The sequence below is a fragment of the Pseudomonadales bacterium genome, assembly GCA_024234215.1.
In the GTDB taxonomy this organism is placed as follows: Bacteria; Pseudomonadota; Gammaproteobacteria; order Pseudomonadales; family UBA5862; genus JACKOQ01.
Map to the genome: position 1 here is coordinate 57,142 of JACKOQ010000005.1, position 57,671 is coordinate 114,812.

Genomic DNA, 57,671 nt, shown 5'->3' on the forward strand with positions numbered 1-57,671 from the left:
TCGGCAGACGGCTCAGGTCACTCAGCGTGAGACTCTGGTTGCGGATGCTGTCGGCCAGCGCTGCCGATTCGATGCGCTCGGCATGCCAGGGAGAGTGGCGCAGCGCCGTCGACAGCAACTGCGTCAACTTGCGCAGCTGCAGAGCTTCGAGCTGATTGCGGTCGAGCCACTGACTCTGTTCCAGTTCATGCAGGTAGCTGAAGGTGGTGCGTCCCAGCAGCCGCTCCTGCAGCGGATATATAATGTAACGCGACAGTGCGGGAATCATTCGGCCGCTCTATCCGGCGTCAGTGCCTGAAGTGTCACGTGCTGGGCAATCCTGTCTGACAACATCGAAGGGTGGCAGGGGCAGGGCAGATCCATGCCGGAATTCGTTGATTATAGTCATTGCATCGAGGAGTCGACATGGCGGGAGCGGAAAAGAGCGGACTCCTCGGTCGGGTGAGTTTCAGTGGCCAGAGCAATGCCGAAGCGGATGCACCCCCACTCTGGCCGGCGTGGCAGCGGCTGAGTGATGCGGGAGTCTGGCTGCATTGGCATCTGCCACTGCTGAAGCATCAGGACGATGCCGGCACACTGCTGCTCGGCAGCGCGCAGTTCGGCAGCCGCCTCGATGGCGAGGCCCTTGCGCAGTGGTGGCAGAGTTACCAGCAACAGGGTGATGCGGCGCTGGCGCAGCTCGAAGGCCATTTTCTGGCCATCATTCTCGATCGTCGCCGGCAGTGCGTTACGTTGGCCGTCGATCGATTTTCCACGATTCCGCTCTACTACGCCGCCGCGGGCGATGGCGTCGCACTGGCCAGTCAGTTGCCGCTGCTGCGTCATGCGATGGCGCACCGGCCGGCATTGTCGATGCAGGGCATCTACCACTACCTCTACTTCCACATGGTGCCTGCGCCGCTGAGTGTGTGGGAAGGGGTGCACAAGATTCCGGCCGGCCATCTGCTCAAGATCAGCCAGGGCCGGGCCGAACTGGTGCGCTATTGGCAACCGGTCTTTCTGCCAGCGGCGAGCGGTGCAACGCAGTTGCGCACTCAATCGGCAGCTGCGGCACTGCTGGTGGAGCGGCTGACCACGGCGGTCGAGCGGGCTGGTGCCCAGAGTTCGGCCGCCTTTTTGAGTGGCGGACTCGACAGCTCGACCGTGACCGGACTGCTGAGCCGACAGCGTGAGGGTGATGTCGATGCCTACACGGTCGGCTTCGACGCGGCCGGTTATGACGAGATGCCCTATGCCCGCATCGCCGCCCGCCATTTTGGCGTTCGCCACCATGAGCTCTACCTGCAACCGGATGATGTGGTCGAGATCGTGCCGAAGATCGCCGGCGCCTACGATGAGCCTTTCGGCAACTCCTCTGCAGTGCCGACCTACTTCTGCGCCGCGGCTGCGGCCGCGGCAGGGCACGACACGCTGCTGGCTGGTGATGGCGGCGACGAGCTTTTTGCCGGCAATGCCCGTTATGCCAAGCAGAAGCTGTTCGAACACTACCTTGCGCTGCCGGCCTGGTTGCGCGCTGGCATCGAGCAGGGCGTCGAGCGCCTGCCGGCACTCGGACAGGTGCCGCTGATTCAGAAGGGCTACCGCTACATCGAGCAGGCGCGGGTGCCGCTGCCCGACCGGCTGGAGAGCTACAACTTCTTTGCCACCCACGAACCGGCACAGATTCTCCATGCCGATCTGCTGGCGGCCATCGAGCTCGATCAGCCGCTGAAGCTGCTGCGCGATACCTATCAGGCCGTCACTGCCGACCATGCGTTGCAGCGCATGCTCTGGCTCGACTGGAAGCAGACGCTGGCCGACAACGACCTGCGCAAGGTGAGCGTGATGACGCAGAGTGCCGGCATCCAGGTGCGCTATCCGATGCTTGATGACGCCCTGATCGACCTGGCGCTGCAACTGCCGCCCGACTGGCTGCTGCCGGGACAGAAACTGCGCCACTTCTACAAACAGGCCTTCAGCGACTTTCTGCCACAGCAGATTCTCACCAAGCCCAAGCATGGCTTTGGCCTGCCGTTTGGTGTCTGGATGCGCGATGCGCCGCGACTGCGCGAACTGGCCTACGACGCACTGGCCAGCCTGAAGAAGCGTACTGTGCTGCGGTCCGACTACCTTGACCAAGTGGTGCAGCTGCACCAGCATGACCATGCCGCCTACTATGGTGAGTCGATCTGGATCTACATGATGCTCGAACTCTGGCTGCAGGCTTGGCATGACTGAAGCGACGCGAAGGCTGACCGGTCTGCTGTTGGCACTGCTCTGCGTGCTGCCGCTTCAGGCAGCCCCGCCCGACACCATCGCGCGCATCAAACCGGCGATTCTCGGCCTCGGCACCCATCAGCCGATGGGCAAGCCGCCGTCGCGGCTGCTCGGCACCGCCTTTGTCGTCGCCGATGGCCGCCATGCCATCACCAATGCCCATTCGCTTCCGGAGGCGTTGCAGAGCGATGGCGTGGAGAAGCTGGTCATCTTCATCGGCACCGCCCCGCAGTTGAAGCTGCGCGAAGTGCGCGTGATCGAGGTCGACAGTGACCATGATCTGGCGCTGCTGGGTTTTGACGGCGAGCCGTTGCCGGCCTTGCGCATCGGCGATTCGCAGCAGGTGCGTGAAGGGGAGAGCTACCTCTTCACCGGCTATCCGATCGGTGCCGTCCTTGGACTCTATCCAGTCACCCACCACGCCATGGTGGCCAGCATCACCCCGGTCGCCGTGCCGCAGATCTCGGCCACCCGCATCAGCAGCCGCATGGTGCGGGAGCTACGTGATCCCTATGTGGTCTTTCAACTGGATGCCACCGCCTACCCCGGCAACAGCGGCAGCCCGCTCTATGATCCGGAGAGTGGCGCGGTGGTCGGTGTGATCAACAAGGTGTTCGTACAGCAGAGCAAGGAGGCGGCCATCGAGCACCCCAGCGGCATCACCTATGCGATTCCGGGCCAGCACATCCGCGAGTTGTTGCGGCGCAACGGACTGCTTTAGGGTCGGTTTTCAGCAGCTCTGGCGCCGTGCCGTTGCGTGCGTTTCGGTCGGCCGAAGAGGCAGGCATCAGCCGATGCGGCCTTCATGACTGCTCTGTTGCAGGCGTGTCTGGCGCCCCGGACAGGATTCGAACCTGTGACCTGCCCCTTAGGAGGGGGCCGCGCTATCCTCTGTGCCACCGGGGCGGGCCGCCATTGTAGCGATCCAGCCGCCGCTTGTAGAGCAGCCCGTTGGTTCAGCGGCTACTGCATCATTTCGGCGTGGATGTCATCGGGGTCCAGCAGCCTGATCGGCACCGGCCTGACCCGCCAGATCTCCTGGCAGTACTGCCGGATGGTGCGATCCGACGAGAACATGCCGGAGTGGGCGGTGTTGAAAATCGACATTCGTGTCCACTGCTCCGGATGGTCGAGATAGACCCGGTTCACCTGATCCTGGCACTCCATGTAGGCGCCGAAATCGGCCAGCAGGAAGTAGGGGTCATGGTGCAGCAGCGAATCGAGCAGCGGTCGGAACAGCTCGCTGTCTCCGCGGGAGAAGTAGCCACTGCGCAGCAGGGAGATCACCTCCTGCAACTCGTCATTGCCATGGAGCCAGTCGAGTGGCCGGTAGCCGCTGGCGCGCAGTCGCTCGATCTGCTCGGCGGTGTGACCAAACAGAAAGAAGTTCTCCTCGCCCACCTGCTCACGAATCTCGACATTGGCGCCATCCAGCGTGCCGATGGTGAGTGCGCCATTCATCATGAACTTCATGTTGCCGGTGCCGGACGCCTCCTTGCCAGCCGTCGAGATCTGCTCGGAGAGGTCGGCCGCCGGGTAGAGGCGCTCGCCATTGCTGACATGAAAGTTGGGCAGAAAGAACACCTGCATCCGCTCCCGCGTGTCGGGGTCGTTGTTGACCACGGCGGCGACGTTGTTGATCAGTTTGATCATCAGCTTGGCCATGTGGTAGCCCGGTGCCGCCTTGCCGCCGAAGATATAGGTGCGCGGAAAGAATTCGCTGTTGGGGCTGTTCTTGAGCCGCAGATAGTGGGCAATGATCTGCAGGGCGTTGAGATGTTGGCGCTTGTATTCGTGAATGCGCTTGACCTGTACATCGAAGATCGATTCTGGATTGATCACGGTGTCGAAGCGCTTCTTGATGAAGCGGGTCAGGTTCTCCTTGTTGTGCTGTTTGATGCTGCGCCAGCGCTGGCGAAAGGCGGCGTCATCGGCCAGTGGCGCCAGCTGTCTGAGTCGATCGAGATCGGTGCTCCAACCGGGATCCAGCGCGTCGCTGATCAGTCGACAGAGCAGCGGATTGCTCAGAAACAGCCAGCGTCTCGGGGTGATGCCATTGGTCTTGTTGGAGATCTTCTCGGGCCAGAGTTCGTGGAAATCTCTCAGTACATCCTTTTTCAGCAGTTCGGTGTGCAGTGCCGCCACGCCGTTGATGGCATGGCTGCCGATGGCCGCAAGATGGGCCATGCGCACATAGCGCTCGCCCTGCTCATTGATGATCGACAGCCGGGCCAGCCGTTCGACATCGCCCAGATAGCGCAGGCGGACGCTCTCCAGAAATTGGTCGTTGATCGTGTAGATGAGCTCGAGATGGCGCGGCAGGATGCGCTGGAACAGGGCAAGCGGCCACTGCTCCAGCGCTTCGGGCAACAGCGTGTGGTTGGTGTAGGCGAAGCTCTGCCGGGTGATGGACCAGGCCTGCTCCCAAGTGCAGCGGTGGTCATCCAGCAGCAACCGCATCAGTTCGCAGACCGCCAGTGCCGGATGGGTGTCGTTCAGTTGTACGGCGAATTTTTCGTGGAACTGCTCCAGCGCAATCTTCTGCTGGCGCAGGATGCGCAGCATGTCCTGCAGTGAGGCGGAGACCAGAAAGAACTGCTGCTGAAGCCGCAGCGCCTTGCCCTGAATCGCTTCGTCGTTGGGGTAGAGGATCTTGCTCAGGTTCTCCGAGCGGATCTTCTCATCCACCGCGCCGTAGTAGTCGCCGCGGTTGAACACGGCGAAATCGAACGATTCCGGCGCTTCGGCCCGCCACAGCCGCAAGGTGTTGGCGGTGTTGTTGCGGTAACCCAGCACTGGTGTGTCATAGGGCACGGCCTTGACGACCCAACTGGGGAACCAGCGCATCCGCTGGCGGTTCTGCTCATCCTGATAGGCTTCGCTGTGGCCGCCGAACTTCACCTCCACCGCCCACTCGGGGCGAGGAATCTCCCAGGGGTTGCCGAAGCGCAACCATTTGTCGGTCTTCTCGACCTGCCAGCCATCGACGATCTCCTGATCGAAGATGCCGAATTCATAGCGGATGCCGTAGCCGAGGCTCGGAATCTCCAGCGTGGCCAGCGAGTCGAGAAAGCAGGCCGCCAGCCGTCCCAGACCGCCGTTGCCGAGTCCGGGCTCCTCTTCCTGGCGCAACAGTTCGCGAAAATCGAGCCCCATTTCCTCGATGGCCTCCTGCGCCTGCGCATGGATGCCGAGGTTGAGCAGGTTGTTGCCGAGTTGAGTGCCCATCAGAAATTCGGCCGAGAGATAGGCCACTGTCCTGGCACCCTGCTCGGTGTAGGCCGTGGCTGTGCTGATCCAGCGGTGCAGCAGCCGGTCGCGCACGGCATAGGCCAGCGCCAGGTAGTAGTCGTTCATCGTTGCCAGCGCGGGGAATTTGCCCTGACTGAAGAAAAGGTGATCAAAGAAAGCGCGCTCGAGCGCCTCTTTGTCGAGTCCGGTGCGTTCATCCAGTGTCGAGGAGAGCAGTTCAGTTTCGTTGATGGCGTCCATAACACCCGCTGCAAAAAAGGTAAAAGTGATGCAATAAAACAAGCAAGTCTGATGCCGAATCAGCGGTACGCCATTGCCGGCTTGCAGGGTGGATCAGGGCATGTCGTCTGCTTGCAGTTCGATGGCCGACGGCCACTGCGCCGGCAGCCAGCGCAAATCGGCTGGATGGTCGATGTCATGCAGGGTCGGCTGGGTCTGCACCGACCACTTCAGTTGCTGCAACCGTTGCAGCGTGATGGCGGCCACCCGGTTGCTGCTCCAGGGTATTTCAGTGAACAGCGAGGGGTGAAACCGGTTGAGTCCGAGCAGCGCATAGCCGCCATCGGCGGTGGGGGTGATGACGCAGTCGACCTGCTGCAGTGCCTGTGCGGCACATTGCAGCCGCCGTGCATCCAGCGCCGGACAGTCGGTGCCGATCAGCAGCAGCGACTCGCCCTCGTGCAGGGTGCGCTGCGCGGCACGGGCCATGCGCTCGCCCAGATCACCCGCTCCCTGGTCAGAGCAGGAGATCGACCGCGGCAGTGATTGCCCCGCCCAGGCGCTGTCATCGATGGCGGGGGTGGCGCAGAGTTCCACCGCTCCGATCCGTGCTGCGATGGCCTCATTCACGCTGTGATGCAACATCCGTTGCGCCAGACGGGCGGCCCCTTGCGCCCCAAGCGCCGGAATCAGCCGGGTCTTGGCGATGCCGGCGCAGGGTGCCTTCGCGAAGATGAGGATCCGTACCGGCATCGGCTGCCTGCTGGAGGCAACGACTTCACTTCTCGGCATTCATCAGGCCACGTACCGCGGCAGGAATGTCCGCTGGCAGCAGAATCAGTTTGGCGTTGTTCGAGGTCGCCATGTCGTTGAGTGAGTCGACATAGCGCTCTCCCAGCAGGTAGATCAGTGGCAGTTGATTCTGGCCGATCGCCGAACTGATCTTTTCGATCGCCTCGGTGGTGCCGGTGGCATTGACCACCTTGGCCTCGGCGTCGCGGCGCGAGGCTTCGAGGCGGCCATCGGCCTGCAGGATGGCGGCGGTCTTGTCGCCTTCGGCGCGGGTGACGGTGGCACGGCGCAGCCGTTCGGCGGCGGCCTGCTCCTCCATCGCCTTCTGCATGGTCTGCGATGGGTTGATGTCCTGAATCTCGACGGTCTTGAGCGTGATGCCCCAGTCGGCGATGTCGTCGGAGATGGCCGTCTTCAATTTGGTCTTGATCTGGTCACGCGATGACAGGGCTTCATCGAGCGTCAATTCGCCGATGATCGAGCGCAGCGAGGTCTGCACCAGGGTGCGAATGGCCAGTTGGTAATCTTCCACCCCATAAACCGCCTTCTCTGGCGAGAGGATGTTGATGTAAGCCACCGCATTGGCGACGATCACGACGTTGTCGAGCGTGATCACCTCCTGCGACGGAATGTCGAGCACGATGTCCTTGGTGGTCACCTTGTAGGCGACGCTGTCGATGTAGGGGATTATGAAGTTGAGTCCGGGTGACAGCGAGCTGTGGTACTTGCCAAGTCGCTGCACCACCCATTTGCTACCCTGCGGCACCTGACGCACACCCTTGAACAGGGTCAGGAGAGTCAGCGCCAGCAGCGCGAGGATGACGACGGTGGTTTCCATTTGGGCTCCTCTTTGTTTGGTCAATGAATCATGTTTTTCTTTTGACGATCAATGTATTGCCGGAAACATCCAGAACTATTACACGATCACCACACTGCACTTTTTCTTCACAGATGAATGCCCACTCGTCCGCGCCCAGCAGCGGTTTGCTGAAGCGGACCTTGCCGCGGCGATGATCGAGTGGCAGCTCGATCACCTGGCCCACCTCGCCCAGCACCGCCTCGCGGCTCAGGCCGGCACGGGTGTGGTCGACCATTCTGGGTTTGAAGAAGGCAAACCAGCCCACCGCAAAAGTGATCGAGGCGCCAGTCCAGACCAGCAGTTGCAGCGTGATCGACAGACCGGGCAGCAGCCAGGTCAGCAGCCCGACCAGAATCGCCCCCAGGCCGAACCAGATCACCGTGAAGCTGGGGATGAAGATCTCCAGCCCCGCCAGCAGCAGTCCCAGGGTCAGCCAGTGCCAGTAGAGCGGTTCAAAGGTCATCATGGTTTCTCGTTCCATTTCAGCGTGTGTCGGCTGTTTTCGCGGCGCCGGGCATCCGCAAGAAGAGGGTGGCTACAGCTCGATTTTCTGTCCACGAACGGGGATGCCGGCAAACCAGCCAAGCTGCTCATGGATGGCCTGTTGCAGCGTGACCATCGGTTCCAGCTCGCCATGCACCAGAAACAGTTTCGGTGCCGGATCGCGCAACCGGCCGGCCCATTCGATCAGTTGCCGCTGGTCGGCATGGGCCGAGAAGCCGCCGACCGTGTGAATCTTGGCATTGACGGCGATCTCCTGCCCGAACAGGCGCACCCGCTGGGCGCCATCCACCAGCAGCCGACCCAGGGTGCCGCGCGCCTGGAAGCCGACGATCAGCAGATGGTTCTGCCGGCGCCACAGGCCATGCTTCAGGTGGTGGCGGATGCGGCCCCCGCTGCACATGCCGCTGCCGGCGATGATGATCGCTCCGCCCTGGATCTGATTCAGCGCCATCGAGTCGGCGGTGGTGCGGGAGTAGCGCAGCTTGGGCAGCCATGACTCCCACTCGGTGCTGCCAGTGCGGGCGAAGGCGCGCTGCTCTTCGGGGCTGAACAGGTGGTGGTGCCGAGCATAGATTTCGCTGGCGCTGATCGCCATCGGACTGTCGAGAAACACCTGCTGCTGTGGCAGATCACCTTGGCGGTCGAACTGCCCAAGCCAGTAGAGCAGCTCCTGGGTGCGGCCGACGGCGAAGGCCGGAATCAGGACATTGCCGCCCGATCGATGCGCAGTGACGAGAATCTCCTTCAGCTCCTGCAAGGTGGCATCGAGGGTACGATGACAGCGGTCGCCATAGGTCGACTCCAGCAGCAGCAGATCCGCCCCGTCGATCGGTTCCGGGTCGCGCAGCAGTGCCGAGCCGCTGTTGCCGAGGTCGCCGGAGAACAGCAGGCGTCTGCGGCCGTCACGGCTGGCGAGCTGCAACTCGACGGTGGCCGATCCGAGAATGTGGCCGGCATCGCGGAATGTCACGGTCACGCCGGGCAGAATCTGCTCGGGCCGTTGGTAGTCGATCGAACGGCACTGCCGTAACACGCTGTCGACATCCTGCAGGTCGAACAGTGGTTCGATCGGCTCGTCGCCACTGCGCAGCCGCTGCCGGTTTTCCCACTCGGTGTCCTTGTTCTCGAGATGGGCTGCGTCCTCGAGCATCAATCTGAGCAGATCACGGGTGGCCGGCGTCAGGTAAATCGGGCCCCTGAACCCCTCCTTGACCAGCTTCGGCAGCAGGCCGCAGTGGTCGAGGTGGGCGTGGGAGAGCAGTACGGCATCGATTTCAGCCGGGATAAAGGGGAACTCCTCCCGGTTGGCCGCTTCGGTCTCGTTGCCGCCCTGATACATCCCGCAATCGAGCAGCAGGCGATGGCCGGCATGTTCGAGCAGGAAGCAGGAGCCAGTGACCTGGCGTGTGGCACCGTAAAACGTCAAAAAGGCCATGGGACACCTTGGAATCGAAGAGTGTGAAAACCGTCCGTCGTCATGGGCGGAACACCATGGCTTCATGCTACCAGCTTTCGGCGCACCCTCATCACTGCCGGGCGGCCCGGCACTCAGTCGGTGCCGAGCACCCGCACCAGCAACTCGAAGTAGATCTGCGCCAACTGCGCCAGATCAGCCACCGCCACCTGCTCGTCGACCTTGTGGATGGTGGCGTTGATCGGGCCCAGTTCGACCACCTGGGCACCGGTCAGCGCAATGAAACGGCCATCGGAAGTGCCCCCCGAGGTGGAGAGTTGCGGCGCCTGACCCGTCACCGTCTGCACTGCCGCGCTGACGGCATCGAGAAATGGACCCTCACCGGTCAGGAATGGCAGACCGTTGCGCACCCAATCGATCTTGAAGTGGTGAGCATGCCTGGCCAGCACCGCTTCGACCTGCTGTTCGAGCTGTTCGGCGGTCACCTCGGTGGAGTAGCGAAAGTTGATCACCGCCTCGGCCGTGCCGGGGATGACGTTGGTGACGCCGGTGCCGCCGCTGATGTTGGAGATCTGAAAGCTGGTGGGCGGAAAGAAGGCATTGCCCCGGTCCCACTCGATTGCGCTCAGCTCGGCCAAGGCCCGTGCCAGCGGCTGAATCGGATTGTCGGCCAATTGCGGGTAGGCAATGTGGCCCTGCTTGCCGATCACCTTGATCCAGCCATTGAGTGAACCGCGTCGGCCATTCTTGACCACGTCACCCAGACGCTGGTCACTCGAAGGCTCGCCCACCAGCGCGAAGTCGATCCGTTCCTCACGCGCCATCAGGGTTTCGACCACCCGCACCGTGCCATCGACCGATGGCCCCTCTTCGTCGCTGGTGAGCAGAAAGGCAATCGAGCCACGGTGCTGCGGATGGTGCGCAACAAAGGCTTCGCAGGCGGTCACCATCGCGGACAGACTGCCCTTCATGTCCGCTGCACCACGGCCGCGCAGGATGCCATCGACCAGAGTCGGCACGAAGGGCGGGCTGCTCCAGGCTTCGACCGGCCCGGTTGGCACCACATCGGTGTGGCCGGCAAACAGCAGCAGCGGTGCAGTGCTGCCACGCCGCGCCCACAGGTTCTCCACTTCGCCAAACGGCAGTGGTTCCAGCCGAAAGCCGATCTGCGCCAACCGCTCACCGATCAGTTGCTGGCAACCGGCATCGCGCGGCGTGACCGATGGGCAGCGCATCAATTCCATGGCCAGTTCGAGGGTGGCAATCGGGTCGGGCATCGCTGTCGATCTCTTGAAGCTTTGAAGCCGGGCATGATACCCAATCTCCGGACCCTTGAAGTGCCGCCATCGGGCATTCATGGGATAATGGCGCGCCTTCGTCATGAAGGCTTTTTCTCTACCGGAGGCCGATGCGCTGTGTTGGCCTCTGCGCAACAGGTAACAAAAGAAGGTAATTCAGGATGAGTAACATTCGTTTCGATGGCCGGGTGGCCGTGGTCACTGGCGCCGGCAATGGTCTGGGGCGCAGCCATGCACGGCTGCTGGCGGCCCGGGGTGCTAAGGTGGTGGTCAATGATCTGGGCGGCGATATCTTCGGCAGCGGCAATGACAAGCGTGCCGCCGACCTGGTGGTCGATGAAATCAAGGCCGCCGGTGGCGAAGCCGTCGCCAACTACAACTCGGTCGAGGATGGCGACAAGATCATCGAAACCGCCGTCAATGCCTTTGGTCGTGTCGACATCGTCATCAACAACGCCGGCATTCTGCGCGACAAGAGCTTCGCCAAGATGACCGAAGAGGATTGGGAGCTGATCTATCGCGTCCATGTGCTTGGCGCCTTCCGCGTGCTGAAGGCCGCCTGGCCGATCATGCGTGAGCAGGCCTATGGCCGCATCGTCAACACCGTCTCCGCCGCCGGCATCTATGGCAATTTCGGACAGGTGAACTACTCGATGGCCAAATTGGGCCTGCATGGCATGACCCAGAGCCTGGCGCAGGAGGGTGCATCGAAGAACATCGTCGTCAACTCGATCGCTCCGATCGCCGGATCGCGCCTGACCGCGACCGTGATGCCGCCGCAACTGCTCGAAGCGCTCAAGCCCGAGTGCGTCAGCCCGCTGGTGGCCTATCTGTGCAGTGAAACCAACAAGGACAGCGGTGGGCTCTATGAAGTCGGCGCCGGCTGGATCGGCAAGCTGCGCTGGGAGCGCACCCAGGGGGTCGAATTCTCCAGCAGCGGCACCTTCACCCCGGATGATGTGGCCAGCAAGTGGGCCGAACTGGGTGATTTCACCAACTCGACTCATCCGACCAACACCCAGGAGTCGATGGCGCCAGCCATGAAGCTGGCGGGTCTGGGCTGAGATCAGGGTCTGCGCGATCGCCCCACTGTGCGGGGCGATCGTTCATTCTACCGGTGGAATTTCGCGTTGCCGCTGTGCCCGCTCCGCCGCTTCCAGGGTTTGCAGAATCAGCGTATTGATCGTCATCGGACCCACGCCACCGGGCACCGGCGTGTAGGCCATCACCCGCGACTTGACGCCCTCCAGGTCGACATCACCCATGCCGCCCGGATGGTAGCCCGCATCGACCACCACGGCACCCTCTTTCACCCAGTCGGCACGAATGAAGGCCGGAATACCCACTGCCCCGACGATCAGATCGGCCCGCCGCAGATGGTCGGCGAGATCGACGGTTCTGGAGTGGCAGACCGTCACCGTGCAATGGGCATTGAGCAGCATCAGCGCCATCGGTTTGCCGAGGATCGGGCTGCGACCAACCACCACCGCATGCTTGCCGATCAATGGAATCTGATAGTGTGCCAGCAACCGCATGATGCCCGCCGGCGTGGCCGCGCCGTAAGCCGCCTCGCCCATCGCCATGCGACCAAAACCGAGACAGGTGACGCCATCGACATCTTTTTCGGCAGCAATGGCATCGAAGCAGCGCCGTTCATCGATCTGCGCCGGCACCGGATGCTGCAACAGAATGCCATGGACATCAGGATCACGGTTGAGCCGATCGATCTCGGCCAGCAGCTGTTCGGTGGTGGTCGATGCCGGCAGTTCGATGGCATGTGATTTCATGCCCACCCGTCGACAGGCATTGCCCTTCATGCGCACATAGGTTGCCGAGGCCGGGTCATCACCGACCAGCAGGGTGGCCAAGATCGGCGTGGCACCGCCTGACGCCGATTCGAGCCGGATCACCCGCTGGGCAATCTGCCGTTCGCAACTCTGAGCCAGTGATTTGCCATCGAGCAGCATCGCACTCATCGATTTGGATTTCCGTTGTTGAATTTGTCGAAGTGGTCAAGAACCCGCCATGGTGGGTTGTGCTATATCTATTGCATTGCATCGCCATGAGGCGTCATTTTATCGCAGTCCATCCACGGAGAGCGCGCTTGACCCCCAGTCTGGACGCCGAACAGCAGCTGCCACCCTCTGCAGGGGTCACGCTCTCATCCAGTTTTGCGCTGCTTTATCAGGGGCTGCATGAGACGTTGGTCGAGTCGGTGAAGGAGGCGCGGTCGCTGGTCGAGGAGAGTTGCCACCAGCCACGCTCGATCGCCACCCTGAGCCAACTGCTGCACCAGATCGGCGGCGCACTGCGGTTGGCGGAGCTGAAGGGCGCCATCGAGCTGGTGGATGAAATCGATGCAGTTGTCTGTGCTGCCAACAGCGAAGGGTTCGATTCACAACGGGCCACACTGCTGCTCGATGCCCTCGATACCCTGCTGCGCTACCTGGACTGCCTGCATGCAGGGCGCAAACCACTGCCGGCACTGCTGCTGAATGCGATCAACCGGGTGCGTGTCGCCAGCCGGCGCCCGCCGCTGCCGGATTCATGCTTCGATCTCGGTCACTTTAGACCGAGTCACCCCTTGCCAGAATTTGGTGTCGCCAAAACCCAGCCGATCGACAGCCAGAAACGGCTGCGCCAACTCTATCAGGTCGGGTTGACCAACCTGTTGCGGGAACAGAATGTCGAACAGAGTCTCGGCTGGATGGCGCATGCCCTCGACCGACTGGCGCCAGGAGGGAGCAATCCATGGCGCACCACCCTGTGGCGACTCGGCAATACACTTTTGCGACGCTTCGCTCTCGACAAGAGGGTGCCGGATGACGGGGGAAAACGGCTGTTCAGCGCACTGGACCGGCAGATCCGTCTGCAGATCGAGCAGAGCGACGAGACAGCGCTCATCGAGACATTGCGTGCATTGATCACCGAATTCGTCTATCTGCTGCGGCTCGATCGCAGCAGTGACGATGCGATCGACCAGTGGTTGACGCTGATCGCCGCCCCCGAGCTCGACCACAGTGAACGTGACCTGCTGGTCGGTCGGCTCCATCTCGATGGCGAAGACCAGCGCACGCTGGATGCCGTGTGCGGTTCGCTGCTCAACGAGCTGCAAAGCCTGCGCCGCTACCTCGAAGGGCTGGCGATCGCTGCGCCTTTCCGGCGCGAGGTGGTGAGCAGTTTCGTTGATCAGTTCCGGGAGCTGAATGGCGCATTGCATGCCGGCAATCTCCGCGTCCCGGTTGAAGAAGGTCTGCGACTGCAACAGGCGCTGCTGGAGTGGCTCGAATCGGGGACGGATGCGCCGCCCACCGAGGCGCAACTCAAGCAGGTCGCTGAACAGGTCGTCGCGCTCGAACAGCGGTTGATCGGGTTTCGCCATGACGATTCCGCCGCTGGTCAGCAGCCCCCGCTGCTGCGTGAAGCGAGGCAGGCATTGGCGCAGGAGGCCCAGGCCAATCTGGCGATCTGCAAGCAGGCCATCGAGAGCTATCTGAGCAGCAGGGAGCGCCTGCATCTGGCCAATCTGGCCGAGGTGCTCGACAGTGTCAGGGGCGCTGCGCTCTTTCTCGAACGCAGCGAATTGATCGAACTGATCGAGCGGGTGTTGCGGTTCATCACCCTGCTTCCGGCGCGCGATGGAGAGAATCTGCTTGCCGAGGTCGAAGCCCTGGCCGACATCCTGGTCATTCTGGAGTTCCTGTTCGGTACACCCGTCGATCAACCATTGGATGCCGCACTGCTGCAACTGGCCCGGGTGACGGCCATGACGCTGTCATGACTGTTCGCCAATTGCTCGCCGGATCGATCTGAGTTAACTTGCCAGAAAATGCAGGGTTGATTGCATCGACCCTGTGGCTTTTCATCACAATAAAACGATCGCGAGGAGCTTTCATGGCCGTTGCACTGAGAAAAGGGCAAGAACATGTGGTTGGCAAGCCACCCACTGCCGCACTGCCAACCCTGGCCTTTGGGCTTGGCTGGGATGTCAAACAGAGCTTCTCCAAAGGCGTCTTGGGCATTGGTGCCGGAAAGAGAAAGCGCGCGGTCGATCTCGATGCCTCCTGCCTGCTGTTCGATGGCAACAAGGAGTTGGTCGACCAGGTCTGGTTCCAGCAGTACCAGAGCGAAGGCGGCGCGGTCGTCCATTCGGGTGACAACCAGTCAGGCAGTGCTCCCGGGGCGGACGAGATCATCCATGTCAACCTCTCCAAGCTGCCGGACAAGGTGCAGACACTGGTCTTCACGGTCACCTGCTTCAGCGAACTCAGTTTCGACAAGGTCGACAACGCCTTCATCTCACTGGTCGATACGGTCACCCGTGCCGAAGAGGCGCGTTTTGATCTGGCGGTAGAGGGCGGCCAACACACTGCACTGGTGATCGGCAAGCTGACCCGCCGTGGCAGTGACTGGGTCTTCACCGCCCTCGGTGTCGAGGGCGAGGGACACACCTTCGTCAAGCTGCTGCCGCTGATCAAGACCCTGATCTGACGCAGTCGCACAAGGCGGCCCAGCAACGCGGGGCCGCCTTGTCACTGCCGACACGGGTTTGCGGGCTCACCAGGCGCCTCCGATCCATTGATCCAGCCGATCAGATCAGCTTCGGTTCTGAAACCCTCGAACTGAGCGCCCCACTGACGGCACCGCAGAATCCTTCACCCATGCTCAGATTGCTGATCCAGAAGAGTCTGGCCGTTGTGCTGCTTCTGCCGATCGGCTGGTTCGTCTACCGCTTTCCACTGCTGCGTCCTGAACTTGCGCTCCTCTATGGCAGCTATCTGCTGCTGCTGCACAGATATCCGCGTGCCTGGCTGCTGGTGGTTCCTGCGTTGTTGCCGCTGCTCTGCCTTGCGCCTTGGAGTGGCCGGCTCTTTTTCGATGAATTCGATGCCTTGGTGCTGGCCACGCTGGCCGGGATTCTGCTCGTGGGGCAAAGAGCGCCCGTCAGGGTCGGCTGGCCACCGCTGAGGGTTCTGCTTCTGCTGAGCCTGTTTCTGCTGCTCTTCATTTTCGGTGTCCTGCGTGGACTTTGGCCCCCCCCATCGCTGGACCACAACAGTACAGCGAATTACTACAGCCCGCTCAACAGCCTGCGCAGCGGCAAGGGCTTCTTGTGGGCGTTGCTGCTGGCGTGGCTGTGGCGCTGGCAGAGCGGTTTTGACCGCGCCTCACGGCTGCTGTTTCTGCGTGGCACGACCTTGGGCGGAATGGGTGTGCTGCTGGTGGTACTGTGGGAGCGCGGTGTACTGGAAAATCTGTTTTTCTACCAGAATCACTGGGCACTGCTGGGCAGTCTGCTCGATTTCCATACCACCAGTCGCGCCACCGCGCTGTTCTTCGACATGCATGTGGGCGGTGCCGCCATCGATGGCTATCTGCTCTGCGCCTTGCCGCTGGTGGCGATTCACATTCTCCATGAATCGCGAGCGCTGCCGAGGGCCGTGGCGGCGATGGCCTTCTTCGGACTGCTCTACGTGGCTCTGGTGACCTTCTCGCGTGGGCTCTATCTGGGAGTGCTCACCCTATTCGTGGTGGCGGGCCTCTGGATCGCCAGCCATGCCGGATCGCGCTATCCGCGCATCCAGTTTCCACTCACCTTTCTCTGCCTGCTGCTGTTGCTGCTGACGAGCATGCTCTTGCAGCGTCATGGTGGCTTTCTGGCGACCTGTGCCGCACTGGCGGCATTTTCGGGTGCGGCCCTGCTGTGGGGACAATCGGCCCGTTTGCACTGGATGGTCGGACTTGCACTGTCTGGCCTGATTCTGGGCAGCGCCACGGCACTCATCGTCCACGCCATGCTGACCAGCAAATGGGTCAGCAATACGCCGATGTTCGCCTGGACGATGGCAGCGGCAGCGACCACGATCGTGGTCATTCTCGGGGCCGTTCTGATGCAGCGCTGGAAGCCATATCTCTCGGCGCCACGGCAATTCTCCCTGCTGCTTGCAGTCAGCCTGACGCTGGCATTGATGGTACCGTCGATCTTCGGCTATCGGATGGAGAGCCGTTTCTCTTCATCGCTGGATGATCTGTCTGAACGCATCCAGCATGTGCGCACTTCGCTCGGCCTGATGGGCAACGATGTTCTGACTCGACTGCTGGGCGTCGGGGTCGGGCGGTTTCCAGCCTCCTACTACTGGCAGGAGGAGATTGCCAACCAGAAGGCCGTCGGCACCTTCTGGTTTCAACACGAAACGGGACACGAAAACTATCTGACCTTTGCCGGGGCCCACGATCTGCGGCTTGGTCAGGCCATCGACATGAAGCCGGCAGAGCGCTATCTGCTCAGTCTCGATGTCAGAACGGCCGACCCCGAGGCTGCGCTGTCACTGCGCATCTGCCACCGCAGGCTGATCGAGCCCTCCGAGTACAATCCGCTCTGCTGGGACAGGGGCGAAATCGTCAAGGGCACACCCGGGCAGTGGCAACACCTGCAGTTCACGGTCGACAACGAGTTTCTCGGCAGCTGGCGCAATCAGATCAAGGCACCGCTGTTCCTGCTGTTCAGCAACCGGCGTGAATACCGTTTCAATTTGATTCCGCAGACCTTTCTCGACATCGACAACCTCTCGCTGAAGGATGCATCGGGCCGGGAACTGCTCAGCAATGGCGATTTCGAGCGCGGCATCGACCGCTGGTTCGGCTTCTACGACTTCAACCACCAGCATTGGCACATCGAGAGCCTGCTGCCGCATCTCTACTTCGAACTGGGTGGGATCGGGGTGGGTCTGTTCGGCCTGCTGATGATGGTCTCGATCATCCGCGCCAGCAGGTTGGTCGGGGCAGGGGAGCTGTTCCACGCCGCACCGATGCTGTCGCTGTGCGGAGTGCTGAGTGCCGGGATCTTCAACGGCATGATCGACGCGCCGCGGGTACAACTACTGATCTATCTGCTGCTGCTGTTGCCGTTGCTGCAACCTGGACGCTTCATGGTGCCGGCTCGGCCGGAAGGGCAGGCGCAACCGTCATGAGGTGAATGGCTGCCCGGTGATCTCTGCTCACCGGGCAGCCCGTGATGGCATCAGGCAGTGGCGGCTGCGCTGGGGCGCTGCTTCATGCGCTCATACCAAGCCAGCAACTGGGTGCAGCCCGGATCGATGTTCTGTCCGACGCCACGACCGAAGTCGATGAAGGCAAAGAGCATCAGGTCAGCCAGCGTCAGCCGCTTGCCGCAGACGAACTCCTTGCCGGCCATCTGGCCATCCAGCCATTTGAGTCCATCCTGGGCCACGGCTTTCAGCCCCGGTGCCGCTTCGGGGATGATCCGCATCCGCGACTCGAACAATCTGGCCCCTTCGGCAAAGCGAAAACCGCTGCCCAGCGGTTCACAGATCTTCAGGTCGATGCGGCGGGTCCACATGCGGGTTTCGGCGCGCTCCTGGGCGCTGCTGCCGATCAGTGCCGGTTGCGGTTGCAGCTCTTCGAGATATTCGCAGATGGCCACGGTTTCGCTGATGACAGTGCCATCGTCCAGTTCGAGTGCCGGCAGTTGACCTGCCGGATTCTTGTTCAAAAAGGGCTCCTTGCGGTTCTCTCCGGCCAACAGATCGACCGGCACGGTCTCAATGTTGAGCCCTTTTTCGGCCATGAACAGTCGGACCAGCCGCGGATTTGGACCCATCGACGAGTAGAGTTTCATCTTCATCTTCTCCTGTTATTGTGATTCTCGGCAGGTGGATTGTTGCCGATAGCCCATTCGGCCACAAGTCGGCAGTCAACTGCGGTGGCCATGGGGTCATGGTCGCATCACTGCAGAAATCAGCTCTTCTCATGCATCAAAAAAACGCTCAACTCAATGTTTTATAGAGTTATTGAGTTGTCATCTTCGTTGATGGCGGCGAAACAGCGGCTGCGGGTCATCGCTGGCGCCCTGATAGGGGGCAGTGAAGTCATCAAAGGCGGCCAGCGCACTGTCGGGATCGAGGCTCTCTGGAAGAACCAGTGAGTCAAAGCCGCAACGACCGAGAAAATAGATCTGGTCCAGCCCGATATCACCCAGGGCGCGCAGTTCGCCGGAATAGCGGTAGTGGTCGCGCAGCAGACGGGCATAGGAGTAGCCGCGCCCATCGGTGAAGGTCGGAAAGTGGATCGCAATCAAGGCGAAGTGGGGCAGGTCGGCGGCAATCAGCTCGGGCGGCTGATCGCAACCGAGCCAGATGCCCAGTGGCGAACCACGCTCCAGCAGCGCCTGCCGTTGCGTCTGCCAGCATTCGAGCGAAACGATCAGCTGACCCTGTGCCGGTACGGCATCGCCATCACGCAGCAGTTGCCACTGATCCTGGCAGAGCGCTCGATGCTTAATGACTGGCTGGGCCATAGACCTGCTCCTTGAAGGGTTCAAGACCGACGCGGCGGTAGGTGTCGATGAACTTCTCACCCGTCGTGCGCTGTTCGACATAGACCTTGACGATCTTCTCGATGACGTCAGGGATCTGCTGCTGCGAGAAAGAGGGGCCCATCACGTCGCCGAGCGCCGCCTCTTCGCCTTCGCCAGCGGAGCCGCCGAGTGAAATCTGATAGTACTCCGCCCCTTTTTTGTCGACACCGAGAATGCCGATGTGACCGACATGGTGGTGGCCGCAGGCATTCATGCAGCCGGAGATGTTCAGATCGATCCGGCCCAGTGCATAGAGCTGCTCGATGTCGTCGAAACGGCGCTGGATCGCTTCGGCGATCGGAATCGACTTGGCGTTGGCCAGCGAGCAGAAGTCGCCGCCGGGGCAGCAGATGATGTCGTTCAGCGTGCCGATGTTGGGGGTGGCCAGATGCAGCGCCTCGAGCTGCTGCCAGAGCTGTTCGAGTTCGCTCTGGCGCACGTCGGCGAGAATCAGGTTCTGTTCGTGGCTGACGCGCAGCTCGCCGAAGCTGAAGCGGTCGGCCAGGTCGGCCACCGCCTCCATCTGCCAATCATCGAGGTCGCCCGGTGCAATGCCGGTCCGTTTAAGCGACAGCGTCACCGCCGCATAGCCGGGCTGCTTGTGCGGCATGACATTGTGCTCCAGCCAGCGGCCGAAAGCCGGCTGGCGAGCTGCCAGGGCCGCCAGCTCGGCACTGCGATCGGCCAGCGCTGCATAGGCTGGCGGAGTGAAGAAGCCCTGCACCCGCTCGATCTCCTCGCGCGTCAGCGTGATGGCGCCGTCGCGCAGCCCGTTCCACTGCGCCTCGACCAGGCGGGTGAACTCCTCGGCGCCGAGTGCCTTGACCAGAATCTTGATGCGCGCCTTGTACTTGTTGTCGCGCCGTCCCAGCATGTTGTAGACCCGCAGGATGGCTTCGAGGTAGCCCAGCAGATGCCGTTCCGGCAGCTGATCGCGAATCAGCGTGCCGATGACCGGCGTGCGGCCAAGGCCACCACCGACCCAGATCTGACAAACCACCTCGCCCTGCGCATTGCGATCGAGCTGCACGCCGATGTCATGCACCGCGATGGCGGCGCGGTCGGATTTCGCGCCATTGACCGCAATCTTGAACTTGCGCGGCAGGTAGGCGAATTCGGGGTGGAAGGTGGACCACTGCCGGATCAGCTCACAGTAGGGACGCGGATCGACGACCTCGTCGGGCGCGATGCCGGCGAACTGGTCGCTGGTGACATTGCGGATGCAGTTGCCGCTGGTCTGGATCGCATGCATCTGCACCGTGGCCAGTTCGGCCAGAATATCGGGCACATCCTCGAGTTCGGGCCAGTTGAGTTGCAGATTCTGCCGGGTGGTGAAGTGGCCATAGCCCTTGTCGTAGTGGCGGCAGATGGTGGCCAGCTTGCGCAACTGGGTCGAGCTGAGCAGACCGTAGGGGATGGCGATGCGCAACATCGGCGCCACCCGCTGGATGTAAAGCCCGTTCTGCAGCCGCAGCGGGCGGAACTGGTCGTCGTTCAATGCGCCATCGAGGTAGCGTTCGGTCTGGCGACGGAACTGGCGAACCCGCTCGTTCACCAGTTGCTGATCATAGTGGTCGTAGATGTACATGGTGCAAGATTCAGCAGGTCGATCGGATCGGTGTTTTCTTCTAGCCCAAAAGCAAGCCCGCAAGGATAACAGGGAAGGCGCCCCGGCAAAAACGCCATTTCGGTGGGGAGATCACCCGCCACAGCAGGCTGACCTGCTGCAGCGGGCATGACACAATATCGGCGCGCTGAACCGAGTGAACTGGCAAGGGAAACCTGCACCAGCTCGAGCACAAGGCGTGTTACCCCCATCAATTCACTGGACAATGAACCGGAGTCGACATGAGTCAGATCACATGGAGCGATGAGCATCACGCCTTTCGTGCAGCATTCGCCAAGTTTCTCGATACCGAGGCCGTGCCCTACCACGCCGAGTGGGAAAAAAAAGGGCAGGTCGACCGTGCCATCTGGACCAAGGCGGGTCAGAACGGCTTTCTCTGCTACACCCTGCCCGAGCAGTATGGCGGCTCCGGGGTCGACTTCCGCTATACGCTGATCGCGGTCGAAGAGGTGTCGCGCCGTTCACTCTCCGGCCTCGGCTTTGGTGTGCACTCCGACATCGTCGCGCCCTACATCCTCAAGCACAGCATCAGTGAAGAGCAGAAGATGCGCTACCTGCCCAAGCTGGCCAGCGGCGAGATGGTCGGCGCCATTGCCATGACCGAACCGGGTGCCGGTTCCGATCTGCAGAGCATCCGCACCACGGCGATCCTCGATGGTGACCACTACGTGGTGAATGGCTCCAAGACCTTCATCACCAACGGCCAGCACTGCGACCTGCTGATCCTGGTCTGCAAGACCGACCCCACGCTGGGCGCCAAGGGCGTCAGCCTGCTGCTGGTCGAAGCCAACACCCCCGGCTTCGTCAAGGGACGCAACCTCGACAAGATCGGCATGAAGGCGCAGGACACTTCGGAACTCTTCTTCCAGGACATGCGGGTGCCCAAGGAGAACCTGCTGGGTGAAGCCGGCAAGGGGTTCGGCTACCTGATGACCGAACTGCCGCAAGAGCGGCTCACCATCGGTGCCGGCGCCATCTCCTCGGCCGAGGTGGCCCTGGAGCGGACGCTGGAATACACCAAGGAGCGCAAGGTGTTCGGCAAGTCGGTCGCCGACTTCCAGTACAACCGCTTCAAACTGGCGGAGATGGCCACCGAGATCACCATCGGCCGCAGCTTTCTCAACCACTGCATCGAACTGCACGTCAACCGGCAGCTGGACGCCGTGACCGCCGCCAAGCTCAAGTGGTGGAGCACCGAACTGCAGAACCGCGTCATCGACCAGTGCCTGCAGATGCATGGCGGTTTCGGCTACATGTGGGAGTTCCCGATTGCCCGGCAGTTTGCCGATTCACGGGTGTCGCGCATCTATGGCGGCAGCAACGAGGTGATGAAGGAGATCATCGCCCGCACCCTTTGATGCCGAAGTGCCCCGCATGGAGCACCGTCCATGCGGGGCCCGCTGACCGACGACCCGAGGTGAAGTGAGATGAGCGACAACCCCCTGCAACAGCTGCGTGCACTGGGCCAGAGCCCCTGGTTCGACTACATCCGCCGCGAACTGATCACCTCCGGTGAGCTGGCACGACTGATCGAAAGCTCGGCCCTGGGCGGCATCACCTCCAACCCATCGATCTTCGAGGAGGCGATCACCCGGCACCATGACTATGACGCAGCCATCGCGGCCCGACTGCGCGAGCCGGTCACCGCCGAGCAGCTCTACCATGCGCTGGTGGTCGAGGATGTTTCGCTGGCGGCAGCGGCCTTCCTGCCGCTCTATCGGCAGACGGCGGCGGCCGATGGCTATGTCAGCCTCGAAGTTTCACCCCATCTGGCCCATGACAGCACGGCAACCCTGCAACAGGCGCGGCAGCTCTGGCATGAGATCGACGCACCCAATCTGATGATCAAGGTGCCCGCCACCCGAGCCGGGCTGCCGGCCATTCGCCAGTTGATTGCCGAAGGCATCAACGTCAATGTCACGCTGCTGTTCGGTCTGGAGCGCTATCGGGCGGTGCTCGACGCCTTCACCGCCGGCCTCGAACAGCGCCAGCAGCAGGGGTTGCCGCTGACCGGCGTCGCCTCGGCGGCCAGCTTCTTCATCAGTCGCATCGACACGCTGGTCGATCCACAACTCGACCGGCTGGCCGCCAGCGAACCCGAGGCGACGCAGTGGCGTGGAGAGAGCGCCATTGCGCTGGCCCGACTGGCCTACCGCCACTACCAGCAGTGGCGGAATTCCCCCCGCTGGCAGCGGCTGGCCGCCGCCGGTGCGCAACCACAACGGCTGCTGTGGGCCTCCACCTCGACCAAGGATCCGGCCTATGCCGACATCAAATATGTCGAGGCGCTGATTGGCCCGGAGACCGTCAACACCCTGCCGCCGGCGACCTTGGCCGCCTACCGCGACCATGGCCAGCCGGCCGTTCGCATCGATCAGGATGAACCGCCGGCGCAAGCGTTGGTGGCGGCGCTGACGCGACTCGGCATCGATCTGGAGCAGGTGGCGGAGCAACTGGAGCAGGAGGGGGTGCTCAAGTTCGTCGAGGCCCACGACCGCCTGCTGGCGGCACTGGCGGCGCGCTGCGGCGGGTGATGATGTTTTCTGCCATTGGGGCGCGATATGAGGCATCCCATTGCTGGCCATATCGTGTTGGCTCGAAGGATGGTCCAGAGCATCCGACGTGCTGCTGGAGTTTTCACCAAAATTTTGCATCGAGCCTTGCCGCCCCATTCCACACGTGGATGTGTTGCCAGGCATTTCATGGAGTATGGCTGGCGCGATGAACACTCGCGGCATGGCGTGCGCAGCCGTAGTCTGTCTTCAATTCTGCACGACCCGTTTTCAGCTCGTCCGATGTTCATGCAGTCGACGGAACTCATCCACGGCACGCCAACGGCGACAAGACCAGGCCGACATCTCGATCGACGGACAAGAGAGTCACTACACAGCTTGGCACACATGAGCATTGCCATTCACGGCATCGATTCAGGTCAGATCGTCCAGGATGGCAGCTTCCATAACGACCATCGCCCGGATAGACCGACTGCATCCTCGCAAACCCACCGCTCAAGGAGATGACAGCGTGATCATCACAGAGAATCAGCTCGACGAGTGGGTCCGCGGCAACGCGAAAGACGCTCAGGGGGTAATAGTTGAGCTTGTCTAGCGTTTGGTCGCGGCTTCGTCTCCCCAGCCCAAAGAGCGCCGGTTTCCGCTAGGCGACAGCATCGGTCAGCACGGACCTGACGGACTCTTGCATGTAGATCTAGCGTTCGATCCATTCGTACCTGAGGGCCGCTCTTTTTGGGAGATAGGAGCCGGGCTAAAGGCGGCGGATAAGGCTACGGCCGACTACAGCAAACTCTTTTCAACATTGCCCGAAGCGGTCCGGCTCGAGTCCACCTTCGTGTTCATAACGCCATTGTCTGGTCGGAGAGACTGGCCGCACACTTAGAAAGAAGATGCGCAGGGCGCGTGGCTTGAAGAGCGTCGCGCAAAGCGCGAGTGGCGAGATGTTCGAGTGATCGATGGAACGAAGCTGGTCGACTGGCTTCATCAGTTTCCGCCAGTCGAGCTTTGGCTTGGGCAGACGATTGGGTTGCCGGTTCAACAACTTGAGACACCAGAGCAGCGTTGGAATTTGGTGAGCAGTATCGGTGAACCGCCGCCGCTAACCCCACAGCTGTTTCTGTCGGGTCGGGAAGATGCGTGCGCAAAACTCAAGGAGATGGTTTCAGGGACATTGGTTCAACTTAAGCTCGCTACGCACTTTCCTGATCAAGTAGTCGACTTCGTCTCTGCGTACCTAGCCGCTCTGGACGACGAGACTCGCGCAGATGTTGCCGGCCGCTGGCTTGTCGTTTCTGGTGCCGACGCGTGGAACGCGATGGCATCCCAGAGAGAAAAGCTCGTATTGATTGCCGACTCGACGCTCGATCTGAGCGGTGACGCTGGCACGAAGCTAATCCAAAAGGCCCGGAGATCCGGTCATGCTGTGATTTTTGGAGGGGCTGCTGGAGGCATACCTGACCCGGCAAGCGCGCCGCTGCGAGCACCTCGAACGCATCAGGTGCAACAGGCGTTGGAACAGGCGGGATACAGCGAAGAGCGAGCCCGCACTTTGGCGCAGAAGCAGGGAGAATCGGGGACACAGGAGAATCGGGGACAGGCCACGGTTTCCCGGGCATGGGCAGGCATGGGCAGGGGCAGTCCCCCCATTTTTATTGGCTTCCAGAAGTAGAGTTATGCGGCCATGGCCAGCCGCTGTTTTGGGGTGATCCCGCCCAAGGCCATGTTGGGGCGCTCGTGATTGTAGAGCCGGAGCCAGTTGGTCGCGTAATCCTCGACCTCGGCGATCGACTCGAATAGGTGGTGGCCGAGCCAGTCGTAACGCACGATGCTATTGGCATCGGCCTTCTCAAGCCGCTCGGAAAGCGGCATCCTGTCTTGGTCATCGGCGAACAACGCTTTTACTGTTACACCATTTCGCGGGACGCGGCCATAACCGATGAAAAAAAGCCCGCACTCCAGCAGCCAGCACGCAGTGCCGCGCTGGGAACACTTCGAGCACATGGCCGACATCGGTCTGCGTGGCTACGGCAGCAGTCTGGCGCAATCTTTCGAGCAGATCGCGCTGGCGCTGACCGCGGTGATCACCACGCCAGAGCAGGTGCGACCGCTGCACGCGGTGTCGATCCTCTGCCGGGCCCCGGATCCGGAGCTGCTGCTCGTCGACTGGCTCAACGCACTGATTTTTGAGATGGCGAGCCAGCAGATGCTGTTCGCGCGCTTCGAGGTGCGGATCGACGGTGACCGGCTGGCGGCGACGGCCTGGGGTGAAGCGGTCGACCGTGCTCGCCACCAGCCGGCGGTCGAGGTCAAGGGCGCGACGCTGACGGCACTGGCGGTGCGTGAGCAGCCGCCCGGCCTCTGGGCGGCGCAGTGCGTGGTCGATGTCTGAAGCGCGAGCCTTACGGCCGCTGCTGCTCTTCGGTGCGGATTTCGTTGGCGACCAGGCTGACGATGTCGCTGAGCGAGGTCGAGATCAGGTCGAGCAGATCATCGACCGCCAGAATGCCGCTCAGACTGCCGCGGGCGTCAATGACCGGAAGGCGGCGAACGCCGAGCCGGCGCATGCGCTGCAATGTGTCGAGCACGCTGTCATCCTCCCAGGCGGTTTCGAGCGGGCTGCGCATGATGTCCTCGAGCGTCAACTGCTCGATGGGCACATCCTGGGCGAGCACCTCGATGACCAGATCGCGGTCGGTGACGATGCCGACCGGCTGCCGCCGGCCATCATTCTCATCGACGATGACGAGGCTGCCGACATGGTGCTGACGCATCAGCCGTGCCGCCTCGCTGATGCCAGTCTGGCGTGGAATGGCGACGACTTCACGATGACAATATTCACCGACAAGCATGACACTCCCTCCTTCGACCCCTGATGGTGATGGTGCCATTCTGGCAAAGTGGGGCCATAAGCCCTTGACCTGCATCAGCCAGTTGCCGGATGGCTGATGCTGAATAGAGCACAGTGCGGCAGTGGAGGCAATGATGGAACTGCAAGGTTTCGAGCGAATCAACGACACCGCCTGGCGTCTGCCGGCACGTGACGGCATGCGGGTGCCGGCGGTGATCTACGCCAGCGAAGCACTGCTGCAGGCGATGGATGACAAGGTCGGCGAGCAGTTGTGCAATGTCGCCCGGCTGCCCGGCATCGTGCAGGCGGCCTATGCGATGCCGGACGCGCACTGGGGCTATGGTTTTCCGATCGGCGGGGTCGCGGCTTTTGATCCGCGGCAGGGTGGCGTGGTCTCGGCTGGTGGTGTCGGCTTCGACATCTCCTGCGGCGTGCGGCTGCTGCTGACTGGCTTGCCAGTGAGCAGCGTGCTCGCGCAGCAGAGCGCACTGGCCGATCGGCTCTATCAGACGATACCGGCCGGGCTTGGCAGCACCGGGCAGATCAGGCTCGATGCCCAAGGCATGGAGGCGATGCTGCGCGGCGGCGCGCACTGGGCGGTCGAGCAGGGCTACGGCGGCACCGAGGATCTGCAACGGATCGAGCAGCATGGCTGCATGGCGGATGCGGCGCCGGAGTGTGTCTCCGATCGCGCCAAGCATCGGCAGCGTGACGAGATCGGCACGCTCGGTTCCGGCAACCACTATCTCGAGGTGCAGCGTGTCGCCGGGATTGTCGATGCCGACCTCGCCGCAGCCTTTGGCCTGCGCCTGGATGAGGTCGTCGTCAGCATCCACTGCGGTTCACGCGGACTCGGCCATCAGATCGGCACCGAATTCCTGCGGGAGATGGTCGAGGCGGCACCGCGTCACGGCATCACGCTGCCGGACCGCGAGCTGGCCTGTGCGCCCATCCTCTCGGATCTGGGCCAGCGCTATCTCGGTGCGATGCGCGCGGCGATCAACTGCGCGCTGGCCAACCGCCAGATCCTCACCCACCTGACCCGTGGCGTGTTCGGCCAGCTGTTCGAGGGCTCAACGCTGCCGCTGCTCTATGACGTCTCGCACAACACCTGCAAGCTCGAGACGCACCAGATCGATGGGGCGGCCTGTGAGCTCCATGTGCATCGCAAGGGGGCGACACGCGCGTTCGGCCCGGGGCATCCCGAGTTGCCGCCGGAGCTGCGCGATGCCGGCCAGCCGGTGCTGATCGGCGGCAGCATGGGCACGGCCTCCTATGTACTCGCTGGCTGTGAAGAAAGCATGCAGCGCGCCTTGGGTTCGGCCTGTCACGGTGCCGGCCGCGCGATGAGCCGCAATGCGGCGACACGGCGCTGGCGCGGACGTGCAGTGCAGGATGAGCTGGCCGCGCGCGGCATTCTGATCCGCAGTCCATCACCGCGCGGCATCGCCGAAGAGGCGCCCGGGGCCTACAAGGATGTCACTGCCGTGGTGCAGGCAGCCGACAGCGCGGGTCTGGCCCGCTGCGTGGCGCGGCTGGAACCACTGGTCTGCATCAAGGGATAGTCGACCGCGGTATGCGCATCCAGCTCGATCGCGGCTCACCGGTCAGCCGTGGCTGCTGCACGCAATGCCAGGCGCATCTGCTTTTCGACTTCGATGATGACAAAGAACAGCACACCGATGGCCACGATCAACATCCCGTCGGTGAACAGCACCGGCTGGGTGCCGAATATGCGCTGCAGCGACGGCAGGTAGGTGATGGCGAACTGCGCCGCAGCCACCAGGACCACGCAGGCCCAGACCACCGGCGTACCCCGCGCCGCAGCCCAGGTCAGCGAGCTGCCGTGAAGGTTGCGGATAAAGAACAGATGAAAGATCTCCAGCACCACCAGCGTGTTGAGCGCCAGGGTCTGGGCAAGCGGCACTGGATAGCCACGGGTCATTGCATAGTGTTGAATGCCGAAAACGGCCGCGAGAAACAGCACCGCAATCAGCACGATGTGCCAGATCAACTCGCCGGTCAGCAGCGGCTGGTCACGCGGGCGTGGTGGCCGGCGCATGGTGCCGGGCTCGCTCGGTTCGAAGGCGAGCGCCAGGCCCAGCGTGATGGCGGTGATGAGGTTGATCCAGAGGATCTGCACCGCCGTGATCGGCAACGTCAGCCCGGCGAGCAGCGCCAGCACGATGGTCGCCGCCTCACCGGCGTTGGTCGGCAGCGTCCAGCTGATCACTTTTTTGATGTTGTCGTAGACGGTACGGCCCTCACGCACGGCGGCGGCGATGGTGGCGAAGTTGTCGTCGGCCAGCACCAATTCGGCCGCCTCCCGGGCCGCTGCGCTGCCTTTCTGGCCCATGGCGATGCCGGCATCGGCGCGTTTGAGGGCGGGGGCGTCGTTGACGCCGTCGCCGGTCATGGCCACGGTCAGCCCGCGCGTCTGCAGCGCGGTGACCAGGCGCAGCTTGTGTTCCGGCGAGGTGCGGGCGAAGACGTCGGTCTCGACTGCGGCAGCGGCCAGCGCGGTGTCGTCCAGACCATCCAGCTCGGCGCCGGTCAGCACCCGCTCGCTGTTGCGCAGGCCGATCTGGGCGGCGATGGCCCGCGCCGTGGCGGCGTGGTCGCCGGTGATCATCTTCACCCGGATGCCGGCGGCATGGCACTCGGCCACCGCTGCAATCGCCTCTGGCCGGGGCGGGTCGATCAGCCCGACCAGGCCGACCAGTGTCAGCCGCCCTTCGAGGTCGATGGTGTTGAGCACGGTGTGCGCCTGGGGCAGGGTACGCACGGCCAGTGCCAGCACCCGCTGGCCGGCGCCGGCCAGCCGTTCGACCTGCGCGTGCCAGTGGCCGGTATCGAGCGCCGCCGGGTGACCATCGGCGCCGAGCTGATCAGCGCAGAGCGCCAGCACCGCTTCGGGAGCGCCCTTCACATCGATGCGGGCGCGGCCTTCGTGGTCGTGCACCAGCACCGCCATGTAGCGGTGAGCGGCATCGAAGGGGATGGCGTCGGTGCGGGTCCAGTCGGCGAACGGCCGGGCACCCTCGCCGCTGAGTTTGCCGGCCAGTGCCAGCAGTGCGGCCTCCATCGGATCGCCCTCGGCGCGCCAGCCATCACTGGATTGGTGCAGCGCCGCATCGTTGCACAGCGCCATGATGCGGGCAGCCTCGAGCAGCACCGGATGCTCGCTCGCCAGCACCGCGGATTGCCCCCGCGACACCGTCCCCTCGGGTGCATAGCCGTCGCCGTCGACCTCGTAGAGCTGCCCGGCAGCGGCCACTGCGGTGGCCACCATCTCGTTGCGAGTCAGCGTGCCGGTCTTGTCCGAGCAGATCACCGACACCGAACCGAGTGTCTCGATCGCCGGCAGGCGGCGCACGATGGCATGGCGCCGCGCCATCGCCCGCACACCGACCGCCAGGGTGATGGTGAGCACCGCCGGCAGACCCTCGGGGATGGCTGCGACCGACAGGCCGACCACCACCATGAACAGTTCGGCAAAGGGCAGGTGACCGACGAAATGGCCGTACACCAGCAGGCTGGCCGCCAGCAGCAGGATGAACAGCGTCAGCCAGCTCGCGAAAGCGTCCATCTGCTGCACCAGCGGCGTAGTCAGGGTCTCGACCGTGGAGAGCAGGCCGCTGATGCGGCCGATCTCGGTGTGGGTGCCGGTTGCGACCACGATGCCGCGGCCGATCCCGGCGGCGACCAAGGTGCCGCCGAACAGCATCGAGCTGCGATCGCCGAGCGCGGCCTCTGGTGCGCACGGCGCGCTGCCCTTGTCCACCGGTACGGATTCTCCGGTGAGAATCGCTTCTTCCACCCTCAAGCCCCGCGCTTCGAGCAGACGCAGATCGGCCGGCACCCGATCACCGGCCTCCACCAGCACGATATCGCCCGGCACCAGTTCGCTGGCATCGAGGCTCTGGCGTCGGCCGTCGCGCAGCACCGCCGCGCGCGGCGCCAGCATGTCGCGGATCGCCGCCATCGCCTGCTCTGCGCGGCCCTCCTGAACAAAGCCGATGACGGCATTGATCACCACCACCGCGAGGATCACACCGGTGTCCACCCAGTGCGCCAGCAGCGCGGTGACCACCGCGGCGCCCAGCAGCACATGGATCAATACGTTGTTGAAGTGTGCCAGAAAGCGCAGCAGCGGGTGACGCCGGGGCGGCGCCGGCAGGCGGTTGGAGCCGTGCTGCGCGCGACGCTGCTCGGCGTCAGTGTTGTCCAGACCCGCCGCGGTGGTTTGCCAATGTGCGAGCACCTGCGCGGCAGTCAGGGCGTGGCAGGGTGGTCCTTCATCGGGAGTCATCATCGGCTGCTCCTTGGTCGCGGGGCGATTGGGCTGTCCTCGATCCGGTTCAGGGTATCGGCTGCTGCTCGGTTTCGATCGGTGGAATCTCGATGCGCTCCTCCAGCCTGGCACCGCTCAGCAGTTCGACCGCGCGGTCGGCAGCGTCCTGGAAGGGTTCGATCACCAGATCGGCCCCCATCGCCAGCAGGGTTTCGCTCTCTTCGCCGCTGTGGGAGGTGACCGCGATGCGCCCAGCGAAGCCGGCACTGCGTGCCAGTTGGATCAGGATGATTCGCGTGTCGTCGTGGGTGAGGCCGGCGGCATGGTTCGGCGTGGTGGAGACCAGCCACTGGGCCTCGGCCAGCGGCAGGTCGGCAATCAGTTCAGAATCGGTTGCATCACCGTAGCGGGTGTCGATGCCAAAACCGTTGCAGCGTCGAACCGCCTGCGGATTGAAGTCGATGCCCAGCACGGGCAGGTCGTGCCGATGCAGGCGCATTGCGATCGCCGCGCCAAAGCGCCCCAGACCGAAAATGATCACCGAAGGCGGGTTGTGCAACTGACTGGCCGGCTGCGTCCGCTCACGAATGGTTTCCAGACGCTCGAAGGGGGCGAGCAGCGGTTCGCACCAGGCGTAGAGCTGGTGGGAGTAGGTGATCATGTAGGTGGAAAGGGCGATGGTCACCAGCCCGACCAGGGTCACCAAGCCGAATGTCTCCTGTTCGATGTGGCCGAGCGTGACCCCCATGGCGACGAAGATCAATGAGAACTCGCTGATCTGGGCCATGGCGATGCCGGCAAGAGCGCCGGTGCGTTTGCGATAGCCCATGGCGCCCATGATGATGAGTACGATCAGTGGCTTGCCAAGCAGCACGAACAGCGAAAAGAGGAGCGCTTCGGTCAGATGTGCGCCGAGCAGCGAGAGGTCGAGCCTGGCGCCCAGTGAGATGAAGAAGAACAGCAGCAGAAAATCGCGCAGCGGTGCCAGACGTGCCGCCATGGTTTCTCGATAGGGGGTCGAGGCCAATGAGATGCCTGCCAGCAGGCCACCCACCTCCTTGCCGAGCCCGACGAAATCGCCGATCGCCGCGAAGATCGCGGTCTGGGCGATGGCGAAGATCACCAGCAGTTCCGGCGCGTGCGCGAGCCACTCGGTCAGCGGGGTGGCGACATGGCGCACGAACAGTGCCACCAGTGCCACCAGCGCCAGCCCGGAGAGCAGCACGCTGATGACATCGCCCCCGCCATGGCCTTCGACGGCGCCGATGCCGATCGCCGACACTGCGATCATCGCCGCGATCACCACCAGATCCTGCACGATCAGAAAACCGAGCGCGATCTGGCCATGCAGCGCGTCGATTTCGCGTTTGTCGGAGAGCAGCTTGACGATGATGATGGTCGACGAGAACGCCAGCGCCAGCGCCACATAGAGACTGGTGATCGGATCGAACCCCAGGCCGAGCCCGATCAGATAACCCAAGCCCAGGGTGAAGATCACCTGGCCCAGGCCGGTCAGCAGGGCCACTGGTCCCAGGGAGCGCATCAGCTTGGTGTCGAGCTTGATGCCGACCAGAAACAGCAGCATGGCGATGCCAAGTTCGGCGAGCAGGTCGATCTGCGCATCCGAATGCACCACATCCAGCCCCGAGGGGCCTGCGATCAGACCAACGGCAATGAAGCTGACGATCAGCGGCTGGCGTAGCGCGGCGCCCAGCATCCCGATGCCGGCGGCCAGCGCCAACAGGGTGGCAATCTCACCAAATGTCGTATGAATGATGACCTCCGCAGGCATGGCATGCACTGGCGTCGCAGTGCCTGTTTCTCGTCATCGAAACCCGACTCCGCCCTTTTTTCTTTCGAAACTGCAAAACAGCACATTGCGCCGCGCTGCCAACAACCTGATCTATTATGCACTCTTGCGCGAGCCTGCATCCGGCCTCGGCGACACCCCTGAATGAGACGAACCCCATGTGCTTTTCCGCCTCGGCAAGCTTTCTGGTCGGCGCCTCGCTGCTCGTGGTGGGTGCGACCACTCTGAACAAGGTGTCGCGCCGGGTCGAATTGCCCTTTGCCTCGATCCCCCTGCTGTTCGGGGTGCAGCAACTGATGGAAGGTGGCATCTGGCTCGGCCTGCAATTCGATGCACCCCCTGCAACCCAGCTGCTGACACTGCTCTACTCGCTGTTCTCTCATCTGCTGTGGCCGATCTACGTGCCCCTGGCAATGCTGTTGCTGGAGCCTGAACCGGCGCGCCGCAAAATCAATCTCGCATTCGTTTGGGCCGGTGTGGCGGCCGCCCTCTACCTGCTCTACGTCCTGATCCGGTTTCCGCTGCAGGCCAAGCTGGTGGGTGGACATATCTTGTACGGCTCGTTTCACGACTACGCACTGCTCCCCATGGGCGCCTACCTGGTGGCAACCTGTGTCAGCCTGCTGTTTTCGACCCACCGGATGGTGGAAGTGCTCGGTTTCGTGCTGCTGCTCTCCTGCATCGCCGCCTATCTGTTCTACAGGCTCTGGTTCATCTCGGTCTGGTGTTTCTTTGCCGCGATCTTGAGCGCGATGGTCTACCTCTATTTCCACCGTCGTGGGGCCCGCGCTGCACAGGAGCTGGGGCAGGGCGCATGAGGTGGCCCATCAGGCAATGGCCCGCACCACGCCGCCATCGACCCGCAGTGCCGCACCGGTGGTGCCCGACGCCAGAGCACTGCAAAGGTAGGTGATCATGGCCGCGACTTCATCAGGCGTGGTGAAGCGTTGCAGCACCGAAGAGGGGCGGGCGCTCCTGAAGAACTCCCGCTCGGCGGTGGCGGCGTCGATGCCATGGCTCTTGATCATCTGATCGATGAAACGGGTCACCCCTTCGGAGGCGGTGGGCCCGGGCAGCACACTGTTGACGGTGACGCCAGTGCCGGTGAGGGTCTCGGCCAAGCCGCGCGAGACCGCCAGCTGTGCGGTCTTGGTCATGCCGTAATGGATGGTTTCGGTTGGAATCTGCAACGCCGACTCGCTGGAGACGAAGATGATCCGGCCCCAGTTGCGCGCTCGCATGCCGCCGACATAGTGTCGGGCCAGACGAACGCCACTCATCACATTGGTCTGAAAAAAGCGCAGCCAATCCTCATCGCCGATCTGCTCGAAGGGCTTGGGCTCGAAAATGCCGAGGTTGTTGACCAGCAGGTCGACCTCGGGCAGTTGCTCGATCATTCGCTGACAACCCTCGGCACTGCTGAGGTCGGCGGCAATGCCGCTGACGCTGGCCGCTGGGAACTCGGCGCGCAGCTGCGCCAGTGCAGCATCGACCCGCGCCTGCGTCCGGCCATTGAGGGTCACCTGCGCACCCTCGCGCAGCAGTGACCGTGCGGTGGCGAAGCCGATGCCGGCGGTCGAGCCAGTCACCAAGGCCTGCTTTGCAGTCAATCCAAGCTCCATGTCCCATCTCCTGTCTGTTGTTGCCATATTGCCGATTGCTCAGGCGCGCCGGCAGTCCTGCAGGCGCACCGTTCGACTCAGCCGAACTGGTAATCATCCGGGTTGAGGGTGCGGGTGCGGCGCCAGAACTCCAGCAGGGTATAGGGCCAGTTCTGCGTCACCCGCCCCTGGCTGTTCTTGTACCAGCTCTGCACCCTGGGTGAACCCCAGGCCATCTGCTGGTTGCCGGCGTCGATCCAGTCGTTGTAGGCATCATGCACCGACTGCTTGCACTCGATCGTGCGCTGGTTCCGTTCGAGCAGCTGCTGCAACGCCAGCATGATGTAGCGCATCTCGCTCTCGGAGAAGAAGATGATGCTGCCGTTGACGACGATGTTGGTGTTGGGGCCATAGAGGCAGAAGAGGTTGGGGTAGCCTGGCACCGTGATGCCGAGGTAGGCGTGTGGATCGTCATTCCACTGCTGTTGCAGTTCGACGCCGCCACGCCCGATGATCTGCATCGGCCACAGCAGGCGGCTGGCCTTGAAGCCGGTGCCATAAATGATGACGTCCACCGCACGATGCTGGCCATCACGGGTGGTCAGGCCGGTTTCGGTGATTTCACCGATGCCATCGGTGAAGAGCTGGACATTGTCGCGCTTGAGCGCGCGAATCCAGGTGCCATTGTCCACGCACATCCGCTTGCCGGCTGGTGGATAGTCAGGAATCACCTTCGCCAGCAGTGCCGGGTCATCGCCGACCATCTGGGTGAGGTAATGGGTCAGCATCTGTCGCAGTTGATCGTGCTCCGCGCTGACCGAATTGGGGTGGCCATGCCAGTCCGGGTCGCACTTGACCGCCTTCAGCAGCCCTTCGGAGGTCTGCCAGAACATCAGAAAGCGAAACCACTTGGTATAGAAGGGCAGGTTGTTGAGCAGCCAGTGCTTTCCTTCCGGGATGTGATCATGGTAGTTGTCGCGCGGACTGAGCCAGGGTGGCGTGCGTTGAAAGATCAGCACCTCGCTGGCCGTCCTGGCGATTTCGGGCACGAACTGAAAGGCGCTGGCGCCGGTGCCGATGACCGCGATGCGCTTGCCGCGCAGATCATGCTGGTGCTGCCACTGCGCTGAATGGAACGCGATGCCCTTGAAGCGATCACGGCCCTCGATGTCAGGAAATTTGGGGCGGTTGAGCTGGCCGACTGCGCTGATGATGGCGTTGAACTCCAGCGTCCGCGGGCCCGCGTCGCGGCTGTTTAGATGCAGCCTCCAGATCTTGCTGGTTTCGTCGAACTCGGCCGACACCACCTCGGTGTTGAAGTGGATGGCGTCCCGAATGCCGTACTCGGTCGCGCAGCGGTCGAAGTAGTCCCGCAGCACGGCCTGCGACGAGAAGTATTGCGGCCAGTCGTTGGGGGCAAAGGAGTAGGAGTAGCTGTGATTGGGGCTGTCGACCCGGCAGCCGGGGTAGGTGTTTTCGTACCAGGTGCCGCCGACATCGCCATTTTTCTCGAAGATGACGTAGGGAATTCCCGCCTCTTTCAGTCGGATGCCCGCCAGAATGCCCGACATGCCGGCGCCGATGACCGCCACCTTGAACTGGCTCTTGAGCCTCTGGGGCAGGGCATTGATGCCGGCCTGGCTGTAGGGATCCTCGCCGTTGAGTGCCAGTTCGCTCATCAGAAACTGAACATAGTCGGGCGAGATCTCCTGACCGATCAGGTAGTGCATCATCTCGCGGACACTGTTTTCGTCAGGAACCGGCGGCAGCCTGCTGCCGGCATCGCGGTAGGCGGTGATGATCTCGAAGGCCATCGCTCGCGCCTTCGCCTGCTGTTCGGGCGCAATGCCGCTTTGCGGATCACGAAAGATGTTGTTGTTGGGTTGAATGTCGCCGCGCAGGATGGCGGTGCTGCCAGTCAGATGCGCCAGCGCGGCCATCAGGGCAGGGATGTTGGCCTCTTCGAGTGCCGCCTTGATGGTGGCATCATCCGCCGTGATGGCCGGCCATTCGTTGAAGCTCATCTTCGCCATTGCGTTGTACCTCCGGGAGTTCTGTGAATGATCTTCGACTATGGTAATGAAGAAGGGTCATGCTACCGCTTTTTGCTTGGCACTTTGAATGCGCGCTCCATCAAGGAGCGACAGGGCAGGGCGCCGAGATGGCCAATGCGCGCACATGGAAAAAATAAATATATCGATGTTTAACAAATAATTGAAAGACAGATCAAAAGTTTTGCATTAGAATTTGATCAAGGTTTCGGGTAATGTTTCTGGCTGTCTGATCGGGAGCGAAAAATGGCACGTGAGTTTGATGTGGTCGTCATAGGAACAGGGCCTGCCGGCGAGGGCGCCGCAATCAATGCCGCCAAGCATGGCAAGCGGGTGGCGGTGGTGGAAGACCGCGGTGCCGTCGGTGGTGCCTGCACCCATTTGGGCACCATTCCCTCCAAGGCGTTGCGCCATGTCGTCAAGCAGATCAGCGAGTTCAACAGCAATCCACTGTTCCGTGACGTCGGAGAACCGCGCTGGTTCTCGTTTCCGCAGGTGCTGAAACGGGCCGAATCGGTCATTGCCAAACAGGTGCAGTTGCGCACCCAGTTCTACAGCCGTAACCGAATCTCGCTCTTTTCAGGCCACGCCAAGTTCGTCGACGCGCACACCCTCGTCGTGCAGAGCGAAGGACACACCAACGAGGTGCTGAAGGCCCGCCATTTCGTCATCGCCACCGGATCACGGCCCTATCGGCCGACGGGTGTCGATTTCGATCATCCGCGCATCTACGACAGCGACACCATTTTGCATCTCGAACACACCCCGAGAACGATCATCATCTATGGCGCGGGCATCGTCGGCTGTGAATATGCCTCGATTCTGGCCGGGCTTGGTGTGCAGGTGAACCTGGTCGATCAGCATGACGAAATTCTGTCGTTTCTCGATGATGAAATCTCCGATGCCCTGAGTTATCACCTCAGTAACAATGGCGTGCTGATTCGCCTGAACGAAGAGTATGAACGGATCGAAGCCGACTCGCAGCGGGTCTATCTCTACCTCAAATCCGGCAAGAAGATCAAAGGCGATGCCTTGCTCTGGTGCAATGGTCGCAGCGGCAATACGGTTGGGCTTGGATTGGAAAAGATCGGTCTGACGCCCGATACCCGCGGGCGAATCGCCGTCAACGGCAACTATCAGACCGATGTGGAACACATCTATGCCGCAGGGGATGTGATTGGCTGGCCCAGTCTTGCCAGCGCCGCGCATGACCAAGGACGCGCCGTGGCCAACCATCTGCTCGCCAATGGCCAGTTTCACCACATCGATGACGTCGCCACCGGCATCTACACCATTCCTGAAATCAGCTCGATTGGCCGCACCGAGCGCGAACTGACCGCTGACAGGGTGCCTTACGAGGTTGGCCGCGCCTTCTTCAAGAGCATGGCACGCGCGCAAATTGCCGGTGAAGAGGTCGGCATGCTGAAGATCCTGTTCCACACCGAGACTCTGGAGATTCTCGGTGTCCACTGTTTTGGCGACCGCGCTGCCGAGATCATCCACATTGGTCAGGCGATCATGCGTCAGGACGGCAAGGCCAACAGCATCAACTATTTCGTCGACACCACCTTCAACTATCCGACGATGGCCGAGGCTTACCGTGTGGCCGCCTTGAATGGCCTCAATCGGCTGGCATGAGTTGCAACATGGTCGCGAGTCGACATGTACGCACCCTTTCGCAAACCGCCGCACAGCCATTTATTCGCATAATATATATTATGTTAAAAGTTGACTGGACGAACACCTTCTCTTTATGGGAGCCGTGTCATGCTTGACCGCAACTGACGCGAACTCCGACCGTATTACGAAACTTTTTGAGCCTCCCGAAGGTCATTTTGCGTCCTCCGAGAGCCGTTGCCATTGTCTTTGGACGAGTTTTGGACACAGCGATCCTGTCGTGGGAGCCCTTTCATGAACGCGGCAGAGTTTTTCAACGGCCTGTTAATTGACGCCGTATCGGCCGACATACATGCCAATCGCTCCCAGCATTGACAACGCAATCAGACCTTGAAAACAGTGCCGTAGAATCGTGCCGTGCAGCCATGTAGCAATGGCAATAGCTGCTATGAAAATAGTCAGCAGCACGGCCACGTGTGGCCCACCGAGCAGCGCCGCCGCAGCCGATAATGCCAGCGCCGTCGGAAAGCCCCACACCAAACCGTCCCAAAGGCCGTTGACGGCGCTGCGGTGGTCGTGTCGAGCGAGCGAGATATTGACGCCCGATACACACACCCAAGTCAGTGCCAGGCCCAGGACACCATAAAGCAATTTGCTGGTCCAGCCGACGAAATGACCGAAGTGCAGGCGATACACCGAGTAAGCGATTTGCCGGCCGAGTGGCCCATCGGACAAACCCTGGTGCCCCAGCGGCGTGCCGTTGGCATCGAAGCGATAAATCTCCGAGTAGACGAGCCGGTTCGGCAGGGTGGCGCCGATTTCCAGAAATTGCCGATCGGTGCCGGGGCTCTGGATCATCAGGTAAATCGGCGTGATATCGGGTGCAATACGGGTAAGTTCGCTCAGCGCCCGCTGGTAGTTGATCTGCGCCGGAGCGGCAGTTACGGCAATGTCGGCACCATAGATCGACGCAAGTAATGCTTCTCGGTCGCCGCCGAACCATTTTTCGGCGCCGGCGGCAATTAACACGCCGAGCAGGCCGAAGAAGGCGCCGGTGAGCCCGAACATCAGAAAGAACGGACTGCCCCACACGCCGAGCCGGTTGTGCAGATCGGTGTGGCGCAGCACGTCGGAGCGATCGCGTCGCCAGCGGAACAGGTCCTTGACCAGGTTCGGGTGCGACAGCAGGCCATTCAGGACGAGCGCGCACAGCAGCGCGCCGATACTGCCGGTGACGATTACGCCGAGCGTTTCCGGCAGCAGCAGTTGGGCGTGCAAGTGGACCAGCATGTGCGTCCAGCCGTCGACAGGGGCGACATCGAGCGTGCCGTCGGGTCGCACGTAACGCTCATGCTCGTCTGCGGACAGGTGCAGGCGCGGCAGGGACTCGCTGGGAAGCACGACGTAGAGCTTGTCGGGGTTGGCGACCACCTCGGCGCGGAACTGCTCGACCGCGCGCGCGATCTGCGCCGCCGAATAGCTGGGCGATTCGGGCACCCGAGGTTGTTCCAAGCGCTCGAACTCATCACGAAATACGGACAGTGTTCCCGTCAGGCAGATGACGTACAGTAGCCCGGCAAGCGTGAGGCCAAGCGCCGAGTGTGCCTTGCGTAGTTGCTTAACCAGCGCGCCGCTCAGGGGCCAGCTCATGACAGGCTCCCGGTGGGCAGCAGGACCGCACCCAGTCCGCTCAACGCGCTCAGGGCCAGCGTCGCCTGCCAGCGTCGATCGACACACAGCAGGACCGTCACGAAGGTGGCCCACAGCAGCGGCAGAGCAAAGGCTGCCATCACCCAGCGCTCGCCGGGTGCACCAGGCAACCAGTAGACGACATGCAGACAGGTTACCATCACCGCCGTGAGCGCAATAGGACCGGTCAGTATCACCGTGCCGAGTTTGCTCAATAGAGAGCGTGTCGATCGTTTGTGGTGACGCAGAGGTCTATCGATCGCCACGCTGCGGCGGGCAGACGCTGCGGTCACGACGATCCAACCCCAGACGCCAAGCACAAAGGCGCCGAGCGCATAGACGGTGCCGAATTCAGGGCCCATCAAGCGAACCCATATCCACAGCGCCAGCAATCCAGTGGTGCTGCTCTCCAGTAGCCACGACCGCCCGTATCCGCGCCAGCATAACCACAGACCACCGACCGAGGCGTTGCTCAACAGCAGTGCCATTACGCCAAGCAGGAGGTTCATCTTCGCAGGCCTCCGTTACCATCAAAAATCATATTGCACGCCAACTTCGACCATACGTTCGGCGCCGAACCAGCAGTTGTTGCGGTCATAGCAGGTCACGTAACGGTGATCCGTCAGGTTGTTGGCCGTCAGCTGCAGCGTGGTGCCGCGCAGGGATGGATTCACGCGACCGAGGTCGTAGGAGGCGGCCAGGTCGAACACGGTGTAATCCGGCACTTCGCCGGTGTTGAGCGCATCGATTTGCATCTCGCCCACGTAGCGCACGCCGGCGCCGAGCGTGGTGCCGGCGGCAGGGCCATCGAACAGGTCGTACTGCAGCCACAGCGATGCCGTCACATCCGGCACCCACACCGGGGTCTTGCCTTCGAGGCCGCGCGTGTCCTTGGTAATCTCCATGTCTAGCCAGGTAGTGCTGAGCAGCGCCATCAGCGCGTCGGTGAACAGATACCGCGTTTCCAGCTCGACGCCACTTGAGCGCGTTTCGCCGGCCTGGATCAGGTCATACGGGCCGCCGTTCGGATCCCGGGTGAGGTCGTTTTCCTTGGTGATCTCGAATGCCGCCAGCGAGAACTGGTTGCGCCGGTCGGCCGAGGCATATTTGAGGCCGACTTCCCATTGCTCGGCGGTGGCCGGCTCGAAGGTGTTGCCGCTGCGATCGCTGCCACCCATCGGCTCGAAGCTCTGCGCATAGTTGACGTAGGGCGCCCAGCCGCTGTCGAACGCGTACAGCAGCCCGGTTCGCACCGAAAACTCCTGCTGATCGATCTTACTGGTGGCCGGTGCGCCGTATTTGCGGCCGGTCTCCTCGTAGTCGTATTGGTCATGGCGGCCACTGGCGATGAACACCCAGCGGTTCCAGCGCAACTGGTCCTGCAGATAGAAACCGCGCTGCTCGCTGTCGATAGTGAAGTCGGAACTGAGGCCGGAGGCGGCGAAATCGAGCGTGGCCGGATCGATGAGGTGGTGGTTGGGCGCGAACACGTCGATCGGCACCGTGGCGGCATCCTCGTAGGCGATGTCCGAATCGAGCTGTTGATAGTCGACGCCGAACAGCAGGTTGTGCTCGACCGCGCCGGTGTGCACCTGTCCGGACAGCTGGTTGTCGAGCACCAGTCCGCTGGTGGTCTCGTCGGTCAGATAGGCGCGGCGCAGCAGCAGGCGCTGATCGTTCAGTTGGCCGGTGTAATCGCTCAGTCTGCCGAGGTTGTAGGTGTTCTCCTGGTAGGCATCGGCATCTAGGTAGCGCAACTGGTGCAGAAAGGTCCAGCCGTTACCGAAGTCGTGATTGAGGCGGTAGCCCGGCATCAGCACCTCGCGCTCGTAGGTGTTCCAGTTGGCATCGCCGGCGTAGGCATCCGTATCCAGTCGGCCAAACGGCGTGCCGAACAGGCTGCCCGCAGCGGGCACCGTGTTGTAGATGCCGGCCGACGGATCGTTCTGGTAGTACAGGTTGAAGTTGAGCAGGGTGTCGTCCCCCAGGCGCCAGTCGACCGACGGGGCGAACAGATAGCGCTCGTCCTCGGAGGGGATCGCCTGGCCGTCGCGCTTGCGCCCAAGGCCGACGGCGCTGTAGGACAGCCCGGTGCCGCCGAGTGCACCGCGCGATTCGAAGCTCAGCTCGCGATGGTCATTGGTGCCGGTCGATACCGACACACGACTGAAGGGCGTGGCGGAGGGCTTCTTGCCGATCAGGTTGACGAAGCCACCAGGCGGCATATTGCCGTACAGTGATGACGTTGGCCCCTTGAACACCTCGATCTGCTCGACGGCGACGACGTCGATCTGCGGTTGCAGGTTCCAGCCGTTGAACAGCAGCGGCAGGCCGTCGTAGTAGTTCTGGTAGTTGGCAAAACCGCGAATGACGAATTGATCCATGCGCGTCACTGCGCCGCCGCGCAACTCCGTGTTCACGCCGGACACATAGCGCAGCGCCTCGTTCACCGAGTCGGCGGCACGCATCTGCAAAGTCTCCTGATCCGTAACCGAGATGCTCTGCGGCGTAAGCTCAGTCGGCAGGACCGACTTGGTGGCGGTCTGCCGGTAGGTGTCATCGGTGACTTCGACGGTGGGCAGCGAGACCGCCGTCGAAGAGAGGACTTCCACAGATGACTTGGTTTCAACCGCCACTGCAACGGGTGTTGTCAGCAAAATACCGCTCCAACACAATAAATTGAGATGGCACCTGATTCCATAATGGCGAAACGTATCTGACTTGGTCTGACTGAGAGAAAATTCAGAACATTTGACTGCATGTTCGAAAATTCGATATAGCCGCTGCATGGCCGTACTCCTGAAAGCGAAGTGTGAAGTTTCTGGCTGGCTGGCTGGCTGGCAAATGAATCAAAACGGAGCAGGAGGTCAAAATCCTTCAAGCCGCGCAGTCTATGATAAATATAATGAGAATGATTATCAAATTTATTTATGAGCGGCTGGCTATCCTCAAGGGCTTCACCCCTCCCTGCCACACATGACGAACAGCTGGCTTGACATCAAAGCCGCTCTGCCATCAGCTGAACATTTCCGGAGAGCTGTTTCTACTATTGATCCGGCACGATTTTATCTAAACTTTTTGAGGTCTCTTTCGTCGAAGCTTCATGGACAAAGAAGACGCAAGAACCCAATCGCTGGAGCGACAGCATGAACGGCGCAAACAAGTAGTCCGTTTGTACCGTCAAGGCTACGGCGTCATGCAGATAGTTGGGCTCAGTGGGCTGAGTTATCCGACGGTGCGCGGAGTGATCGATCGCTATGAAGAGGGCGGACTGGCAGCGATCAAGCCTGCCGCGCGCGGCAAGCGGCCCGGCGATGGTCGAGAGCTGACACCGGAGCAGGAAGAAGCCCTCCAGCGCCTGATCTGCGATAAGCGGCCCGAACAACTGAAGATGACGTTTGCCTTGTGGAACCGTGCCGCCGTATCGGAGCTGATCGAGCAGGAATATGGCATCCGGCTCTCAGTTCGCTGCGTGGGAAACTACCTCGAGCGCTGGGGTTTTACGCCGCAAAAGCCGATCAAGCGTGCGTACGAGCAACGCCCCGAGGCAGTTCAGAAATCGATCGAAGAGGAGTATCCCGCGATCGAAACGCGGGCCAAAGCCGAAGGTGGAGAGATTCACTGGGGTGACGAGACGGCGCTGGTCAACACTGACGTGCGCGGACGCAGCTACGCGCCGGCGGGCCAGACGCCTGTGGCATATGCCGTGGGAGGTGCTCGGCAAAAGCTCTCCATGATCGCTACGGTCACCAATCGCGGCCAGACCCGCTGGATGATCATTGACGAGGCTTTCAACTCGGACAAGCTGATCGAATTTCTGGAGCCTTGATCAAGGATGCCGAAAAGAAGGTGTTTCTCATTCTGGACAACCTGCGCGTACATCACAGCAAGCCCGTCAAAGCCTGGGCCGCAGAGCATTCAGAGAGGATCGAGCTGTTCTACTTGCCCAGCTACAGCCCGGAGCTGAATCCGGAGAAGCGCCTGAACGCGAGCCTCAAGCAGGCCATCGGCTCCAAGGTGCCTGCACGCACAAAAGCAAAGCTCAAGGCAGCCGCGACAGAGCACATGCAAGAACTGGAAAAATCCCCCGAGCGAGTCATGAAATTCTTCCAGGACCCTCGAGTGAAATATGCCGCGTGAAACTTCAAACTTCACTTGGCCGGATCAATAAGTACCTAAATTTTATGCCGTCATGAATGAATTCTTTGTAAATCTGCGTCGAATTGGCATTGCCCTGTTCGCCTGGTCACTCCTTGGCAGTACGGCTTCTGCAACTCCTGTCATGAGCTCAACCCTGCTGGTGCTCGGTGACAGCCTGAGTGCTGGTTATGGCCTGACCCTCGATCAGGGCTGGGTCGAGCTGCTGAAGCAGCGACTGGCCGCCGAAGCATTTCCGGTCGAGGTGATCAATGCCTCCATCAGCGGTGAGACCACCGATGGCGGTCTGCGGCGACTGCCTGATCTGCTCGATCGCCACACACCCTCGCTGGTGATCATCGAACTGGGCGCCAACGACGGCTTGCGCGGATTTGCGCTCGATTCGATTCGCGCCAATCTGACGCGGATGGTGCAACTGGTCCAGCAGCGTGGCGCCAGGCCGCTGTTGGTGGGTATACGCATTCCACCCAACTACGGCAGCCGTTATAGCGAACCTTTTTTTATTCAATATCAGGAGATTGCGAAGGAAAACTCGATTCCGCTCGTGCCGTTTCTGCTCGAAGGTGTCGCTGCGCAACCCGGGATGATGCAGGCGGATGGTTTGCATCCGACCGCCGCAGCACAGCCGCGCCTGCTCGATACCGTCTGGCTTCAGTTGCGGCCGCTGTTGCCGAAGCGCAGTGGCACGGCACTCCCCTCTTCTTCGGCCACCCAGCGATAGAGTTCGATCTGCTCCGTGGCGCAACTGCGGCAACCGCTGCTGCACAGCGTGCCCGACGGCAGTTTCTTCACCAGTCCTTTGCGCTCGAGCAGTGCAAGTTGATGGCGCAGCACCTCGGCACTGCTGTCGAAGCGCAGGGCCAGATCGCGCAGCGAGCACTCATGATGCTGTTTCAGATGGTTCTTGAGCTGGATCAGATTCATGCTGCACCCGCCTTCACACTCGCGGTCGAGGGGGCACTGCGACCCAGCCAGCGGAAAACGCCCACCACTGCGACCCACGACAGCAGGACCAGGGCAATCCAGAACGATGAGCTGCCGGGATGGCGGGCAAAGCTGGCCAATTGATAGCAGAAGGTCGCACTGGTGTAGGCGATGAAAGTGCCCCAGCCGGCGGCAAACAGAGTCCAGCCAGTGCCGGCCTCCCGTCGCAACGCGGCGATGGTCGACACGCAAGGAAAGTAGAGCAGGATGAACAGCAGGTAGGCATAGGCTCCGGCCTGCCCATCGAAGCGGCTGACCATCGCGCCGAAGGTTGAAAGACTCACCTGCTGCTCGGCCGCCGCCGCGCTCGGATCCCCCTCCTTGATGACACTGAAGCCGAGTGGATCACCCAGTCGATCGAGCAGTTGCAGCAGATTCTGCGGAATCGTGGCCGCTGCCGCGCTCAGTTGCGCCAGCAGGTCGAAGGGTGTTGCGGCGTCGGCTTCGCCGGCGGATTCGCGGTCCATCCGGCTGTAGATGGAGTCGAGCGTGCCGACCACCACCTCCTTGGCCAGAACACCCGCTAGGATGCCGACGACGGCCGGCCAGTTCTCCTCGCGCAGGCCCATCGGCGCGAACAGCGGCGTGCCTTCGCGTGCAATCCAGCTCAACAGCGAATTTTCGCTGTTTTCGTTGCCGAAGCTGCCATCGCGGCCGATCGAGTTGAGCAGATTGATCACCAGCACCATGACGATGATGATGCGGCCGGCGCGGACCACGAAGCCCTTCAGTTTGTCCCAGGTGTGAATGCAGATGCCTTTCAGCGTGGGCAGGTGGTAGGCCGGCAACTCCAGCAGGTAGGCATCGGCCTCGCCTTTCAACAGGCTGTTTTTCAGCAGCAGCGCAGTCAGCACGGCGATCAGGATGCCCAGCAGGTAGAGGCTGAACACCACATTGGCACCACCCACCGGAAAGAACGCTGCGGCAAAGAGTGCATAGACCGACAGCCGCGCGCCGCAGGACATGAAGGGCGCCATCATCGAGGTGAGAATGCGTTCTCGATGTGACTCCAGCGTGCGGGTCGCCATGATGGCGGGCACATTGCAGCCAAAGCCGATGATCAGTGGCACAAAGGCCTTGCCGGGCAGACCGATCCGGTTCATCAGCCGGTCCATCACGAAGGCGGCGCGCGCCATGTAGCCGGAATCCTCGAGAAACGACAGGAACAGGTAGAGTGCGCCGATCACTGGAATGAAGGTCGCCACCACCTGCACTCCACCACCCAGACCGTCCGCCAGCAGCACCTTGACCCACTGCGGCAGGCCGAGCGCCAACAGCAGTTGACCCAGCCCATCGACCAGCAACGCACCTGTCACCTGATCGAAAAAGTCGATTAGCGCGCCGCTGAAGTTGATCGAAAACAGGAACATCAAATAGATGACGCCCAGAAAGATCGGCACACCGGCAAAACGGTTGAGCACGATCCGATCGATTCGATCCGAAGAAGTGCTGCCTGGTGCCTGACCGCGCGTGGCCACCTCCTGTGCGACCCGCCGGGCAAAACCGTAGCGGCTGTCGGCGATCAGCAATTCGACATCTTCGTGCAGTTCGGTGCTGATCTGGCGCCGCATCTCGGCGACGTCATGCAGAAGTTCTGGCTCGACCGCAGGCGCGACACCCTCATTCGCCAGCAGTTCGAGCGCGAGCCAGCGCCGCGCTGGATCGCGGCCCAGCGGATCGAGCCGATCCACCAGGGTGGCGACGGCGAACTCGATCTGCACCGGATGCAGAATGCCATCACCCCGCGTCGGGGGGTGAGTCAGTCGTTCGGCGATCGCCGTCTTCAATTGCGCGATGCCCTGCTCGCGACTCGCCACCGTCACCACCACCGGACAACCCAGTTGCTGGCTGAGTTGCAACGGGTCGACAGTCAGTCCCTGCGCCGTCGCATGGTCCATCATGTTGAGCACCACCAGCAGCGGGGCACCCATTTCGATCAGTTGTGCGGTGAGGTAGAGGCTGCGCTCCAGATTGGCAGCGTCGAGGATGTTGATCAGCAGGTCGGCTTCGCCGGCAAGCAGGTAGTCGCAGGCAACCTTCTCATCCAGTGCCTGGCTGAAGCGGTCGAGACTGTAGACACCGGGCAGATCGATCAATCGGATCGGCTGTCCATCGATCTCGAACTGCCCTTCCTTGCGATCGACGGTGACACCGGGCCAGTTGCCGGTTCGCTGGCGGGCCCCGGTCAGGGCATTGAAGAGGGTGGTCTTTCCGCAGTTGGGGTTGCCAACCACCGCAATGGTATATTGGCGCATGGGCCGGCCGTTCAGCCGCGCTGCACGGTGATCTGCTGCGCCAATCTCTTGCCGACCGCGATGCGGCCCGATCCTGCTGCGATCACCACGGCACCCGTGCGGTTGTGCAGCACCTGAATCTGCTGCCCGGGGCGAATGCCCATGCTCAGAAGACGCAGCGTGACCTGGTTGCCGCCGGCAATCTGCAGCAGTGTCACCTGCTCGGTCGCGCGCACCTCACTGAGCATGAGCCGGTCCGGCTGGCTGGCAATCCGCACCGGGTCCGCCGCCCCAGCCGCCTGGTACTGCATCGCGAGTTGAGGGCTGTTCATGTCACCACCTGGTACGCTGCGTTGCAATCTGCTGGTTTTGCTAATGATAACGTTTCTCATTGCAATGTCAAATCCATCCTGCACCCGTGGGACCCGGGCCTGCCCCCTCCCCTCTTCAATGCCGTGGCCAGTTTCGGGTTGAAAGACTGGTCGGGCCATGTCGCAGATCAATGAATCGACAAGAAAGATCATTCACATCGACATGGATGCCTATTTTGCTGCCATCGAGCAGCGCGACCATCCGCAGTGGCGCGGCAAGCCGCTGATCGTGGGTGGCGCGCCCAATTCGCGCGGGGTGGTGGCCACCTGCAGTTATGAAGCCCGCCGTTACGGCATCCATTCGGCGATGCCATCGGCGCGCGCCTATCAGCTCTGTCCGCAGGCACTGTTCGTCAAGCCCCGCTTCGAGATCTATCAACAGGTTTCACTGCAGATTCGCGAGATTTTTCAGCACTATACCGATCTGGTGGAGCCGCTGTCGTTGGATGAGGCCTATCTGGATGTCACCGGCAGCACCCTGCATCGGGGCTCGGCGAGTCTGATCGCGCAGGAGATCAGGCAGAGAATCCGGCAGAAGACCCAGCTCACCGCCTCGGCTGGCGTCTCGTACAACAAGTTTCTGGCCAAACTGGCCTGTGAGCGGGGAAAACCAGACGGCCTCTTCGTCATCATGCCCAGCGAGGGGGCGGCCCATGCAGCCGCCTTGCCGATCGACAGGTTCCATGGCATCGGCCGCAGCACCGCCAGCCGGATGAGATCGCTCGGCATCGAGTGTGGCGCCGATCTGCTGCGCTTTGGCCTGCCCGAGCTTGAGCAGCACTTCGGCAAACTGGCGCGCCACTATCATGGCATGGCTGCCGGCATCGATCCGCGCCCGGTCAACCCTTCACGCATCCGCCAATCGATCGGCGCTGAGACCACCTTTGCCGATGATCTGACCGATTCAGCGCAGATGGTGTCCGAACTCGAGCGGCTGCTCGATCGCGTCACTCAGGAGTTGCAGCAAACCGGGCAGCGGGCGCAGACGTTGACCGTCAAGGTCAGGTTCAGTGACTTCCGCTCGGTCACCCGCGGCATGACGCTGCGACAGGGTTTTACCTCGGCACCGCAGGTCGATTCAGTGTTGAAGACGCTGTTGCAGCGCGCACTGACCGATTTTCGGCCAGTGCGGCTGCTGGGAATCACGGTTTCGGGGCTGCAATCAGCCGATCACTCTCAACCTCGTCAACTGACGCTGTGGTGACTTTCGCTGCGGCAGCGGCTGCGGCGGCGCGCTGCTCGCTCTGCCGCACATGGCGACGGTAGCGTGGATGGCGCCAGACCCAGATCAGCCCGCCCAGGCCAAAGACGAACAGCAGCATCCACAGCGGGCTCTCTTTGCTGCCGGCCAGTTGCGGCGCCTCGGCTGGCGAGTTGAGCCGTGCGACCGGTTGCGCCTGCACCTGGCTGTCGCTCTGGGCGCTCGATTTCAGGCCCAGCAGATGGTGATTGGCGTCGTAACTGAAGCGGGCATCGAGCAGAAGCTGCATCTGCCAGCTCACCCCGCCGGCGCCAAAGCGCCCCAGGCCGTTCTCGACCATCAGCGGCACCGCAATGCGAACCACCCGGCGGCCCGACGTCTCATCATCGCTCACGCGCACGGCATTGGCGTGGCTCGACAGAAAATCCTTGTTGCGGTCGACGGCAAAGTTGAGCGGATCACCGCTCAGTCGATAGAGGCTCACCTGATGGGTGTTCAGATCGGCATAGAGGGTCAGCGAGCGCGCGGCATTGCCGGTCGCATTGGCCGGACTCACGATCATCCAGAAACCATTGGCCACACCGCCATTTTCGCTCGGCAGAATGGTGAAGTCGGCGGTCAGATAGTTCCACTGGTCATCAAAGGCCAGCACCACATTGCGCACCTCGCCGGCCGTGCCGCTGCTGTTGGGTGACTGAACCACCGCCTGATAGCGTGCTGCCCAGCTTGCCGTTGGCAGCAGCAGGCTGGCCAGCGTCAACAACAGACAAAAACCGCGAGAGAACAAGGTCCTGCTGGCAGAATATGAACAGTTACCGTCGGATGTTACAGGCATGGACATGGTCGATCGCCTCCTGGGTTGGGCTTGTTTGCAGGGATGCATGAGTTCAAGCTTAGACCGGCAGCCATGACGCGTCAGAAAGAACAACCACAAAAACGTGAAGTCACGCACAATGTCTGAAAAACAGATGGAGGAGTGACCGATGCATCCAATGCGAATCTGGCTGATCGCCCTGTTGACGTTGATTCTGAGTGGCTGCGGCTACAACACCCTGCAGAGCCAGGATGAGCAGATCAAGGCGGCCTGGTCGGAGGTGTTGAACCAGTACCAGCGCCGCGCCGATCTGGTGCCCAACCTGGTCAACAGCGTGAAGGGCTATGCCGCACAGGAAAAAGCAGTGCTGACCGAGGTGACCCAGGCCCGTGCCAGCGTTGGCTCGATTCAGCTCACCCCGGAACTGCTGAATGATCCGGCGGCCTTCGCCCGCTTTCAGGCCGCGCAGGGCCAGCTCACCAGCAGCCTCTCGCGCCTGCTGGTGGTGGCGGAGAACTACCCGCAACTGAAATCCGACGCCAACTTCCGCGACCTGCAAGCCCAGCTCGAAGGGACCGAGAACCGCATCACCGTGGCGCGCAACCGCTACATCAAGGCGGTGCAGGCGTACAACGTCACCGTGCGCTCACTCCCCTCCAACCTCACCGCGATGCTGCTCGGCTACCACGTGAAGCCCAACTTCAGCGTGGAGAACGAACAGCAGATCTCCACCGCGCCCAAGGTCGACTTTGCCCCGGCGCCCGACAGCAAATCCCGATGAACCGGCTCGGCCTGCCAAAAAGCATGGCCGGGCTGTTGCTGACAGCACTGCTCGGCATCGTCTGGATCAGCCATGCCGAGCTGCCGGTACCGCCCCTGACTGCGCCGGTCATCGACCAGACCGCCACCCTGACCCCGGAACAGCAGCGCAACATCGAACAGAGACTGCGCAGCTTCGAGCAGCGCAAGGGGAGCCAGATCGCGCTGCTGCTGGTCGCCACCACCCAGCCCGAGTCGATCGAGCAGTACTCGATGCGGGTGGTGGAGCAGTGGAAGCTGGGACGGGAGAAGATCGACGACGGCGTGCTGCTGATCATCGCCAAGGATGACCGGACCCTGCGCATCGAGGTGGGCTATGGGCTCGAAGGGGTGCTGAACGATGCCCTCAGCAAACGGATCATCAGCGAGCTGATCACGCCGCGCTTGCGCCAGGGTGATTTTTACGGCGGCATCACCGCCGGCATCGAGCAGATCATCCGGTTGATCGATGGCGAACCCCTGCCGCCCCCTTCCCAGCGCCCTGCCCGCGACCGTCTGGAAATTGCGAACCTGCTGCCGTTGCTTTTCATCATCGTGCTGATGGCCGGCGGCGCACTGCGCGCCTTGCTGGGACGACCACTCGGCGCGCTGGTGAGCGGCACGTTGATCGGCCTGCTCACCTGGTTTCTGGCCGGTGCGCTGCTGATTGCGCTGCTTGCCGGCATCGGCGCCTTTCTCTTCACCCTGCTCGGCCATGCAGGCCGTGGCCTCGGCGGTTTTCCCGGCGGTTTCGGAGGGCGCGGCGGTTTTGGCGGTGGCGGCTTCGGCGGTGGTTTCAGTGGTGGTGGCGGCGGTTTTGGCGGCGGAGGTGCATCCGGACGATGGTGACCATCAAACTCAAGCGCATCCTGACCCATCTGTGGAGCGGCGAGCGACCCCTGCGCCGCGCCTTTCCGGCCAGCGCGCTGCGGCAGATCGAGCAGGCGATCCAGCGCAGCGAAGCCTCGCACAGCGGCGAACTGCGGTTCGTGGTCGAGGCCGCGCTCGACATCGGGCCGCTGTGGGCCGGCACCAGCGCAGCGGATCGGGCGCTGGAGCTCTTCTCACAGTTGCGAATCTGGGACACCGAACAGAACAACGGCGTGCTGATCTACCTGTTGCTGGCAGAGCGCGATGTCGAGATCATCGCCGACCGTGGCATTCACCGCCGGGTCGGCAGCGCGGGCTGGGCGCAGATCTGCCGGATGATGGAGCAGGCATTCGGGCGTGGCGCCTATCTGGAGGGCAGCATTGCCGGCATCGAGGCGATTGCCCAGCAGTTGGCCCTGCATTTTCCGGCGCAGGATCAGGCCAACCCGAATGAACTGCCCGATGCCCCGCTGCTGCTGTGAAGCACACCGTGTCCATACCTTCAGACCCACCACAACCTGCCAAGACCCGCCCGCTTCGCCACCAGGCGCTCGATTTGCTGGCGCGCCGGGAACATGCGAGTCACGAGCTGGCGACCAAGCTGCTCGCCAAAGGGGGCGACCGAACGGAAATCGAAACGGTGCTGACCCAACTGCAACAGGAGGGGCTGCTGAGTGATGCCCGTTTTGCCGAAATGCGCTGTCGCCAGCGCCGCGAAGCCGGTTTTGGTCCACTGCATGTCAGCAGCGACCTGCTGGCGCGCGGCCTGTCACGGCAGTTGATCACTGAGGTCATCGATGCGGAGTCCGAACTCTGGCTGAGCGCCGCGCGCCATGCCAAACAGAAACGTTTTGGCCCGGGCCGCCCGCGTGACCCGGCGACCCAGGCCAAATGGATGCGCTTTCTGCAGGCGCGTGGTTTCACCCAGCGACAGATTCGCCACGCACTGCATGACACTGAAGCTGAAGAAGATTGATTCGGCATATAATTTTGCCGCCGGCCCGGCCTCGGCACCCCTTTTCACTCCAACAGGCAGACCATGAACAGCTCTGAACTTCGCCGCGCCTTTCTCGATTTCTTTGCCGAACAGGGGCACGAAGTCGTGCCGAGCAGTTCACTGGTGCCGGGCAACGACCCCACCCTGCTCTTCACCAACGCCGGCATGGTGCAGTTCAAGGATGTTTTTCTGGGACAGGATGTGCGCCCCTACCGTCGCGCCGCCTCGTCACAGCGCTGTGTCCGTGCCGGCGGCAAGCACAACGATCTGGAGAATGTCGGCTACACCGCCCGCCACCACACCTTCTTCGAGATGCTGGGCAACTTCAGCTTTGGCGACTACTTCAAGCGCGAGGCGATCCACTACGCCTGGCGCTTTCTGACCGAGCGTCTCGGCCTGCCCAAGGCGCGGCTGTGGGTCACCATCTTCCACGAAGACCAGGAGGCCGAGCGCATCTGGCTCGATGAGATCGGCATCGATCCACAACGGTTTTCACGGCTTGGCGACGCTTCAAACTTCTGGTCGATGGGCGAGACCGGCCCCTGTGGACCCTGCACCGAGATCTTCTACGACCATGGCTCCGAGGTGGCCGGCGGCCCACCCGGCTCGCCCGATGAAGATGGCGACCGGTACATCGAGATCTGGAATCTGGTCTTCATGCAGTTCAACCGCCTGCCCGATGGCCGGCTGGAGCCGCTGCCCAAGCCCTCAGTCGACACCGGCATGGGGCTGGAGCGCATCGCCGCGGTGATGCAGGGCGTGCACAGCAACTACCAGATCGACCTGTTCCGCCACCTGCTCGAAGCGGCGGCCCGCATCACCGGCCGGCAGGATGCCCACACCAACGACTCACTGAAGGTGATCGTCGACCACATCCGCTCCAGCAGCTTTCTGATTGCCGATGGTGTGATTCCCGGCAACGAAGGGCGTGGCTACGTGCTGCGCCGCATCATCCGCCGTGCGTTGCGACACGGCCACAAACTGGGCGTCAAACAGCCCTTCTTCCACCGGCTGGTGGCCGCGCTGGCGCAGCAGATGGGGGCGGCCTATCCGGAGCTGCCGGCCAGGCAGGCGCAGATCGAACGGATTCTGCTGGCCGAAGAGGAGCAGTTCAGCCGCACCCTCGACCAGGGCATGCGCATCCTCGACGAAGCGATCGCCCAACTGAACGGAGCCTGCATCGGCGGCGAGACGCTGTTCCAGCTCTACGACACCTATGGCTTTCCGCTCGACCTGACCGCCGACATCGCCCGCGAACGCGGCCTGCAGATCGACTCCGCCGGCTTCGAAGCCGCCATGCAGGCGCAGCGTGAGCGTGCCCGCGCCGCCAGCCAATTCGCCCTCGACAGCACCGCGCTGATTCGCCAGAGCGACCATGAATGCCTGTTCACGGGCTATGAACAGACCGCAGACGATGCCGAAGTGGTGGCCCTCTACCGCGACCATGAACCGGTCGAACGGCTCAGCCACGGCGAAACCGGCTGGGTGCTGCTCGATCGCACCCCGTTCTACGCCGAAGCGGGCGGCCAGGTCGGCGACCGTGGCCAGTTGCGTGCCGGCGGCGGCCGGGCCGAAGTGCTCAACACCCTCAAGCAGGGCAACAACCACCTGCACCAGGTGCGGCTGCTGCAGGGCAACCTCGAAGCAGGCAGCAGACTCACCGCCGAGGTCGACCCGGCACGGCGCCAGGCCACTGCCCTCAACCACTCCGCCACCCACCTGCTGCATGCGGCCCTGCGCGAGATACTCGGCAGCCATGTCGAGCAGAAGGGCTCACTGGTCGATGCGCAGCGGCTGCGCTTCGACTTCGCCCACTTCGAGGCCATCGCGCCCTCGACGCTGCGCCAGATCGAACAGCGGGTCAATGACGAGATTCGTCGCAACAGTCCGATCAGCGTCGAACTGCTGCCGATCGATGTGGCCAAGGCGCGCGGTGCGATGGCGCTGTTCGGCGAGAAGTACGGCGCCGAGGTGCGGGTGCTCACCATGGGCGACGGCTTTTCGGTCGAACTCTGCGGCGGCACCCATGCCCGCCGCACCGGCGACATCGGCCTGTTCCGCATCACCGCCGAAAGCGGCATCTCGGCCGGCGTGCGCCGCATCGAAGCGGTGAGTGGCGCCGCCGCGCTCGAACTGGCCCAGTACGAAGCCAACCTGCTGCGCGAACTGGCCCAGCAGTTGCGCGCACCAATCGACCAGTTGCCCGAGAAGCTCACCGCCCTGCTCGACGAACAGCGCCGGCTGGAGCGCAGCGTGCAACAGCTCGGCGCCCGACTGGCCAGTGCCGCCAGCGCCGACCTGCTCGACCGGCTGGTTCAGGTTCAGGATGTACCGCTGCTGGTGGCCGCCGTCGATGGCGTGGAGGCCAAAGGGCTGCGCGACCTGCTCGACAAGGTGCGCGACAAACTCGGCAGCGGCGTGATCCTGCTCGCCTCGGTCAGCGCCGGCAAGGTCAACCTGATTGCCGGCGTCACCGCCGACCTCACTGCCCGCATCGCCGCCGGCGAGCTGATCAAGGCCATCACCGCCCTGATGGGTGGCCGCGGCGGCGGCCGCGCCGACATGGCACAGGGCGGCAGCGACCAGCCCGATGCGCTCGACGCCGCACTGGCCGAAGCGCCCGCCATCGTCGCGCGGCTGCTGTCGGCTTAGTGGGGGGTGACGATGCCGTGCTCGATCGACGACGGACTGGCCGCAATGTCGCGCGCCAAGGCCCCGATCGGAGGGTCGAGCAGCTTCGACGGTTTGGGAGAAGCGGGATCGGTCATCCGGAGAATTTTGGGTCGCCCAAATCGGCATGATCAGCGTAAGCGATTGAAACTCAGGGGCAGAGCTTGATTTGGGCGACATCTATCAACATGTTTGGGTTCGTCTAATTTACGTTCGGCGTCATAGCGCGAAACCGCAATGTCAAATCTCAAGGTCACAGAAATCAAGGCATTCGTCCCGTCAAAGGACTTCGAGCTTTCCAAGGAGTTCTACAAGGACCTTGGTTTTACGATGGCCTCTGAAGGCGGCGGTATCGCCTACTTCCGATAAGCTGGAATTCGATATTGGCGGCAGCATGGCGGCGTTATGTGTCAGCAAATGGAGAACCTGTAAACATCTGGATCAAAAGCGCCACCAATGGCTGGATCTGGCGGAGGCCGTGCGTTCCTTGGAAAACTTTCTGTTTCACCTGATGGCTTGTCTGCAATCTCGGTAGCCTGCGAAGACGCCGCCAAACGAGGAGCAACACACTTTTAGCTATCGTAGGCAAGACCGGTCGGGCGTATGTCTTTGCTGGTTGTATTCCATAAGCGAAGTACCAACTCGGCCGCAACTCAATCCACCAAATCAACAGCGTCTTCTACGTTCACAGTGCAGCGCTAATCCTTGAGCGCGCGCTCCGAGTTTGTAGAAGCAGCAAAGGCTGCCTCGCAATTGGCGAACATTTTGTCGGCCTCGCACCGTGAGCAATCAACCGGCGCAACGCAAGTCGTTTTGCGCGCTGCGAAGCGGCAACGTTTATCGCCGACCCGCGAGTTCGCGAGCAGGTTCTCAAAATCAAGGGCTGTTGTGAGTGCTGTGGAGCTTGGGTTTCTACGGAGAGCGGTGAGAGATATCTAAACACATCATGTTGTTGGTGTTTGAGCGTGGTCCTGATAGCCCGGATAATATCGTTGCTGTGCCCATTGTGTCATCGAAAGGCACACTTCTCGAGAAGACAGAGTCGAACGAAAATGCTGGAGGCAATTCGGCGGGGGCGTCCCAGTAGCACAGGCCAACACGACGTTCAACCTGACCCGCTACGTCGGTGTCGCGCCTCGTAGCCTCGAGGTTAGCTTTATGTTAGGCATCAGAAACAGTTCTCGCGTCGGCGGCGGGAACTTGCCCTTTCGTGGCATCAGCGGCCAGATGTGATGAGCAACAATTGGAAAGGGGGTCTGGACGCCAGGCGATCGTAGCGCTTGGCGCATGCTAATCGTGCAGTTGGTGGGCCTTGGCGGCCTTCGTAAAAAATGCCCTGTCATTAAAGCCCGCGTATGCGTCCGGAACTATTTCGCAACCGGATGCCTATGCACGATTTGAGGAGATGGTGCTTGCTCGGCACAAAATTGAGCTAATGCTCAATCCGCGAGAGGCGGAGCACCAGGAGCTCCTTAGGCTCATGGCAAGCATCGTCGACCATGTTCGCGAGGCCCTACGCTGTATCTTCGAGGGAACCGACCCAGGGAATGACAACGAACGGCTTACCGCAGTTAGCGCCCTTATTCCTGTAGCACAAACGATACTGAAGAGTGAGCAAGAATTGGGGACAGACCACGGTTTCCTGTTCCTGATCAGGAAAATCGGCGGCTTCCCGTTCGCGCGCTTGGGGTTGCGCGCACTACGCCTGCTTGACCCGCGCTTCAGGCAATGCCCAGCAGCGTCGCTGCGGTGCCGACGTCGTCCGCCAGTTCGCCGCCGGGAGCCAGATGCGCTTCGTCACCGGGCCGGTACTTGCCGGTTCTGACCAGAACGCCGCGCAGGCCAGCGGCCAGGGCGCCGTTGATGTCCGCTTCCACATCGTCGCCGATCATCGCGGCCGCCGTCGGTGGACAGCCCGCACTCTCCAGCGCAGCGGCGAACAGAGCCGGCGCCGGCTTGCCGAGCAGTTCGGCCTGCACGCCGGCGGCATACTCGAGCGCGGCGACGAAGGGGCCGGCATCCAGCGACAGGCCGTCGCGCTCCTGAAAGTAGCGGTTGCGGCCGAGCGCCAGCAGCGGCGCGCCGGCCTGGAGCAGCCGAAAGGCCTGGTTCAACCCGGTATAACTGAAGTGCTCGCCGGCATCGCCCACCACCACGGCGTTGGGTTCAGCCGTATCGAGACCGGCGAAGTCGGGCGCCAGGTCGGGGTGGATCAGCAGCAGCGGGCGCAGGCGGCGTGCAAGCAGCGTGTCCCGGGCGGCGGCGGCCGGCGTGAGGAGTTCATCCTCGGCAATGGCGATGCCGCGACCGGCCAGTTCGCCCTGCAGGGCGGCGCGGCTCTGGCGCGTGGTGTTGGTGACGAAGCGCAGCGTCAGACCGCTGGCGCGCAGCCGGGCCAATGCCTCGAGCGCCCCCGGGATGAGGTGGTCGCCCTGGTAGAAGACGCCACCCAGATCGAGCAGCAGGGTGCGCAGCTTCATGGTTCAAACCTCCGTTTAGGCAGCGCCGGCGCCGTGGTCTCTTCGGCTCGGGGCGTCGGCAGACGCTTTCGAATTGGTCGCACTGGGCGCCAGCAAGGGTTGTGCCGGGTCGTCATGCTGGATGCGTCCGGTCATCGATCGGACGCCTGCCGGTGCCGGCAACGAGTCGTCACCTGAAAACCCGCCGACTTGGGATGCTGATATGCCGCGAGCAGGTGGCCGCCGAGTCATCGACCGCACTCTGGATGGTGGCGGCACTCTTTGAAACGGGCCATTCTCCAGAATGACCAACACTGCGGAACAGCTCAAACCGGCCCCATTTTTTTATTCATTTTTCATTTCCCTATAATGGCCACCACTCGTCGGGGTGCCAACAGCCCCGCCCTCGACTCTTGTTGGAGCTTACGGAGCATTGCATGCGTGATTCGCTGTTCATTCTGCTGCAACATCTGCTGCCGCAGAAGTTGCTGAGCCGGCTGATGGGGCTGTTGGCCGACCGGCCACTGGGCGCGCTGACCCAGTGGTTGATTCGGCTGTTCGTGCGGCGCTATCAGGTCGATCTGGCCGAGGCGGAGCCGTCGACGCCGACCGGTTACGCCTCCTTCAATGCCTTTTTCACCCGGCCGCTGCGTGCGGGCGCGCGACCGATCGCTGCCGAGCCCCACAGCCTGGTCTCCCCGGCCGATGGCCAGATCACCGAGCATGGTCCGCTGCTCGGACAGCGGCTGGTGCAGGCCAAGGGGCGTCACTACACCTTGCAGGCGTTGTTGGCGGGCGATCAGCAGGCGGTGGAGCAGTTCCGCGATGGCGACTACTGCACGCTCTACCTCTCGCCACGCGACTATCACCGGGTGCACATGCCGGTCGATGGTCGTCTGACCAGCATGGTGCATGTGCCGGGACGGCTCTTTTCGGTCAATCAGCTCACGGCCGAGCGGGTCGAGGATCTGTTTGCCCGCAACGAGCGGGTGATCTGCCACTTCGACACCGACGAGGGGCCGTTGGCGGTGATTCTGGTCGGCGCGCTGATCGTCGGCAGCATCGAAACCGGTTGGGCCGGGGTGGTGACACCT

Annotated in this window: 46 protein-coding genes, 1 tRNA gene and 2 pseudogenes (2 of these 49 only partly in view); 23 read left to right on the forward strand and 26 right to left on the reverse strand. The window is 62.3% G+C overall.

Annotation, left to right across the window (positions count from 1 at the left end):
• On the reverse strand, positions 1-268 hold the 5' portion of the coding sequence (locus H7A13_09825) for a phenylacetate--CoA ligase family protein (protein MCP5333634.1). The gene continues 1,121 nt to the left of window position 1, outside the view; 268 of the gene's 1,389 nt are visible here — the first part of the coding sequence; the start codon lies at positions 266-268; the stop codon falls past the left edge of the window.
• A gap of 137 nt (positions 269-405) precedes the next feature.
• Here H7A13_09825 and H7A13_09830 point away from each other — a divergent pair, with 137 nt between their 5' ends.
• A complete protein-coding gene (locus tag H7A13_09830) occupies positions 406-2,217 on the forward strand; it encodes an asparagine synthase (GenBank protein MCP5333635.1) in 1,812 nt (603 codons plus the stop codon).
• Complete coding sequence (locus H7A13_09835) at positions 2,210-2,977, forward strand: trypsin-like peptidase domain-containing protein (protein MCP5333636.1); 768 nt, start codon at positions 2,210-2,212, stop codon at positions 2,975-2,977. Before H7A13_09830 ends, H7A13_09835 begins: the two co-directional genes overlap by 8 nt.
• 109 nt (positions 2,978-3,086) lie before the next feature.
• Here the strand turns inward: H7A13_09835 and H7A13_09840 are convergent.
• The 7 genes from H7A13_09840 to dapE form a co-directional block, all read right to left on the reverse strand.
• A tRNA-Arg gene (locus tag H7A13_09840) sits at positions 3,087-3,162 on the reverse strand.
• A 57-nt stretch (positions 3,163-3,219) separates the two neighbouring features.
• Positions 3,220-5,748 carry a glycogen/starch/alpha-glucan phosphorylase gene (locus H7A13_09845; GenBank protein ID MCP5333637.1) on the reverse strand — a complete coding sequence of 843 codons (2,529 nt, stop codon included), beginning with the start codon at positions 5,746-5,748 and terminating at the stop codon, positions 3,220-3,222.
• A gap of 93 nt (positions 5,749-5,841) precedes the next feature.
• Positions 5,842-6,480: a TIGR04282 family arsenosugar biosynthesis glycosyltransferase gene (locus tag H7A13_09850; GenBank protein MCP5333638.1), complete on the reverse strand. Its 639-nt coding sequence runs from the start codon at positions 6,478-6,480 to the stop codon at positions 5,842-5,844.
• Positions 6,481-6,505: 25 nt separating this feature from the next.
• The gene (locus tag H7A13_09855; protein ID MCP5333639.1) at positions 6,506-7,357 is read right to left on the reverse strand and encodes an SPFH/Band 7/PHB domain protein; all 852 of its coding nucleotides are present in this window, start codon (positions 7,355-7,357) and stop codon (positions 6,506-6,508) included.
• A 28-nt stretch (positions 7,358-7,385) separates the two neighbouring features.
• The gene (locus H7A13_09860; GenBank protein MCP5333640.1) at positions 7,386-7,841 is read right to left on the reverse strand and encodes an NfeD family protein; all 456 of its coding nucleotides are present in this window, start codon (positions 7,839-7,841) and stop codon (positions 7,386-7,388) included.
• A gap of 72 nt (positions 7,842-7,913) precedes the next feature.
• Positions 7,914-9,317 (reverse strand): MBL fold metallo-hydrolase, encoded by a 1,404-nt coding sequence (locus H7A13_09865; protein MCP5333641.1) that lies wholly within the window; start codon positions 9,315-9,317, stop codon positions 7,914-7,916.
• 113 nt (positions 9,318-9,430) lie between these two features.
• Positions 9,431-10,573, reverse strand: a complete 1,143-nt coding sequence (dapE, locus tag H7A13_09870; protein ID MCP5333642.1) for a succinyl-diaminopimelate desuccinylase — start codon at positions 10,571-10,573, stop codon at positions 9,431-9,433.
• A 182-nt stretch (positions 10,574-10,755) separates the two neighbouring features.
• Here dapE and H7A13_09875 point away from each other — a divergent pair, with 182 nt between their 5' ends.
• Positions 10,756-11,658, forward strand: coding sequence for an SDR family oxidoreductase (locus H7A13_09875; protein ID MCP5333643.1), 903 nt, complete (start codon positions 10,756-10,758; stop codon positions 11,656-11,658).
• A gap of 42 nt (positions 11,659-11,700) precedes the next feature.
• Here the strand turns inward: H7A13_09875 and folD are convergent, their stop codons facing one another.
• Positions 11,701-12,570, reverse strand: coding sequence for a bifunctional methylenetetrahydrofolate dehydrogenase/methenyltetrahydrofolate cyclohydrolase FolD (gene folD / locus H7A13_09880; GenBank protein ID MCP5333644.1), 870 nt, complete (start codon positions 12,568-12,570; stop codon positions 11,701-11,703).
• A 128-nt stretch (positions 12,571-12,698) separates the two neighbouring features.
• On the opposite strand from folD, the gene H7A13_09885 reads away from it, so the two are divergent.
• The 3 genes from H7A13_09885 to H7A13_09895 all read left to right on the forward strand — a co-directional run bounded on the left by H7A13_09885 (position 12,699) and on the right by H7A13_09895 (position 17,565).
• A complete protein-coding gene (locus H7A13_09885; protein ID MCP5333645.1) occupies positions 12,699-14,375 on the forward strand; it encodes a hypothetical protein in 1,677 nt (558 codons plus the stop codon).
• Between the two features lie 113 nt (positions 14,376-14,488).
• On the forward strand, positions 14,489-15,085 hold the full coding sequence (locus tag H7A13_09890; GenBank protein MCP5333646.1) for a TerD family protein: 597 nt from the start codon (positions 14,489-14,491) through the stop codon (positions 15,083-15,085).
• A gap of 170 nt (positions 15,086-15,255) precedes the next feature.
• Entirely contained in the window at positions 15,256-17,565 is a 2,310-nt protein-coding gene (locus H7A13_09895) for a hypothetical protein (protein ID MCP5333647.1), read from the forward strand.
• Positions 17,566-17,615: 50 nt separating this feature from the next.
• Here the strand turns inward: H7A13_09895 and H7A13_09900 are convergent, their stop codons facing one another.
• The 3 genes from H7A13_09900 to H7A13_09910 form a co-directional block, all read right to left on the reverse strand.
• Entirely contained in the window at positions 17,616-18,233 is a 618-nt protein-coding gene (locus tag H7A13_09900; protein ID MCP5333648.1) for a glutathione S-transferase family protein, read from the reverse strand.
• A gap of 180 nt (positions 18,234-18,413) precedes the next feature.
• Positions 18,414-18,911 (reverse strand): DUF934 domain-containing protein, encoded by a 498-nt coding sequence (locus tag H7A13_09905; protein ID MCP5333649.1) that lies wholly within the window; start codon positions 18,909-18,911, stop codon positions 18,414-18,416.
• Positions 18,892-20,559, reverse strand: coding sequence for a nitrite/sulfite reductase (locus tag H7A13_09910; GenBank protein ID MCP5333650.1), 1,668 nt, complete (start codon positions 20,557-20,559; stop codon positions 18,892-18,894). Before H7A13_09910 ends, H7A13_09905 begins: the two co-directional genes overlap by 20 nt.
• A 260-nt stretch (positions 20,560-20,819) precedes the next feature.
• Here H7A13_09910 and H7A13_09915 point away from each other — a divergent pair, with 260 nt between their 5' ends.
• The 3 genes from H7A13_09915 to H7A13_09925 all read left to right on the forward strand — a co-directional run bounded on the left by H7A13_09915 (position 20,820) and on the right by H7A13_09925 (position 24,780).
• Positions 20,820-21,956, forward strand: coding sequence for an acyl-CoA dehydrogenase family protein (locus H7A13_09915; GenBank protein ID MCP5333651.1), 1,137 nt, complete (start codon positions 20,820-20,822; stop codon positions 21,954-21,956).
• 69 nt (positions 21,957-22,025) lie between these two features.
• Positions 22,026-23,132: a transaldolase gene (tal, locus tag H7A13_09920; protein ID MCP5333652.1), complete on the forward strand. Its 1,107-nt coding sequence runs from the start codon at positions 22,026-22,028 to the stop codon at positions 23,130-23,132.
• 928 nt (positions 23,133-24,060) lie between these two features.
• A complete protein-coding gene (locus H7A13_09925) occupies positions 24,061-24,780 on the forward strand; it encodes a hypothetical protein (GenBank protein ID MCP5333653.1) in 720 nt (239 codons plus the stop codon).
• Between the two features lie 2 nt (positions 24,781-24,782).
• Here the strand turns inward: H7A13_09925 and H7A13_09930 are convergent.
• Positions 24,783-24,935: pseudogene (locus H7A13_09930) on the reverse strand (transposase).
• A 112-nt stretch (positions 24,936-25,047) separates the two neighbouring features.
• Between H7A13_09930 and H7A13_09935 the strand changes: the two are divergent.
• Complete coding sequence (locus H7A13_09935; GenBank protein ID MCP5333654.1) at positions 25,048-25,500, forward strand: archease; 453 nt, start codon at positions 25,048-25,050, stop codon at positions 25,498-25,500.
• Between the two features lie 10 nt (positions 25,501-25,510).
• Here H7A13_09935 and H7A13_09940 read toward each other — a convergent pair whose 3' ends face one another.
• A complete protein-coding gene (locus tag H7A13_09940) occupies positions 25,511-25,960 on the reverse strand; it encodes a CBS domain-containing protein (protein MCP5333655.1) in 450 nt (149 codons plus the stop codon).
• A 133-nt stretch (positions 25,961-26,093) separates the two neighbouring features.
• On the opposite strand from H7A13_09940, the gene H7A13_09945 reads away from it, so the two are divergent.
• A complete protein-coding gene (locus H7A13_09945; GenBank protein MCP5333656.1) occupies positions 26,094-27,524 on the forward strand; it encodes an RtcB family protein in 1,431 nt (476 codons plus the stop codon).
• Positions 27,525-27,559: 35 nt separating this feature from the next.
• On the opposite strand, the gene H7A13_09950 is transcribed toward H7A13_09945, so the two are convergent.
• Positions 27,560-30,274 (reverse strand): HAD-IC family P-type ATPase, encoded by a 2,715-nt coding sequence (locus H7A13_09950; protein ID MCP5333657.1) that lies wholly within the window; start codon positions 30,272-30,274, stop codon positions 27,560-27,562.
• Between the two features lie 46 nt (positions 30,275-30,320).
• Positions 30,321-32,045 (reverse strand): cation:proton antiporter, encoded by a 1,725-nt coding sequence (locus H7A13_09955; protein ID MCP5333658.1) that lies wholly within the window; start codon positions 32,043-32,045, stop codon positions 30,321-30,323.
• 176 nt (positions 32,046-32,221) lie between these two features.
• On the opposite strand from H7A13_09955, the gene H7A13_09960 reads away from it, so the two are divergent.
• The gene (locus H7A13_09960) at positions 32,222-32,881 is read left to right on the forward strand and encodes a hypothetical protein (GenBank protein MCP5333659.1); all 660 of its coding nucleotides are present in this window, start codon (positions 32,222-32,224) and stop codon (positions 32,879-32,881) included.
• A gap of 9 nt (positions 32,882-32,890) precedes the next feature.
• Here the strand turns inward: H7A13_09960 and H7A13_09965 are convergent, their stop codons facing one another.
• Together H7A13_09965 and H7A13_09970 are read right to left on the reverse strand one after the other, a co-directional pair.
• The gene (locus tag H7A13_09965; protein ID MCP5333660.1) at positions 32,891-33,685 is read right to left on the reverse strand and encodes an SDR family oxidoreductase; all 795 of its coding nucleotides are present in this window, start codon (positions 33,683-33,685) and stop codon (positions 32,891-32,893) included.
• A 77-nt stretch (positions 33,686-33,762) separates the two neighbouring features.
• Positions 33,763-35,697 carry an NAD(P)/FAD-dependent oxidoreductase gene (locus H7A13_09970; protein MCP5333661.1) on the reverse strand — a complete coding sequence of 645 codons (1,935 nt, stop codon included), beginning with the start codon at positions 35,695-35,697 and terminating at the stop codon, positions 33,763-33,765.
• Positions 35,698-35,961: 264 nt separating this feature from the next.
• Between H7A13_09970 and sthA the strand changes: the two genes are divergently transcribed.
• Positions 35,962-37,353 (forward strand): Si-specific NAD(P)(+) transhydrogenase, encoded by a 1,392-nt coding sequence (gene sthA / locus H7A13_09975; GenBank protein MCP5333662.1) that lies wholly within the window; start codon positions 35,962-35,964, stop codon positions 37,351-37,353.
• Between the two features lie 303 nt (positions 37,354-37,656).
• Here sthA and H7A13_09980 read toward each other — a convergent pair whose 3' ends face one another.
• Genes H7A13_09980 through H7A13_09990 form a run of 3 tightly spaced genes read right to left on the reverse strand, consistent with a single transcriptional unit; the run spans position 37,657 to position 41,810 of the window.
• On the reverse strand, positions 37,657-38,982 hold the full coding sequence (locus tag H7A13_09980; GenBank protein ID MCP5333663.1) for a PepSY domain-containing protein: 1,326 nt from the start codon (positions 38,980-38,982) through the stop codon (positions 37,657-37,659).
• The gene (locus H7A13_09985; protein ID MCP5333664.1) at positions 38,979-39,530 is read right to left on the reverse strand and encodes a hypothetical protein; all 552 of its coding nucleotides are present in this window, start codon (positions 39,528-39,530) and stop codon (positions 38,979-38,981) included. Before H7A13_09985 ends, H7A13_09980 begins: the two co-directional genes overlap by 4 nt.
• A gap of 21 nt (positions 39,531-39,551) precedes the next feature.
• A complete protein-coding gene (locus H7A13_09990) occupies positions 39,552-41,810 on the reverse strand; it encodes a TonB-dependent siderophore receptor (GenBank protein ID MCP5333665.1) in 2,259 nt (752 codons plus the stop codon).
• Here H7A13_09990 and H7A13_09995 point away from each other — a divergent pair.
• The 3 genes and pseudogenes from H7A13_09995 to H7A13_10005 all read left to right on the forward strand — a co-directional run bounded on the left by H7A13_09995 (position 41,809) and on the right by H7A13_10005 (position 43,900).
• Positions 41,809-41,955 (forward strand): hypothetical protein, encoded by a 147-nt coding sequence (locus H7A13_09995; protein MCP5333666.1) that lies wholly within the window; start codon positions 41,809-41,811, stop codon positions 41,953-41,955. The genes H7A13_09990 and H7A13_09995 overlap by 2 nt on opposite strands.
• 169 nt (positions 41,956-42,124) lie before the next feature.
• Positions 42,125-43,161: pseudogene (locus H7A13_10000) on the forward strand (IS630 family transposase).
• A 52-nt stretch (positions 43,162-43,213) separates the two neighbouring features.
• A complete protein-coding gene (locus tag H7A13_10005; protein ID MCP5333667.1) occupies positions 43,214-43,900 on the forward strand; it encodes an arylesterase in 687 nt (228 codons plus the stop codon).
• Here H7A13_10005 and H7A13_10010 read toward each other — a convergent pair.
• From H7A13_10010 to H7A13_10020, 3 genes are read right to left on the reverse strand one after another with little or no spacing between them, the layout of a single operon-like run.
• The gene (locus H7A13_10010; GenBank protein MCP5333668.1) at positions 43,831-44,103 is read right to left on the reverse strand and encodes a FeoC-like transcriptional regulator; all 273 of its coding nucleotides are present in this window, start codon (positions 44,101-44,103) and stop codon (positions 43,831-43,833) included. The two genes, H7A13_10005 and H7A13_10010, sit on opposite strands and share 70 nt — an antisense overlap.
• On the reverse strand, positions 44,100-46,418 hold the full coding sequence (gene feoB / locus H7A13_10015; protein ID MCP5333669.1) for a Fe(2+) transporter permease subunit FeoB: 2,319 nt from the start codon (positions 46,416-46,418) through the stop codon (positions 44,100-44,102). Before feoB ends, H7A13_10010 begins: the two co-directional genes overlap by 4 nt.
• Positions 46,419-46,429: 11 nt before the next feature.
• Positions 46,430-46,729 carry a ferrous iron transport protein A gene (locus H7A13_10020; GenBank protein ID MCP5333670.1) on the reverse strand — a complete coding sequence of 100 codons (300 nt, stop codon included), beginning with the start codon at positions 46,727-46,729 and terminating at the stop codon, positions 46,430-46,432.
• A gap of 157 nt (positions 46,730-46,886) precedes the next feature.
• Between H7A13_10020 and dinB the strand changes: the two genes are divergently transcribed.
• Entirely contained in the window at positions 46,887-47,972 is a 1,086-nt protein-coding gene (dinB, locus tag H7A13_10025) for a DNA polymerase IV (protein ID MCP5333671.1), read from the forward strand.
• On the opposite strand, the gene H7A13_10030 is transcribed toward dinB, so the two are convergent.
• Entirely contained in the window at positions 47,911-48,732 is an 822-nt protein-coding gene (locus H7A13_10030; GenBank protein ID MCP5333672.1) for a hypothetical protein, read from the reverse strand. The two genes, dinB and H7A13_10030, sit on opposite strands and share 62 nt — an antisense overlap.
• Positions 48,733-48,952: 220 nt before the next feature.
• Here H7A13_10030 and H7A13_10035 point away from each other — a divergent pair, with 220 nt between their 5' ends.
• From H7A13_10035 to alaS, 5 genes are all read left to right on the forward strand, one after another.
• Positions 48,953-49,564, forward strand: coding sequence for a LemA family protein (locus H7A13_10035; protein ID MCP5333673.1), 612 nt, complete (start codon positions 48,953-48,955; stop codon positions 49,562-49,564).
• 23 nt (positions 49,565-49,587) lie between these two features.
• The gene (locus H7A13_10040) at positions 49,588-50,430 is read left to right on the forward strand and encodes a YgcG family protein (GenBank protein MCP5333674.1); all 843 of its coding nucleotides are present in this window, start codon (positions 49,588-49,590) and stop codon (positions 50,428-50,430) included.
• A 2-nt stretch (positions 50,431-50,432) separates the two neighbouring features.
• Complete coding sequence (locus tag H7A13_10045) at positions 50,433-50,933, forward strand: TPM domain-containing protein (protein MCP5333675.1); 501 nt, start codon at positions 50,433-50,435, stop codon at positions 50,931-50,933.
• A gap of 8 nt (positions 50,934-50,941) precedes the next feature.
• Complete coding sequence (locus H7A13_10050; protein ID MCP5333676.1) at positions 50,942-51,427, forward strand: regulatory protein RecX; 486 nt, start codon at positions 50,942-50,944, stop codon at positions 51,425-51,427.
• A 63-nt stretch (positions 51,428-51,490) separates the two neighbouring features.
• Complete coding sequence (gene alaS / locus H7A13_10055; GenBank protein ID MCP5333677.1) at positions 51,491-54,100, forward strand: alanine--tRNA ligase; 2,610 nt, start codon at positions 51,491-51,493, stop codon at positions 54,098-54,100.
• Positions 54,101-55,839: 1,739 nt separating this feature from the next.
• Here alaS and H7A13_10060 read toward each other — a convergent pair.
• On the reverse strand, positions 55,840-56,598 hold the full coding sequence (locus H7A13_10060; GenBank protein MCP5333678.1) for a TIGR01458 family HAD-type hydrolase: 759 nt from the start codon (positions 56,596-56,598) through the stop codon (positions 55,840-55,842).
• 416 nt (positions 56,599-57,014) lie between these two features.
• Between H7A13_10060 and psd the strand changes: the two genes are divergently transcribed.
• Positions 57,015-57,671: the 5' portion of a phosphatidylserine decarboxylase gene (gene psd / locus H7A13_10065; protein ID MCP5333679.1), read on the forward strand. Its footprint extends 189 nt past the window's final position; the window shows 657 of its 846 coding nt (coding positions 1-657); its start codon is at positions 57,015-57,017; the stop codon falls past the right edge of the window.

What these genes read in the sequence shown, in the direction of transcription:
- H7A13_09830 (MCP5333635.1), top strand. Translation starts at nt 406, where the DNA reads ATGGCGGGAGCGGAAAAGAGCGGACTCCTCGGTCGGGTGAGTTTCAGT.
- H7A13_09835 (MCP5333636.1), top strand. Translation starts at nt 2,210, where the DNA reads ATGACTGAAGCGACGCGAAGGCTGACCGGTCTGCTGTTGGCACTGCTC.
- H7A13_09845 (MCP5333637.1), bottom strand. Translation starts at nt 5,748, where the DNA reads ATGGACGCCATCAACGAAACTGAACTGCTCTCCTCGACACTGGATGAA.
- H7A13_09850 (MCP5333638.1), bottom strand. Translation starts at nt 6,480, where the DNA reads ATGCCGGTACGGATCCTCATCTTCGCGAAGGCACCCTGCGCCGGCATC.
- H7A13_09855 (MCP5333639.1), bottom strand. Translation starts at nt 7,357, where the DNA reads ATGGAAACCACCGTCGTCATCCTCGCGCTGCTGGCGCTGACTCTCCTG.
- H7A13_09860 (MCP5333640.1), bottom strand. Translation starts at nt 7,841, where the DNA reads ATGACCTTTGAACCGCTCTACTGGCACTGGCTGACCCTGGGACTGCTG.
- H7A13_09865 (MCP5333641.1), bottom strand. Translation starts at nt 9,317, where the DNA reads ATGGCCTTTTTGACGTTTTACGGTGCCACACGCCAGGTCACTGGCTCC.
- dapE (MCP5333642.1), bottom strand. Translation starts at nt 10,573, where the DNA reads ATGCCCGACCCGATTGCCACCCTCGAACTGGCCATGGAATTGATGCGC.
- H7A13_09875 (MCP5333643.1), top strand. Translation starts at nt 10,756, where the DNA reads ATGAGTAACATTCGTTTCGATGGCCGGGTGGCCGTGGTCACTGGCGCC.
- folD (MCP5333644.1), bottom strand. Translation starts at nt 12,570, where the DNA reads ATGAGTGCGATGCTGCTCGATGGCAAATCACTGGCTCAGAGTTGCGAA.
- H7A13_09890 (MCP5333646.1), top strand. Translation starts at nt 14,489, where the DNA reads ATGGCCGTTGCACTGAGAAAAGGGCAAGAACATGTGGTTGGCAAGCCA.
- H7A13_09895 (MCP5333647.1), top strand. Translation starts at nt 15,256, where the DNA reads ATGCTCAGATTGCTGATCCAGAAGAGTCTGGCCGTTGTGCTGCTTCTG.
- H7A13_09900 (MCP5333648.1), bottom strand. Translation starts at nt 18,233, where the DNA reads ATGAAACTCTACTCGTCGATGGGTCCAAATCCGCGGCTGGTCCGACTG.
- H7A13_09905 (MCP5333649.1), bottom strand. Translation starts at nt 18,911, where the DNA reads ATGGCCCAGCCAGTCATTAAGCATCGAGCGCTCTGCCAGGATCAGTGG.
- H7A13_09910 (MCP5333650.1), bottom strand. Translation starts at nt 20,559, where the DNA reads ATGTACATCTACGACCACTATGATCAGCAACTGGTGAACGAGCGGGTT.
- H7A13_09915 (MCP5333651.1), top strand. Translation starts at nt 20,820, where the DNA reads ATGAGTCAGATCACATGGAGCGATGAGCATCACGCCTTTCGTGCAGCA.
- tal (MCP5333652.1), top strand. Translation starts at nt 22,026, where the DNA reads ATGAGCGACAACCCCCTGCAACAGCTGCGTGCACTGGGCCAGAGCCCC.
- H7A13_09935 (MCP5333654.1), top strand. Translation starts at nt 25,048, where the DNA reads ATGAAAAAAAGCCCGCACTCCAGCAGCCAGCACGCAGTGCCGCGCTGG.
- H7A13_09940 (MCP5333655.1), bottom strand. Translation starts at nt 25,960, where the DNA reads ATGCTTGTCGGTGAATATTGTCATCGTGAAGTCGTCGCCATTCCACGC.
- H7A13_09945 (MCP5333656.1), top strand. Translation starts at nt 26,094, where the DNA reads ATGGAACTGCAAGGTTTCGAGCGAATCAACGACACCGCCTGGCGTCTG.
- H7A13_09950 (MCP5333657.1), bottom strand. Translation starts at nt 30,274, where the DNA reads ATGATGACTCCCGATGAAGGACCACCCTGCCACGCCCTGACTGCCGCG.
- H7A13_09955 (MCP5333658.1), bottom strand. Translation starts at nt 32,045, where the DNA reads ATGCCTGCGGAGGTCATCATTCATACGACATTTGGTGAGATTGCCACC.
- H7A13_09960 (MCP5333659.1), top strand. Translation starts at nt 32,222, where the DNA reads ATGTGCTTTTCCGCCTCGGCAAGCTTTCTGGTCGGCGCCTCGCTGCTC.
- H7A13_09965 (MCP5333660.1), bottom strand. Translation starts at nt 33,685, where the DNA reads ATGGAGCTTGGATTGACTGCAAAGCAGGCCTTGGTGACTGGCTCGACC.
- H7A13_09970 (MCP5333661.1), bottom strand. Translation starts at nt 35,697, where the DNA reads ATGGCGAAGATGAGCTTCAACGAATGGCCGGCCATCACGGCGGATGAT.
- sthA (MCP5333662.1), top strand. Translation starts at nt 35,962, where the DNA reads ATGGCACGTGAGTTTGATGTGGTCGTCATAGGAACAGGGCCTGCCGGC.
- H7A13_09980 (MCP5333663.1), bottom strand. Translation starts at nt 38,982, where the DNA reads ATGAGCTGGCCCCTGAGCGGCGCGCTGGTTAAGCAACTACGCAAGGCA.
- H7A13_09985 (MCP5333664.1), bottom strand. Translation starts at nt 39,530, where the DNA reads ATGAACCTCCTGCTTGGCGTAATGGCACTGCTGTTGAGCAACGCCTCG.
- H7A13_09995 (MCP5333666.1), top strand. Translation starts at nt 41,809, where the DNA reads ATGGCCGTACTCCTGAAAGCGAAGTGTGAAGTTTCTGGCTGGCTGGCT.
- H7A13_09990 (MCP5333665.1), bottom strand. Translation starts at nt 41,810, where the DNA reads ATGCAGCGGCTATATCGAATTTTCGAACATGCAGTCAAATGTTCTGAA.
- H7A13_10005 (MCP5333667.1), top strand. Translation starts at nt 43,214, where the DNA reads ATGAATGAATTCTTTGTAAATCTGCGTCGAATTGGCATTGCCCTGTTC.
- H7A13_10010 (MCP5333668.1), bottom strand. Translation starts at nt 44,103, where the DNA reads ATGAATCTGATCCAGCTCAAGAACCATCTGAAACAGCATCATGAGTGC.
- feoB (MCP5333669.1), bottom strand. Translation starts at nt 46,418, where the DNA reads ATGCGCCAATATACCATTGCGGTGGTTGGCAACCCCAACTGCGGAAAG.
- H7A13_10020 (MCP5333670.1), bottom strand. Translation starts at nt 46,729, where the DNA reads ATGAACAGCCCTCAACTCGCGATGCAGTACCAGGCGGCTGGGGCGGCG.
- dinB (MCP5333671.1), top strand. Translation starts at nt 46,887, where the DNA reads ATGTCGCAGATCAATGAATCGACAAGAAAGATCATTCACATCGACATG.
- H7A13_10035 (MCP5333673.1), top strand. Translation starts at nt 48,953, where the DNA reads ATGCATCCAATGCGAATCTGGCTGATCGCCCTGTTGACGTTGATTCTG.
- H7A13_10040 (MCP5333674.1), top strand. Translation starts at nt 49,588, where the DNA reads ATGGCCGGGCTGTTGCTGACAGCACTGCTCGGCATCGTCTGGATCAGC.
- alaS (MCP5333677.1), top strand. Translation starts at nt 51,491, where the DNA reads ATGAACAGCTCTGAACTTCGCCGCGCCTTTCTCGATTTCTTTGCCGAA.
- H7A13_10060 (MCP5333678.1), bottom strand. Translation starts at nt 56,598, where the DNA reads ATGAAGCTGCGCACCCTGCTGCTCGATCTGGGTGGCGTCTTCTACCAG.